Source organism: Streptomyces pinistramenti (assembly GCF_020564935.1).
In the GTDB taxonomy this organism is placed as follows: Bacteria; Actinomycetota; Actinomycetes; order Streptomycetales; family Streptomycetaceae; genus Streptomyces; species Streptomyces pinistramenti.
The window spans coordinates 1-57,671 of sequence record NZ_JAJCXB010000034.1 but is presented as its reverse complement, the minus strand read 5'-3'; the positions used below and the strand labels follow the sequence as shown (position 1 = coordinate 57,671).

Below are 57,671 nucleotides of genomic sequence, written 5' to 3'. Positions count from 1 at the left end.
CGGATCAACCGCGAGGACCGGGCGGCGGCCGACAAGGGGGCCCGCATGTCCCTGGTCGGCGCGCTGTGCGGAGGCGTGGGGTCGGCGGTCGTGTGGGCCGCGGTCGTGTGGCTGCTGGCGACCGGCCGCATCAGCGTCGGGCACGCCGGGACGGCCGTCTTCGCCCTCCAGACGGTAGGGCAGTCGGTACGCGGACTGGTGGCCGTCGGGGCGCGAGCCGTGCGCACCGGGCTGTACATGGACGACTGGAGCGGATTCCTGGACAAGGCCGGCGGCTTCCGCATGAGCCGGGGCCTGCATCGGCCCCAGCCGCCGGAGAAGATCGAGATCAGGTCGGTCTCCCACCGCTACGCCGGGAAGGACCACAACGCGCTGTCCGACGTCTCGCTCACCCTGCGCCGCGGCGAAGTCACCGCCCTGGTCGGCTTCAACGGCTCGGGGAAGTCGACGCTGTCGAAGCTGGCCAGCGGCCTGTATCTGCCCACTGCCGGGCAGGTGCTGTGGGACGGTGTCCCCACCGGCGACGCCGACCCGCAGGCACTGTGGCAGCAAGTGGCCCTGGTTCCACAGGACTACGCGCACTGGCCCCTGACGGTCCGCGAGAACATCACCCTCGGACAGCCCTCGCCGCGTGGCGATACTGCGGTGCATGAGGCGTGCGAGGCCGCCGGCGCCGACGAGGTCGTCGACAAACTCGGCGCCGGTCTTGACACCCTGCTCGCCCGGGAGTGGCTCAACGGCGAGGAGCTGAGCGGCGGCCAGTGGCAACGTATCGCGCTCGGGCGGGCGTTCTTCCGCGAGGCGGGGCTGCTGGTACTCGACGAGCCGACCGCCAACCTGGATCCGCGCGCCGAGTACCGGATCTTCCAGCGGCTGCGGGACCTGGCACGGGATCGGGCAGTGCTGCTGGTGACCCACCGCATCACCAACGTCGCCGTGGCCGACCGGATCGTCGTCCTCGACGAGGGAAAGGTCGTACAGGAAGGCACCTACCAAGAACTCGCCCAACAGCCCGGCCTGTTCCAGCAGTTGCTGTCCTACCAGGTCACCTCCGACGCAGCCCGGAGTGGCGGCAGGCAGCACGAGGCGCGCGCATGAGCCGCCCCGGTGGAACCGGCGTCCGAGCCCTGAGCCCGCTTCACCCACCCCGTGAGCAAGACGACCGCCCGCCGACCTTGAGGTGATGACGTGCCGCCCGCCCCGTCCCACATCCGCAGCACCATCGAGGCGTATCTCCAGCGCCACCCGCACGAACGCGCCGGCCTGTCAGCACTGCTGGACGGCCTGGCCCGGTCCACCGACCTGACCAGCCGCGCGGCCTTCCCCGGGCACGTCACGTGCAGTGCCGTCGTCATCGACCGTGACCGCCGCGTACTGCACATCCACCACCGGGCCAGCGGTCTGACCCTCACAACTGGAGTACGCGCGGGTTCGAGGAAGACCTCAGTCAGCATGCCGACGTGTAGCGGCAGGTCAGACGTGCAGGTGCCGCCACATCGATGCCGTACTGGAATCTCGGCCGAACTCCTGAAATCCAGGATTCACTCCTGTAATCTCACCGTCTGTGTCGGAATCCAGGAGCCCCCTCACCCTCGTGCCGCCCGCGGCTGGACAGGCCACCGCGGCCGGGCCTGATCTTGGCGCGACCGGTCCTGGCCTGGCCGATGTGGTGCTGCTGCAGCGGCGTGCGGATGCGCAGGTCTCCACAGAGGACGAGGAGCGGTTCTTCATCGACACGCTGGCGGAGTACCAGTGGTCTCGCGATGTGGCGGGGCTTGCGGCCTCAACGCTGGAGAACTTGATCCGACCCGTCATCGAAGTCTGCGACTACTACCACCTGCCGCCGTGGCGGATCACACCGCGGCATGTAGATCAGTATTTCGCCGGGCCTGGCAAGCGGGCGGGCGCGACGGTGCGCCAGAAGATGACGCGGATCGATCACTACTACGCGTTCCTGGAACAGCGCTATGGCAGGGAGGTGTTCCGGCGGTTCGGCGCGGTCGTCGAATCGCCCGTCGATCCGTTCAACCGGCCGGCGCACCGCGGTGACTACACCCAGCGGATCCCGCCGTCGGCCCGGGCGATCCGTGAGTTCTTCGCAACCTGGCGCGCGGATCTGCCGAACTCCAGGAAGTTCGCAGTGGCCTGCCGCGACTACGCGATGGCGAAGCTGGCGTACATATCCGGGGTGCGGGCCTCGGAGTTGTGCGGGATGACGATGAGCGACCTGCACTGGGAGTCCGGATCGTTTGGGCGGTTCGAGGTCATGGGCAAGGGTGCCCGTCGTTCCGGGCCGCGGCCTCGAGAGGCGTACATGTTCGCCACCGGCCGCGAACTGCTGTGGTGGTACGTCGAGGGTGCGACATGAAGTCGCTCAACATCAGTGGAGGAATCAAGAGGCAGATAACTCCCCGGCCAAGTAGTCACACGGCCGGTTCCCTAAGTCGGGTGCGGTCCTGGTAACGGGGTCGTGCTAAGCCGACTGACACGAAGCCCAAGGGGCTGCGGGCCATTCGCAGCCAACAGGCACGGGAAAGCTCAAGTGGGTGAACGCAAGTGAACCTCCGATGAGGCTTCGTCATACCAAGGTCGCGCAATGGCATTTGTTCGGCGACTGAAGGGCCTGGCGTTGGAAAGCGCGAGGTGGCCACCTGCCCCTTCTTGCAGGCGGCTTGACTACCACTGGCCCCGGAGTATAGGAGGCACCCTCCTTGAGCGCATCTGAGCGGAGCGGAACATGGAAATCCCGTACGGGTCCGGCCCCGCGGCCGGTAGACCGAAGGCAACGACGGTGAACTCCTGTGCGGGGAAGGATGACCCAAGAAGCGAATGCTGCCAGGGCGAAAGCCCACGGGAAAGCGCAGGCTGCGGAGCCTCATCCGCTGCGTATAACCGGGCAGATACCGGCCTCGATGGCCGATCCCGAAAGGGAGCCCACGTGGGTCAGGTGGATCTTTGAAGAGGCGAAGCGAAATGTCAGCACCGAAGTGCAAATTAGACGCGGCAACGGCAAGGGAAGCAGTAATCGCGACCCTCGATCGTGAGCCAGCGAATGGAGCTTCGGACGTCTCTGATGCGCAGTACTGGCACAGCGTCAACTGGCCAGCAGCAGAGGGGCACGTACGACGTCTTCGACAGAGAATCTTCAAGGCTACGCAGGATGGCGACCTCAAAAGAGTTCGCAATCTTCAGCGACTGATGCTCAAGTCTCACTCGAACACGCTCGTCAGCGTAAAGAGGGTGACGATGCAGAGCGTCGGACGACGAACAGCTGGAATCGATGGCGAGAAAGCTCTCAATCCGTCCGCCCGAGGGCGCGTGGTGAAGGAGCTGGCTTCCGTCTCGGCCTCGAAATCCAAGCCTGTTCGCCGGGTGTATATCCCTAAAGCGAATGGAACGATGAGGCCGCTCGGTATTCCCGTCGTCAGGGACCGAGCCCAGCAGGCGAGGGTGAAGAACGCTCTAGAGCCTGAATGGGAAGCGCGCTTTGAAGGAGCCAGCTACGGCTTTCGGCCTGGGCGTGGATGCCACGATGCGATCGAGAAGATCTTCCGGACCGTCTCGACCCGCAAGTCGCGGAAACCCTGGGTGCTGGACGCTGACCTCGCGAGCGCGTTCGATCGAATCGACCATGAGCAACTACTAGGGACGTTGGGCTGCTTCCCCGCCAGGGACGCGATCCAGCGATGGTTGAAGGCCGGCGTGATGGACAGGGGGCGATTCGCACCCACTGAGGAGGGAACTCCCCAGGGCGGCGTGATCAGTCCGCTGCTACTCAACGTCGCGCTGCACGGCATGGAGGAGGCTCTGGGGCGTCGGGCAGGAATGCACCGTATGACGCTCCAGAAGTTCCCTCGCCCGGTGCGGTACGCGGACGACTTCGTAGTGTTTTGCCACTCGGAGGAGGAAGCGGAGAATGTGAAGCTCTTGCTTTCAGAATGGCTGACGCCGAGAGGGCTTACCTTCAACGAGCAGAAGACCCGGGTGGTCAAGCTCGAAGACGGATTCGACTTCTTGGGGTTCAACGTTCGGAAGTACGACGGCAAGCTGATCATCAAACCGAGCCGGGACTCCATCCGCAGGATCAAGCGGGAGATGAACACAAGGGTCAAGGCCCTTCGGGGAGCTCCCGTCGAACAGGTTGTCAGAAACCTAAACCCCCTGATCAAGGGATGGGCCACCTACTACAGAGGAGTCGTCTCCACGGAGACTTTCGCCTCACTCGACCACCATGTATGGCGGTTGACGTGGAAGTGGGCCCGATGGCGCCACCCCAAGAAGTCCAAGGCATGGATCGTGGACCGCTACTGGGGGAAGTTCCATCCCCAGCGGAACGACCGCTGGGTATTCGGCGACAAGGACACGAACAGATACCTGTACAAGTTCGCTTGGACCAGGATCGTGAGGCACATCCCTGTAAAGGGGACAGCATCGAAAGATGATTCCAGCCTCTCGGAGTACTGGGCCAGCCGCACGCGGAAGCGCAAGCACCCACAGGCAGACGGCCCCAATGTCTACCTGGCTGCGCGACAGAAGGGGCTATGTCCTCTGTGCGGTTTGGACTTGATCGCGGGAGCGGGCTACGAGCCGGACGACGTGCGCGAATGGGCACGCTGGTTCGACGCTAAAGCCCGAACCCTCAACAGGCATCACGTCGTATACCGAAGCCGAGGTGGTTCGGATGACCGCTCGAACTTGGTCCTCATCCACACGGAATGCCACCGCCAGCTTCATGCTCGCGATGGCGGTCCGAACCCGGAGAGGAATACCTGCATGTAGGCCCTGGGGATCTGCTTGAGCCGTGTGCGTCGACGAGGCGCACGCACGGTTCTGAGGGGGGCCTCGCCTTGAGAGGGGCGGGGCCTACCCGACAGGTTCGCGGTTCGTTCTGCGACGACCCGGAACACCCGTTGGCGCCGGTGTGGCCATCGGAGCGACTGCCAGGGAACGTCGCGATGCTCAACGTGAAGGTGGCCCCCGCAGTGACTCCGTCGACCTTCCGGAAGGCCGTGGGCAGGGCCTCCGACCGGTATCTGACCGGCCCGGTGTCCGGACTGCATCCGCATCTTCTACGGCATGCCTGCGCGACGCACTACTACGAGTCGGGCATGTCGCTGTGGGAGGTTCAAAAGGTCCTTGGACACGAATGGACCACAACCACGGTTCGATACGTAAGAACGGCTCAGGGAGATCCCGAGCTGGCCAGCATGCAGGCGGCCAACCGTGCGGTACAGCGTCTGCAGGTGGACAAGGGGAGTTTGCGGTGAAGTGGAAGCTGCGCTGGGCGGCAGCGGAACGTGATATTTGGCGTCCGTCGGATCTGCTGGTGGCGTTCCGGCAGGTCGGGTTCAGCCCGTCGCTGAGCAAGGTCGCGGCGATGTGGAGTGGGAAGCCGGTCACGGTGCGCCTGGACGACCTGGATCGGATGTGTGCCGCGCTGGGCTGCCAGGTCTCCGACCTCCTGGAGGCCGAGCCGCACGAGGTGCAGTTGCCGGCCGACGTCGAGCAGACGCCGAAGGCGGTCGGCTCGGAGAGCTCCGGTGCAGTGCGTCCGGTGCCTCGCGCCGGACGCTCGCCGCGGTCACTGCCGCCCAACTGAGGATGGGGACACGGCCGAAGCGTCCGAAGCGACCAGGACGCGTGGGGCACTGCTCTGGCTGCCTGGGGTGGGGCTGGCTGGTGCAGCCGCCGTACTGTTCGCCGTGCCACCAGACCAGGTCGAAGCCGGGTCGTCGCGAAGGCGCCTGTCGACGCTGTGACCGGGTGTGGTTCGTCAATCCGGAAGACCTGTGCCGGCCCTGCGTCGAGGAGGTCGTTGCCACTGACGCCGACTGGTACTTCAGCCCGCCCTCAACCCCCCGGCCGGTGCAGCTCACTCTGATCTTCCAGGGGCTGCCCAAGCGTCAGGCACAGCCGTTTGGACCCTACCGGAAGCACTCCGACGGCCGTTATCAACTCCCGACGTGGGCACGGGCACAGCGGCCCGCTCCGATCGCCGACGATCCACGCGTCCTGCCGCCCGCTATTCCCGGGCAGCTTGCCCTCTTCGAGTGCCGCGGACGTATCAGCATCGACTTCGCGAGCCGAATCCGTGACCGTCCGACCCTTGGCCTGGACGCCGTCGAGCCTGCACTGGCCGAGTTCATCGCAGAGCGCAGCTACACCAACTGGTGGCTCCCGGTTGCCCGCGACGTCGTGCGCCTTGCCCTTGCACTGGCCGCGGCGGAGGGCAAGACGCTGGTCGACGACGCCGTCCTGGCCTGCATGCCGCGGTTCGCCGGCGCCGCCGCCGAGGCCCTGCGTCGCTCAGGACTGCTCGACCCGGATTGCGAGCTGCGTCCGGCCCCACGCGGGCCAACAGTCTTCGCGGGGCGCGAACCTCGAAGCTGCGCGCTCTGCGGCGCCTTCGGCGGCACCGCAGAGATGTGTGCGGCCTGCCGGGCTTGGGCACTGAGCCGCCCTGACTCCGCCGGCGTCTGTGGGCGCTGTCAGCATCCTGCACTGGCCATACGCGATGGCTGGTGCCGCACCTGTCTCCTGCACGTCCAGGAGCAGGGCATCGACGCTCACGGCACCGACTGGTGCCAGCTATGGCTCGCCGACAGCGCCGTCGGGCTGTCCGAACGTCCCATCCAGCTGAGCTGGCGACGCACCGAGCCCTCTTCCCCCACCGACAGGAAAGCGATCGCCGCCCGCACGTCCGTCGGCCTCTCGCCCCACCTGCTCGTTCCTGGACAAGGCGAACTGTTCAAGGTCCGGCGGAACTGGGTGAACGCGCGGACGACGCTGGAGAGCTATGCCTTGTCACCAGCGGCAGCCAGCATGCTGGATCGGTTCAAGCGCCACGGCCAGGAGCACGGCTGGAGCAGCGAGAACCTCTCCACAGCGGCCAAAACCCTTCGCATCCTGTTCGGATGGCTCGGCAACGCGGCCCCGATCCCCGAGCAGGACATCAGGCTCCTCAACGAAGTGGGACTGCGGACCCGCAGGGTGCTGCGATTCTTGGCCGACAACAGCCTGGTCATCCCCGATACCGCGCGCCAGAGCGAGCCACGTGAACATGCCTCGCACCGCATCATCGCCAGCCTGCCGTCCAGCATCGTCCCAGAGATCGAAGAGTGGGTCGTGCTGCTGCGAAGGGAAGACCGCAACGGCCGGCCCCACGCCCGCTACGCCACGATCAGGAACTACCTCACCTATGCCCACCCGGCCCTGGTCGAGTGGGGGCGACGCTACCGGACACTGCGCGAGGTGACCCCGGCCGACGTCGACGCCGCAATCGAAGCTCAAGCGGGCGAGGCGGCACGCCACATGGGGATCGCGCTCCGCAGTATCTTCCGCACGCTCAAGCGCAACAAGACCATCTTTCGCGACCCCACCCGCGGCATCGTCGTGCCTCACGGCCCCACACGGCCACCGCGCACGCTCCCCAGCGATATGGTCTCCGGGCTCATCGACCGCGCGACCGGAGCCGCTGATCGCCTGGCCGTGGCTCTCGTCGCGATCCACGCGGTCGGCCAACGCGAACTCACGCGCATCCTCGTCGACGACCTGTCCGTGAGCCGCAGCCGCTTGCTCATCCGGCGCCGCCACGCACTTCGCGTCATCCACCTCGACGAGGTCACCGTCAGCCTCCTCAACCTGTGGCTGCACGAGCGATACCGCCGCTGGTCCGCAACGCGCAATCCGCACCTGTTCATCAGCCAGCAGACCGCCGCAGAGACCGGGCCCGTCAACGCCTTCTACCTATGGCGCATATTCGAGCCACTGGGCATCAACCTCACCCAGCTGCGACGCGATCGCATCGTCGACGAAGCCCGCGCCACCGTCGATCCAGTCCACCTCATGCGAGTGTTCGGCATCACCGCCGACACTGCGCTGACCTACATCTACGCCGCCCATCCGGATAAGCGCCCCGACCGGCTTCACTGACAGCAACGGCCTCGGGCCTACAACCTGCTGCGCATGTTCGGACGCGACGGCCGCGTGGCACGAGACCGGTCGAGGCCGACGAAGTACTCAATCATCGGCCAGAGCCATGAGGAATCGAGTCTCTGCGTCGTCCCGCCCCGCACACATTCTGGGTACCGCGATGAGGGCGGCCAGGGCTCGGCACCAACCCAGCACACGACGAGGAGACATGCCAGGAACCAGCGCCGCCAGCTCCTCGACCCTCTGCTCCAGCACGGCTGGATCCGCAACCCCTTCAAGCACCCAGTCCACAGCGTCGAAGTCCGGGTCGCCCCACGTCGGCCTCGGATCAATTGCCACCATGCGGGCGCCCGGACCAGACAGCACGTTGGCCGGATGGAGATCACCATGCACGAGTCCCACAGGCCCATTGCCCGCGAGTTCCAGGGCAGCCGATCGCGCCTGCCGAAGCACCTCAGAGGCAGCCGGATCGTTCACGTCGCCCGCTGCCAGCCTGCGGTCGGTCAAATCAAACACGAAGTCGACGCGGTGTGAGAGAAGCCCCAGTGCCGAGTGCTCACCCGGCGCGGGAGCAGAGGCCCGCAGGTCCCGCAGCAGCGCCGCGACCTCGGCCAAATTCCATGCACGCTGGCTCACTTGAACTCCCGGCTGCACGTCCTCCAGCAGCAGGGCCCCGACGGCCAGATCCTGCGCCAGCAGCGTGACAACCGAGGGCGTCTTCGCCCAGGCCCGCAGAGCTTCGGCTTCCTCCCGGGCAATCTCTGGCTCCGGCGTGAGTTTCAGCCACGCCGAGGCGCCGGTGTCCCGCGTGAAGCAACGGAACACCCGCGAGGTGCCTCCTCCACCTGCCGCGACAATCGTCAGATCCCAGCGGGCAGCGAGTTCGTCCACGAGAGCCGGCAACTCATCACACCAGGCCAGCACGTCAGCTCCGAACCGAACGACGAGCCGGTCCCGAACCTCTGGCGCGACGCAGACCAGCTCTTTCAACTTGTCTCCCGCGGGTAGTAGATGCAGTCTTCGCGCATCCTAAGACCACGGTCCGTGCACGTCCCACAACATTGCAATCGTCACAGAGCGTGAAGAGTGATCTCGTCGAACCATCCCGCACAGCACCCAGGATTATCGACGATGACCACCTGACCGCCGCCATAAGCCCAGAGGAACCCACCGCAGCCTCGACTACTCTGCAGAACCTGACGCGCGTGTTTCTCGCTCACACCCTCCAAGATTCCACGAACCCGCGCGGGGGCCCCGGCGGCCACGTCGAGCCGACCGATACGACGCTGCTCGCCACAGCCCTGCGAGAGGTGGGCGAAGAGGCCGGGATCCAGCCCGGCGATCTGTGCCTGACCCCGCAACTGCTCGACACCCCGGTCGACATCGACGCGGCCCCGGCCAGGGGCGAGCCCGCTCACCGGCACTACGACTTCCGGTTCGTCTTCTACCTGGCCCACGAAGAACCCGGGATCGCCCTCCAGGACGAGGAGGTCTCGGGAGCTGAATGGCGCTCCTTCGGCCAGGTCGGCTCGCCGGCGCTCCGGGCGAAGCTGCTGAACGGCGGGCTCGACGGCCGGCCGCGGCCGGTGAACGCCTCGGCGATGATCTTTGACGATGCGGGCCGGTATCTGCTGCACCTGCGCGACAACTATCCCCACATCTGGGAACCGGGTTCCTGGGCGCTGCTGGGCGGCGGCCGTGAACCGCAGGACCAGTCGCCGCTCGACACGATCCGGCGCGAACTGGCCGAGGAAGCCCCGGGGATCGGTCCACTGGACCTGGAGCCCCTCGCCGTGGACAAGGCAGTCGGCGCCGACGGGCTGTGCGTGCCCGTCCAGGTGTACACCGCGCGCTGGAGCGGTGACGCCGACGGGGTCGGTCTGACCGAAGGGGTGCAGTTGCGCTGGTTCGCCCCGGAGATGCTGGACCGGCTGGTGATGTGCGGCCCGACCCGCGAGCTGGTGCTCCGGCACGCGGCAGAGCACGGCGCCTGCGCCTCCGGCAAGGAGCACTTCCCGGGCGGGCCCCGCGACAGCGCGCTTCCCGTGGATGCCTCTTCCGTGGCGACCATGGATGCTTCCTTCGCGGCGACCATCCGGCGGCTCGCCCGGCGGTTCACCACGCACGACGAGGAGCGGGGACTGAGCGAGCCGGAGCAGTGGACGCTACAGATCCTGAAGATCGCCGAGGAGACCGGGGAAGCAGCGCAGGCGGTCATCGGCGCGCGCGGCACCAACCCCCGCAAGCCCGCCTCCACCTGGGGCGACGTGCACGCCGAGGTCGCGGACGTCGCCCTCACCGCCCTGGTCACGCTGGCCCGGATGCGCCCCGGCGACGCCGAGACGTACCTACGGCAGCAACTGTCCATCAAGGCCGCGCAGTTCCTCCCGGACGGCGCCGCTCCGCAGCCGTGAGCACGGCCGCACCCGACCGACAGCCGACGCACGGAGCACGATGGACACCACCGCCCTCCGGGACCAGCCCCGGCCCGCCCCACGATGGCGCAGGAGGAGTGCGTCCGCTCCCGGCACGTCATGTGGGTGGTAACGGCTGGTAGCAGCTCTTGCCGCCACGATGGCCGGTCGGCTATGCGCGGTATGCCTCGATGCCGCTGGCCAGGATCAACTCCTGCATCAACTCCCGCCCCCGGGCCGGCTGATCCCCCCACGGGGTCCAGCCGTGGCCGGCCGGGCAGACCAGCCGCACCGGATCGTCCCACGCGCCCATTGCCGTCCACCCCCGGTCGGCATCGCACTGCGGACAGCGCAACGGTGCCCCACCGCGGGCAGGCACGTGCGGGCTGACGGGGACGCTCCCCTCCTGCGAAACCGCTTCGTAAGCTGTCTCCGCCGTCGGGTCAACACCCCACACCACGATGGGCTGAGCCACCTCGATCACCCAGTAATCGCCCACACCGTCGCTCACGTCCCGCTCCCCACCTGACGGCCTCCACTATCCCAGCCATGGACGCCCCACGCCCACCTCCCCAGCTGCCGTTCGCACACAGCGGTGCGATGTCGAGAGCGGGCGATCGTGTCCTCCAGCACCCGCCGGAGGACACCGGTGGAGATCGGTACCCGTCTTGGCGCGATCCGGGGTCTGTTCATGGCCCACGGTGTGATGATGCAGGTATGACGGGGTGGCAGCGCACGGCGTGGTGGTCGTTGGCGGTTGCGGGAGCGGTGGCCGCGGTCGCGTTGACGGTGCTGGCGGTGGTCGGGGATCTGGGCACGGCCGACCAACTCGGCAGCGTGGCAGGGTCGGTGGCGGGGCTCATCTCGCTGGCCGTATCGGTCTACGCCCTGGTCCGCACCCCTGCGACGGCGCCTGCCGCCCGGGTGGCTGCGCAGGGCGGTTCGAACGCCGCCGGCGGGAGCATCCGCAACGCCGCAGCTCACGACAGCGCCCCCACTCCCCCCGCCCCGTCACAACCGGGTGGGGGGATCTCGGCGAGCGGTGGGTCCAACGCGGCAGGCGGGGACATCGAAGGCACCACCGCACACCGGGGTCCTTGATGCCGCTGTTCGGCCGCGGCCGGGAGGTTGATGCCGCCCCCGCGTCCCGGGTTGAGGCGAGCAGAGGCGCGAATGCCGCCGGCCGCGACCTCATCAACTCCGTCGCGCAGCACATCGAGCACGGCGTCGTCCTGCCGCCGGAGGCGTACGGACCCCTCGCTGACGTTGCCGCACCCGCCCGCCTGAGCAACGTCCCTCGCACGCAAGGGTTCGTCGGGCGGACCGAGCAGCTCGACCATCTCGACGCTGCCTTTACGGCTCCGGGTGAGGTCGTGGTCCAGGCCGTGCACGGTCTGGGCGGCATCGGCAAGTCCTCCCTCGCCGCCCACTGGGCCACCCACCGCTTCACCGGAAACCCCTGCTGGTGGATCACCGCCGACAGCCGCCCCTCCGTCGAAGCCGACCTCGCCGAACTGGCCCGCGCCCTCCAGCCCGCCCTGATCGGACTCCCCGAAGAAGCCCTCGTCGAGCGCGCGTTGCAATGGCTCGCGGCGCACGAGGACTGGCTGATCATCCTGGACAACGTCGACCGCCCCGACGACATCCGTCCCCTCATCGACCGCGTCCCGTCCGGCCGGTTCCTGATCACCACCCGCCGCGCCACCGGCTGGCACCACACCGCCACCGCCCTGCGCCTCGACGTCCTCGACCGGCCCGAGGCCGTAGACCTCTTCACCGGCATCCATCCGCACCCCGCCGACCGGGACGGCGTCGCCGAGCTGTGCGCGGAACTCGGGCACCTGCCCCTGGCCGTGGAACAGGCCGCCGCCTACTGCGCCGAAACCCACCTCACCCCCCGCGCCTACCTGGACCTGTTCACCGCGTCACCGGCGCACATGTTCGCCGAGGCCGCCGAAGGCACCGACGCGGCACGCACCATCGCCCGGGTCTGGCGCCTCACCCTCGACCGCCTCGCCGACACCCCGCTCGCCGGCGACATCCTCCGCCTGATCGCCTGGTACGCACCCACCGGAATCCCCCGCAGCCTGCTCGACGACTGCGCACCGGCCCCCGCTGTGCACAAGGCCATCGGCCGCCTGACCGCCTACAGCATGATCACCACCGCCGACGACGGCACCCTCGGCATCCACCGCCTCGTCCAAACCCTCGCCCGCACCCCCGACCCCGACGACCCCCACCGGCAGACCACCGACATCGACCACGCACACGACCAGGCCACCCTCCGCCTCGAAGGCGCGTTCCCGCACGCTCAGAGAACGCCGGAGGTGTGGCCGCGGTGCCGCGAACTCCTGCCCCACGCCAATGCCCTCACCGGCCACACCCCCACTCGGCATGACGTCGAGGCCACGGCCCGCCTGCTCCTGAAAGCCGGCGCCTTCCTACAGGAACAGGGCATGAACAACCATGCCGCGCAGCATCTCCACCGCGCTGTGGACGACCGCCAACGGTTGCTGGGCGACGATCACCCGGACACCCTGACCGCCCGCAGCAACCTCGCCGGCGCCTACCAGTCGGCAGGCGACCTGCAACAGGCCGTCCCTCTCCTCCAACGCACCCTCACCGACATCGTCAGAGTCCTGGGCAACGACCACCCCCACACCCTGATCACCCGCAACAACCTCGCCCACGCCTACCAATCGGCAGGCCACCCGCAACAGGCCATCCCCCTCCTCCAACGCACCCTCACCGACATCGTCAGAGTCCTGGGCAACGACCACCCCCACACCCTGATCACCCGCAACAACCTCGCCCACGCCTACCAATCAACAGGCCACCCGCAACAGGCCATCCCCCTCCTCCAACACACCCTCACCGACCACGAACGGATCCTGGGCAACGACCACCCCGACACCCTGACCACCCGCAACAACCTCGCCGGCGCCTACCAGACGGCAGGCCACCCGCAACGGGCCATCCCCCTGTCCGAGCGGACCCTGACCGACAGCCTTCGCGTCCTGGGTGGCGATCACCCCGACACCCTGACCGCCCGCAGCAACCTCGCCAGCGCCTACCAGTCGGCAGGCGACCCGGAACAGGCCATCCCCCTCCTCCAACAGACCCTCACCGACCGCGCACGAATCCTGGGCAACGACCACCCCCACACCCTCACCACCCGCAACAACCTCGCCCACGCCTACCAATCAACAGGCCACCCGCAACAGGCCATCCCCCTCCTCCAACGCACCCTCACCGACCGCGCACGAATCCTGGGCAACGACCACCCCGACACCCTGGCCTCCCGCAACAACCTCGCCGGCGCCTACCAGGCCGCGGGCGACCCGGAGCGGGCCATCCCCCTCTTCGAGCGCACCCTGACCGACAGCGAACGGATCCTGGGTAACGGCCACCCCCACACCCTGATCACCCGCAACAACCTCGCCAGCACCTACCAGTCGGCAGGCGACCCGGAACAGGCCATCCCCCTCTTCGAGCACACCCTGACCGACAGCCTTCGCGTCCTGGGCGAGGATCACCCCGTAACGAGAGCCGCGCGCACGAACCTGGAACACGCTCGGTCAAGATGACCAAGTGCGGCGCTCCGCAGGATCGGTGCTACGCAGCGCCAGAGGTCGGTCAACGGCAAAAAGACTGATCGGGAAGAGATCGACAGCCGCCTTGGCAGGCAAAATCCCCGCGCCACTCACCGCCTTCGCGGACGGTAGGCCGCCCGCCCCGATCGCCCTCATGGTGCACGCCGGCCTCTTGGCGTGGAGCCGCTGCTTGCCGCCATCGCTCCCACGTTTCGGCATCGGCGTGCTGGAGGCGATCAGCGTCCGTTGCCCGCAGCAGACTGACCGCCCGACGGCACGAGATCGGACGCAGCGCCCGCAGCCCCTCGGCGAAGGCAGGGCCGAGCGCTACGGCCAGGGCTCCCATGCGCCGGGCGTAGATCAGGCACAGCATCTGCGCCGAGTCGGCACCGGTGGTGGCGGTGCTCACCTCTGCTTCCCATGAAAGGCCGGCGTCGTCGGTCGGGGTTTCGCGTGGCGTCAGACTGCGGTCCTCCACCAACGCGACCTCGACGCCGTCATCGCCGGCCTTGCATGACCGTGGAACTCCGGCGCCATGGAGGCCATGTCAACCGGATCAAGATGCTCAAGCGTCAGATGTTCGGCCGCGCAGGGTGCGAACTCCTCCGCAGACGAGCCCTCTTGGCCCGACCGAGCATCACCGGACCACAGGAAAGTGGACCAGAGCCGCCACTCGGCTCTTCACGTACAGAGTCAGGTGCCGATGCTCGGCGGGGCGGAGCGCCGCGAAGTGGCTGTGCGGGTCCGGAAGCCGGGAGTTCCGGGACGGCGGCATGCACGACGTGGCTCTCCCCTTCGCTCCGTACACGGCCCTCGCCCGTGAACTCCCGGCTCTCCAGGGGCGCTCCTCAGTGGCCCGTATGGTTCCCCGCCCACACCGTGGGAGTTCGGCCCGACCACGGGCTTGCCTGTTCGAGTTGTCCAGCGAGGCGGAAGAGGCGGCCTTCGAGCCCGTAACCGGCAGCGAACTGCATACCGATCGGGAGCCCCGTCTCGGCGTCGGCCGCCACCGGCACGGACATGGCGGGCGTGCCCGCGACGTTGAACGCCATGGTGAACGGCGACCGGTCGTTGACGCGATCGATCCAGCCAAGGCCGTCCAGCGCCTCTGCGCCCTCGTCACAGGCGCCCAAGGGCATGGGAAGCTCCGGCAGGGTCGGGGTGAGCAGTATGTCGTGAGCGTCGAAGTACCGTGCCAGGCTTCGGGCGACCCGGTTCCGGATCGCGAGAGCGGTGACGAACTGGGCACCACTGACCCGCTGCCCGTAGTGGTAGCCGGCAAGGGTCACCGGCTCGACGGTCGAGGAGTCGATGGGCCGGTCGAAGGCGGCAGCCAGCTCATCGACCGAGGCCGTGAGATTCGCCGTCAACAGACGGGCGTTGGCCAGGACGAACTCCTCCCAGTCGACCCCGAGGCCGACCTTGACCTCCTCGACCTGGTGGCCGAGGGATGCGAGCAGGCGCACGGTGCGCGAGAGGGCGTCGGCCACTGGCGCGGTGGTGCGGCGCCCGCCCCATGCCTGGGTGAGGACACCGATCCGCAACGAGCCCGGGGGGCGGGTGACTTCCTCCGCGTAGGGCCGATACGGCTGCTGGGCGAAGTAGGGGTCGCCCGGTTCCGGGCCGCGGATCTGGTCGAGCAGTGCCGCACTGTCGCGCACTGTGCGGCTGACGCTGCCGTGCACGGCCAGGCCGTTGAAGATTTCGTCGACATCGGGGCCCATGGAGACCCGGCCACGGGTGGGCTTCAACCCGAAGAGGCCGTTATAGGCGGCGGGGATGCGGAGCGAGCCGGCGGCGTCGGTGGCGTGTGCGATCGGGACCACCCCGGCAGCGACAGCCGCGCCCGCGCCTCCACTGGATCCGCCCGCACTACGCTCCAGGTTCCATGGGTTGCGGGTCGCGCCGTACAGCACCGGTTCCGTCGTGATGCTGTAGGCCATCTCCGGTGTCGCGGTACGTCCGAACGTCACGAGGCCGGCGCGACGGAAGCGCAGCATCAGGGAGGAGTCGACGCCGGCGACGTTGCCGACGGCGAGACGGCTGCCCAGCTCCATCCGCCTCCCGGCCATGGGGACTCCGAGGTCCTTGATCAGGAAAGGGACTCCGGCCAGCGGTGTGCTGCCGGAGTGGGGCTCGTCGTCGGCCGGCCACGTCTCCACGATGGCGTTGATCTGCGGATTGACCGCCCGCGCGGCCTCACGTGCGGCTGCTTCCAGTTCGGCGGGGGTCACCTCGCCTTTGGCCACCAGCTCCGCGAGCCCGACCCCGTCGAAGCTCACGTATTCGGTAACTCTCACTGTCACTCCCAGCGGAAAGAACGATACCGTTCGGCGCCTAACGATACCCATCGGTATCGTGCGGAACGGACTGGTACCGTAGCAGGGGGTGAGAGGCCCCACAACGGACCGGAGATCACGGAGCAGTCATGGCATCGACCGCCAGAAGGCCGAGCAGGGTGGCGAAACTACCGCCTCGTGAGCGCATCCTCGACGCGGCGGAAGAGCTCTTCCAAAGCGAGGGGATCCGGCGGGTGGGCGTCCAGGCAATCGCCGAGCGGGCCGAGACCACCAAAATGGCGATCTACCGGCACTTCGAAACCAAGGACGCACTGGTCACGGAGTGGCTGCGGATCGTCGCCGCCGACTACCAGGCGGCCTTCGACCGGGTCGAGGCCGAGTATCCCGGCCGGCCCAGGGAACAGATCCTGGGCCTGGCCCGCTTCATCGCCGAGGGGCTGCCCGCGATCTCGCACCGGGGCTGCCCGTTCATCAACTCCATCGCCGAGCTGCCCGACCGCTCCCATCCCGCACGGCAAGTGATCGAGAAGCACAAGGCTCACCAGACCCGCAGACTGGTCGGCATGTGCACCGAGGCCGGGCTGCCCGACCCCGAGCAGGTCGCGGCCGAGATCACCTTCGCACTCGAAGGCGCGCAGGTCAGCACGCAGAACGGAAGCATCGATCAGGCGGGGGCTCGACTGATGAGAATCATCGAGGGGATCATTGATCGGCACCGCTCCCCCCTCGACGCATCCCGGGCGACGACCGACTGACCGCCCCGCACCCGCGCCTCCCCTACCGAGAACCGGGAACGCGTCCGCCCAAGTCCACCGGAACGCTTGCCTCCGAGTATCGGATGCCCGACTCCCCGCTCGCTCATGAGCAACGCGCCCCTGCGGACCGTAGCCCTGCCGGGCGTACCCGGTGGCGGCTTCGGTGACGGTGACGATCAGGTCGGCGCGCGGGGCGAGTTGGAGGGCGGCTGCCGGTTGCCGCGGCGTAGCGCTCGGGGTGAGCGACCCGTCGGCCGACGGGACACCGAGGCGGACCGCCTCGTCGCAACCCGGCAAGGCCAGCCTCGTCCCGCGCGACGGCTGCTCCGGCATGAGGCGCTCACTTACGACAGCCGACGGTGAGGGTTCGCGGCCACCTGGGGCCTGCGCGCCTCCCTTTCGCCGCCCTCACACCCCTGCCCGCCAGCAGCACTCTCCACATTTTCAGGAACCCCCAGCCGCCGATGCCGCACTACGCGCATCGAACGACCATGGACACCGCGCCCTGCTCATTACCCGGCAAGTCCCCACCGGTCCCAGGCGGCAACCCACGCCGCGGGGAGGTCAGTTGCCTCGACGGCGGAGGCGCCATGGCGCTATCGGCGGGCGTGGCCTGGGGCGCGCGTGTGGCGTACTCGTTCACCAGGCGGGGCGGATCGGCCCTTGTGGTGCGAGTCGGGTCAGGTCGGCGACGAGCTCTTGGAAGCGTGCCTCGCCCAGTTCCTCTCGCCATGGTGCGACGGCTTCCCTGGCTGCCTGATCGGCGGCGCGGGTGGCGGCCCAGCCCTCGTCGGTCAGCTCCAGGAGCCTGGCGCGGGCATCGCGCGGGTGCGGTCGGCGCACCACGTACCCCTTGCGGACCAGTTCCTCCACGAGTTGGGCGGCGGCCTGCTTGGTCACGCCCAGGTGCTCGGCCAGGTCGGCCGTGGTGGCGCCGCCGAAGGAGATGCGGGCGAAGGCGAAGCCGTGCGCGGGCCGCAGGTCCTCGAAACCCTGCCGGGACACCTGAGCGTGGATCTCCTGCACCAAACGTCCGGAGAGCGCGAGCACGAGCGCGGAGAAGGTCAGGGCGTCATCCATGGCTTGACTATAACTGGTCAAGCTGCTTGTCTACATGGACAAGCAACTTGTCTACATGGAGGCTGGCATGCCCTTCATCCGCAGTAACGAGGCCGTCGTCCACGACATCCACGGCGCCCGCTTCACCTCCTACGTCATTCCGGCCACAGGCAGCCGGGACCTCGCAGCCTGGCGCGCCGAGATCCCGGCAGGAACCGTGACCCCCGCACACGTGATCAGCCACGAGGAAGCGTTCTACATCCTGTCCGGCCGACTCCAGCTCACCATCAACGGCGAAACCGCCGAACTCAACGACGGCGACGCGGCAGTGGCTCCAGCAGGCTCCGCCCTGGCAGTGGCCAACACCACCGACAAGCCGGCACAGATGTGGGTGACCACACGCGCCGGCCTCAGCGCCACGATGGCCGACGGCAGCACCCTCACCCCGCCCTGGGCCAACTAGGGCGGAGGCCGGAGAGCTTTTCGGTACGTGACGAAGCGCGCGTCGAGGCGCCGGCAGCCGATCCACAGGCCCCGTTCGGAGCGCCGGGCCGCCGGGTTGTGACGCTCACCATGCGCGCCGACCCGCTCGCCCGCACCGCCTCTGGGCGCCGAATTCCACCCCGCCGCAGATCGCCAATCTGCCGGACGACGCCACGGTCCAGGAATGGGAGCACGAGGAGGTGCCCCAGGACCTGGCGCCGCCCGGCTGCGTACGGCGCTGCGGCAGGCGCACGAGGTCGCGGCCGACGGCCGGATCAACCGGCAGCCGGCCGACCGCACCCGCGAGCACCTCCTGAACACGATCAAGGACCAGGACGTGGCCGGCGCCACCTCGCTCACCCTGGCGCGGGTCGGCGAGCACATCACCGTGCACACCGAGCGGGCACCCTGGCGCGGAGCACGATGCCGAAGGGCCGGACCGTGCCCCGCGCCAACAGCCCGCGACTGCGCCCGGACGTCACCGGCCCTGAACACCTCGCGATCCAGGACGCCCTGGACACCCTCGTCGAGATCCTGGGCGAGCACCCGCACACCGAGGACGAGCCCGACGAGATCCCGCCGTTCGACCTCTGCGGCGCCCCGTACGACGGAACCCCGGCCGTCCGCGCACGCTGCCGTCCGGACACGGGCACCACGTCCACCGGGCCGCGCACGGCGCGCAGTTGCCCGTGACTCCCCGCACGAGACGATTGACGGTCGCAGCCGGGCCAGACCACCCGCAGGAACGTTCTGAACTGCGGTTCGGCACGATGGCCCCGAGCAAGGGCTGGCACCCGGGGACGTTCGGGTGTGTGGGCCGGCGTCCGCGGCCCGTCCCCGACAGGACGGGAACCGTGGGCACCCGACCCTTGTCGGGTAAGGCTGCCGGGGCTCACGACGCCGTTGCCCGCACCAAGTTCAGCGGGATCCGACGGACCGGGAAGTGCACGCCCGCCAGCTCCTCGGACACCGCCCACAGTTACTGCGCCACCTCCTCACGCAGGCGCACGGAGGGACACCGGCCGGCCGCACGCCGGGCCGGGTTTCCAGCAGCCTGCGCGGACCGAGCGAGGCCACGCCGCGGCGCCGTCGGAACCACGGCCCGGCTACACAGGGACTTCGTCATCCGAGGTGCCCTGCCTGCAAGGCCCACTCGGTATGGCCTGGACAACAACGCCAAACTTAGAGCGGGCGAACCGGCTGGCCCGACTGCTGCTGTCCCGCGGGGCGGGCCCCGAGGAACGCGTCGGGGTGATGACGGAGCGTTCCGCCGATCTGGTTGCCGCGTTGCTCGCGGTGGTCAAGACGGGGGCCGCGTACGTGCCGATCGACCCGGCCCACCCGGCCGCATCGCCTACATGCTCAACGACGCGAATTCCGCCCTCGTCCTCACCGCCGGCGCGACAGTCGCTGTACTGCCGGAAGGCGTCCCGTGGTTGGCCGCTGATGGCGCGGTGCGCGACAGGCACCTGGGTCGAGCAGTGAGGTGAAGGAAGCCGTAGGGCAGAGGAGTTGGCGACGTCCACCCGCCCGGACGGCTCTCTTTCGCGTCCAGGCCGTCTCCTCCCCAGGCCGACTCGGCGGGCGATGGGCCGCGCGGCCTTCCCCGGCCCGGAAGCCGGAACGGTGCCGCGCCTGATCGGGTGGATAACCACATGCCCTACGGAACGGGGAACGCGGAAGACGCTTCCAGGGTGTTGCGGCTCTCGCGGGCGAAGGGTTCTACGAGCAGCTCAACTCGGCAGCAGCACCTGGGAAATTCGTGGCCTGCTGCTGTCGCTGCCGGTGGGCACCGCCCCGCCGGTTCCGCGTCACAGGAACACGGAAAGCAGCAGCGTCATGCCCAGTCCCAGCAGGCTGACCAGTGTCTGTGTGGTGGTGTGGATCTTCGTCGCCTGCCCCATGGACATCCCGAACGACTCTTTCACCAACCAGAATCCGGCGTGGTTGACGTAGTTGAGGCCGATCGATCCGGCGCCGATGGCCAACACGACCAGTGAGGTGTGCCAGGTTCCGGCCGCGGTCACCAGTGGGGCGACGATGCCGGTCGAGGAGACGATCCCCACGGTGGCCGATCCGGTGGACGCGGACAGCAGCAGCGCCAGCAGCCAGGCCAGCACTATGACGTTCACCTGCGCGCCGCCGGCGGCCGAGGCGATGGCGTGGCTGATGCCGGAGTCCTCAAGCACCTGGTTGAAGGAACCGCCCGCGCCGATGATGAGCAGGATGCCGACCACCGCTTTGACGCTCTCCGTGATGGACCATCGGACGGTCTCCCCCGGTCTGCCGCGCAGCAGCGCGAGCGCGAGCAGCGCGACCAGGAAGCCGATCAGCATCGCGATCGTGGGCTCGCCCACCAGCAGTGCCATGTGCAGCAGTTGGCTTCCCTCGGGCAGCGCGATCTCCGCGATGGTGCGGACCAGCATCAGCGCCACCGGGATCAGGATGCAGGTGACCGCCCATCCGACCGGCACCGGTCGGCGCTCCGCTCCGGGACCGTCGCCGGACGGCGCTCCCCCGCCGGTCGGCGTCGGCCTGCCGTTCTCGGCGCGCTGCCGCACGAACTGCTCGACCATGGCGGGCTCGGGACGCACGTCGATGCGCGGGGCCATCCAGGTGGCGAACACGGGTCCGGCGAGGATGACCGTCGGCACTGCGCACACCAGGCCGAGCACGATCGTCTTGCCCAGGTCGGCGTGCAGCCCGGCGACCGCGGTCAGCGGTCCGGGGTGCGGCGGGACCATGCCGTGCAAGGTGGCCAGGGCGGCGATGGTGGGGATCACCAGCATCGTGTAGGGCGAATGGCGCGTGTGGCCGAGTTGCCGCATCCGCTCCGCGACGCTGAACACCAGCGGCAGCAGCAGGATGAGCCCTACCTCGAAGAACATCGGGATGCCGATGACGAACGCCGCGGCGGTCATCAGCCACGGCAGCGTGCGCGGTGTCGAACGGCGGACCACCGCGCCGGCGATCACGTCCGTGGCACTGGAGTCGGCCAGCAGACGGCCCAGCATCGCACCCAGCGCGAGCGTGATGCCGACGTTGCCGAGAATGCCGCCGGCACCTGTCTCGACGGACTTGGCGATCGTGGCGACAGGTTCGCCCGCGACCAGCCCGGCGCCGATGGCCACCACGAGCAGCGCGATGAACGGATGCAGCCGCAGCCGCGAGTTGATCAGCACCACGAGCAGGGCGACCGAACCGACGAGGACGGCTATCAGCCCCGGTGTCGACGTTGCCACCGCAGGACCTCCTGAACTCAGGGCCCGGAACCGGTTCCGGAACGTTCCGGAAGTGTGGCGGACACGAGGGTGGAGGTCAAGGTGTGGGGCAGGCCGCGGAGGCCAAGGCATGGAGGCCGGGGTCAAGCGTGCGCTGACTCGCGTGACTCGTCCTCGTGGCGGCCGGACGAGGCCGCGACCAGCAGGCGTGTCGGCAGTTCGTGCACCTCGGGCGGCTCCGATGCGCCCTCGATCGCACGCGCCAGCAACTGGACAGCCCGCGCGCCGAGCCCGGCAGCCGGCCGCGGAATCACGGTCAGCGGCGGATCGGCCAGCCCGGCGACCCGCTCATCGCCGAAGCACACCACCGCCACGTCCTCCGGCACCCGCCACCCCGCCCGGCGCAGCGAGCCGAGCGAGGCCACGGTGATCCGGTCGGTGCAGCCGAAGATCCCGTCGAAGCGCAGGCCACGGCCGATCGCCGCGTCCACCGCCTCGCGCGGATCGGCGCCGACGGGCAGGATCCGGTCGGCCGAGAGTTCACGTCCGGCTTCGGCGAAGGCGGACTGGCAGCCGGCCGCCCGCGCCCGCGCGCCGCCGGCACCGTCCTCCGGTACCAGCACCACGACCGAGTTACGTCCCTGCCGCATCAGGTGGCGGCCGGCCTGGTGGCCGGCGTTCCAGTTGGCGGTGCGGACGATCGTCGCGTCCGGATCGATCAGGTCCTCATCCACCACGACGGCCGGCCTGGGCCTCTCCTCGCCCCACGAAACCCGCCCCGGGCCGACCAACACCAGGCCGTCGACGGGCAGTTCGGCCGCATCCTGCGACGGCAGCGAGCCGTCCGCCTCGATCGGCCGGACGAGCACGTGGTAGCCCCGGCGCTCCGCTTCGGCCATCGCGCCGGACAGCACCTCGGCCCAGCCCGGTTCGCCCGCCGGCACGGCCAGCACGATCAGCCGGAAGCGGCCCGTGCGCAACGCCTGCGCCACCCGGCTCGGCCGGTACCCCATCTCGCCGGCGATCTCCTGGATCCGGGCCCGGGTCGCCGCGCCGACCTCCCGGTTGTCCGCGGACAGCGCGCGCGAGGCGGTGGCCTTCGCGACACCCGCGGCGCGGGCCACGTCGGCAAGCGTCACTCGCCTCATCGGCGCATCCTCCACGACGTTCCGAAACCGATTCCGGTACGCCACGCTACCCCACGGGCGCGACTCTAACGGGGCGTCGCCGAAGCCGTCGCCGACTCCGGTCCCGGCTGCGGAGCAGTCGACGCGTACGCCACGTCACTCCCTCTCGGCCCCCGAGCAGCATCGACAGCACCCGCGGCAATCGGAAGGGCGCCGCACAGGATCACGCCCCGATCCCGGCTACGACAGGCAGCTGCCGCAGCGTCGGTCGGCGCGGAGCGCGGTATTCCCCTCGGTGGCCTGCGCGGGACGTGTCGGGCAGATCTCCTCCCACAGGCCCGCCGGTGGCTGCGGAATCCAGCCCCACCCGGCCTCTCGGTGGCTCTGTTCCGGGTGGTGGTTGCACTCCTGCGGAAGGTGGGCCACGCCGTGTGGAGAGATCAGGATTCTGTCGGGAGGAACGACAAGCTGTCGCCCGGTCCGGGCAGAAGCCGCTGTGGCACCGGTACGCGGAACCGATCCGTCTGTTGGGCAGCCGCAGCCTTCCCCGATGAACAGGTCGCAGCGGTCACATCTCTTGGCAGTCATGCACATCATCGTTGCAGCTGCCTCTGACAATCACGTGCGCCGGCCGGGAATTCGTGCCATCACTGTCGGCAACTTCGCGGCCCCATCTGCCGCCGATACGACGGGAGTTGCTTCAGGGGTGCACGTAGCACTCGGCCGCTATCCATTCCCGTACGGTCTTCGCCGGCAGGTGGGAGTCGTGGGCTATGACGAGCGGAGGGACGCCTGCGTGGGAGGCGGCGAGCGCGGCCTGGCGCAGGGTGTCGACCCGGGCGGCGAGGCCGGCGCGCAGGGCGTCGGCGGAGGCTGCGGTGAGGGCGGGGGTTTCGTCGGCGAGGCGGCGGGCGGCGAGCCGTACGGCGCGTCGCTCCGGGCGCAGGTCTTGGTCGTTCATGCCACGGCCTCCCGTTCGGCTTCCAAAGGTGTGGCGTCCAGGTGCCAGTGCAGGTCACGGATGCCGGGTTCGAGGGACAGGCGGGCGATGGGCTGCTCCAGGGCCAGGGCGGGGTTGCCGGTGACGGCGACGACGGTCTGCAGGCCGGTCGTGTCGTCGATCTCGCGCCGCACCCGCAGGCCGGTGGGGGTGAGGCCGCTGCCGGTGAGGGCCTGGAGCAGCAGGGCGCGGATGTGGGTCTCTTCGCTGCGGTCGCACACCAGGTGGACGGTGGCGCGGATGCCTTCGTTGTCGGGGTCGCGCTGGGGCACCCGGTCGATCAGCCGCCCGGCGGGGCGCAGCAGCAGGTGGACGGCGACCACCGCGCAGGTGCCGATGACGGCCAGGTCCAGGCGGCCGGAGGCGGACAGTACGCCGGCGGCGGCCGAACACCACAGCGTGGCGGCGGTGTTGAGGCCGCGTACGGAGGCGCCGTCGCGCAGGATGACGCCGCCGCCGAGGAATCCGATGCCGGAGACCACGTAGGAGGCGACACGGGTGGGGCTGCTGTCGTCGCCGACCGCGACGCTGTAGAGGACGAAGAGGGTGGCGCCTGCGGCGACGAGCGCGTTGGTGCGCAGCCCTGCCATCCGGGCGCGCCATTGCCGCTCGACGCCGATCAGTGCGCCGCATCCGATGCCCACGGCGAGCCGGAGCGCGAAGTCGAAGGTCGTCAGGTCGGTCATGGAGACCTCCTCCCGCCCCGCTTCGGCAGGGCGCGAGCCAGGGAGCGCGGCGCAAGAAGGTGGTGGCTACCGCGGTCCGGGAGGGTGCGTGGACAGAGGGATGCAGGGCCGGCGGCGGCCCGGCCTACTGTGACTGCGATCCATCTTTCCCGCCTCCTCTCCGGCTCCCCTGAGTTCTCCCTTGAAGTCTAACGCCGTACTTGCGCATAGGCGCAACTAGTTGATGGAGGACCGAGGGCGATATTTGCGTATCGACGCAATAAACGGCAGACTTTCCTGCGGCAGGCCACCCGTCACGCCGTGCGAGCCGGGCCGCTGCCGTACCGAACGCGCCGCATCACTGGAGGAGGCAGCCATGGGCGAAGACCCTCCCAGTCCGCGCTGCCTCACCGGCAGTCTCCGACCTCTCCGACCCGCCCCGGCCGGTTGACCGAGCCGTTCCGTGGGCGCCGCCGTGCGGACCTCGAAGTCCGGCCTGCGGCGGTCATCCCTTTTCCTGCCTGTTCTCTCCACGCCGGGCCGGCGTGGCCCGGCGTGCGCGCTCGCGTCCCGGTGCCCGCTGCGTCCAGAGTGTGGCCGGAGGTTCTTGTGATGTCGTTCCGTACAACGAGTCCCGCCGCATCGCGGGCCTCGCTCCCCTCCCGGTTCGCCGGTCGCCTGTCCCGTATGACCTGGGTGGACGTGGTGGTCGCCGCGGCCGTGCTGGTGATGTTCTATCTCGTCCTGAGGGTCGGCCAGGGCACGACCGTCCGCTTCTCCCCCGGCCAGTCGGTCACGGTGGACACCAGCCCCGGCCGGCTGCCGTACGACGCGGCGCGCTCGCTGCTGCGGATGTTCGTCGCGCTCGCCCTCTCCACCGTCTTCACCTTCGCCTACGCCTACGCCGCCGCCAAGAGCCGCCGCCTGGAGCGGATCTTGATCCCGGCGCTGGACATCCTGCAGTCGGTGCCGGTACTCGGCTTCCTGACCGTCGCGGTGACCGGATTCATCGCCCTGTTCCCCGGCTCGATGCTGGGCCTGGAGTGCGCGTCGATCTTCGCGATCTTCACCTCGCAGGCGTGGAACATGACCTTCGGTTTCTACTACTCACTCACCTCCCTGCCACGCGAACTCGACGAGCTGTCACGGTCGTTCAGGTTCACCAGGTGGATGCGGTTCTGGAAGGTCGAGCTGCCGTCCGGGATGATCGGGCTGGTCTGGAACGGCATGATGAGCTTCGGCGGCGGCTGGTTCTTCCTCGTCGCGTCCGAGGCCATCAGCGTCAACAACAAGGACTACGCGCTGCCCGGCGTCGGCTCCTACGCCGGTGCCGCCATCGCCGACGGCGACCTCGCCAAGGTCGGCTGGGCCATCCTCACCATGGCCGTGATGGTCATCGGCGTGAACTTCTTCTTCTGGCGGCCGCTGACCGCCTGGGCCGAGAAGTTCAAGAACGAGCAGTCCGAGGCCAGCGAGGTCCAGCGCTCCGTCGTCCTCGGCTTCCTGCGCCGCTCCAACTGGCCGCATCTGCTGGGCAGTCTGCTGCGTCCCGTCGGCCGCGCGCTGAGCACTGCCGGCCGGATCTTCGGCACCGACGACCGGCCGCTGGCCGTCGACCCGGGCCGCAAGCGCACCGGCGACATCGCCTTCGCGGTCGTCGCGGGCGGACTGATCCTGTGGGGCCTGATCGACCTCGGCCACTACCTCCTCGACCGGACGGGCCTGGGCGTCTTCGGTGAGCCGCTGCTGCTGGGGCTTGCCACCCTCGCCCGCGTCGTCGTCCTCGTCGTCGTCGCGACGGTCATCTGGGTGCCGATCGGCGTGAAGATCGGCTTCTCACCGCGGCTGACGCGGATCGCCCAGCCGGTCGTCCAGGTCCTGGCCAGTTTCCCCGCCAACTTCCTCTTCCCGCTGGCCGTCTGGTTCTTCCTGAAGACCGGCCTGTCCATCAACGTCGGCGGCATCCTGCTGATGGCGCTCGGCGCCCAGTGGTACATCCTCTTCAACACCATCGCCGGAGCCATGTCCATCCCCAGCGACCTGCGCGAGGCCATGGACGATCTGGGCGTACGCGGCCGGCAGCGCTGGAAGCGGCTGATCCTCCCCGGGATCTTCCCCTCCTACGTCACCGGCGGCATCACCGCCTCCGGCGGCGCCTGGAACGCCTCCATCGTCGCCGAGGTCGTCACCTTCGGCGGCACCACCCTGACCGCCACCGGCCTCGGCGCCTACATCGCCAAGGCCACCGCCGCGGGCGACTTCCCCCACCTCCTCGCAGGTGTGGCGGTGATGAGCCTGTACGTCGTCGGCCTCAACCGCCTCGTCTGGCGCCGCCTGTACCGCCTCGCCGACACCCGCTACGCCCTCTGAACTTTCTGAACTTCTCTACGCATCTTCCGGAGCCCGCCATGGTGCTGAACACCCTGCGCAACCTGCGCGCCGCCCTCCCCCAAGCTCTCGGCTTCGCCCGGCCGGGAGAGGCCCCGGTCAGCCTGTCCGCCAAGCCCCCGCGCGCCGCCGACGGCGACGTCCTCCTGGAGACCGTCGGCCTGACCAAGACCTACGCGGGCGCCGACAGCGAACTGCCCGTCCTGGGCGGCATCGACCTGAAGGTCCGCGCCGGCGAAGTCGTCGCCCTGCTCGGCAAGTCCGGCTCCGGCAAATCCACCCTGCTGCGCTGCCTGGCCGGCCTCGTACCGCCCAGCTCCGGCACCGTCTCCTACCGCGACACGCCTCTGACCGGCGCCAACCCCGGCACCGCCATGGTCTTCCAGACCTTCGCCCTGCTGCCCTGGCTCACCGTCCAGCAGAACGTCGAACTCGGCCTGGAGGCCCGCGCCGTACCCGCCGACCAGCGCTCCGATGCCGCTCGGCAGGCCATCGACCTGATCGGACTCGACGGCTTCGAATCCGCCTACCCCAAGGAGCTCTCCGGCGGGATGCGCCAGCGCGTCGGCTTCGCCCGCGCCCTCGTCGTCGAGCCCGACGTCCTGATGATGGACGAGCCCTTCTCCGCCCTCGACGTGCTGACCGCCGAGAACCTGCGCGGCGAGCTGATGGAGCTGTGGGAGTCGGGCCAGTTCCCCACCCGCGCCATCGTCCTGGTCACCCACAACATCGAGGAAGCCGTCCTGATGGCCGACCGGATCGTCGTCCTCGGCTCGCGCCCCTACGGCACCATCCGCGAAACCATCGAGGTCGGCCTCGACCGCCCCCGCGACCGCAACGCGCCCGCCTTCGAAGAGCTCATCGACCGCGTCTACCGGATCATGACCGGCCGCACCAAGGAAACCCGCATCCCCGGCCGCCCCGAAGGCACCGACCTCGACAAGCGCACTCCCGCCAACACCCCGCTGCCCACCGCCAGCGTCGACGGCCTGTCCGGCCTCGCCGAGATGGTCGCCCACCGCGGCGGCCGCTGCGACCTCGCCGACCTCGCCGACGACCTCGGCCTGGAAGTCGACGACGTCCTGCCCCTCGTCGACGCCCTCGACCTGCTCGGCTTCGCCAAGATCAGCGACGACGATCTGGTCCTCACCGACCGCGGCACCACCTTCGCCGGCGCCGACGTCCAGCAGTCCAAGACCATCTTCGCCACGGCCACCATGAACGTCCCGCTCGTCAAACTGATCACCAGCAGCCTGCACCAGAACCCCGACAGCACCCTGCGCGCCGGCTTCTTCCGCGACGTCCTCGCCCACCACTACACCAGCGAACAGGTCACCCAGCAGCTGGAAACCGCCACCGACTGGGGCCGCTACGCCGAGCTCTACTCCTACGACGCCGACCCACAGGAGTACCGCCTCGACAACGGGGCGGGCCAGGCCACCTGATGAGCCAGGGCGCGTCCGACGGCTCGCCGCGACGCCACGGCGAGCCATCGGACACGGCCTAGTGCTCGGTCGCCGGCCGGCGGACTCGCGCCGTCCGGGCCGAGCGCGCGGTCCGCTCCTGCGCGACGACGGCAGTCTCCGGCGACGCCGCGGCAGGTCCACCGCCCTCCCCCTGGGCGGCGTTCGCGACCAGCGTCGCCTCCTCCAGCAGACCGCGCACGCGTTCCCCCGCCCGGTAGTAGATCCGCGTCCCCTCACGACGGGAGTCCACCAGCCCCGCCGTCCGCAGCTTCGCCAGGTGCTGCGAGGTCGCCGCCACATGCGCACCCAGCAACTCCGCCAGCGCACTCACCGGCAGCTCCCGCTGCGTCAGCGCCCACAGCAGCCGGTAGCGCGACGGGTCGGCCACCGCCTTGAGCACCGCGACCGCACGGTCGGCACCGGCCGAATCCCATGACATAACTTGCACACCCATGCAAATATGTTAACCGGCCATACGCGAATCCCGCCGAGCCCGCCGAAGGAGACGTCCACAAGGACCAGGCCACCGGCCTGCCACATAGCCGTCGACCGCCGAAGGCGTCCCACCGCGAGGATGATCCACGACCTCCGGACAGCAACGTGCCACGCCTACCGCACACAGCGAACCTCCGCCGGCCAACCTGCACCCGCCGGCCGTCGAGGGCGCCCCGCACGCCATCGCCGGCCACTACCTCCCGGTCGCCGCTCTGCCGGTACCCCTCACCGCGCAGACTCCCGCGTCGGAGCCGGCTCCCCTTGCATGGCGAATGCCCGTTCCCTGGGGCCCGACCGGCGCGCGGGCACAACGCGCCCCGCCCGCCATGACCGGCAAGAACCCGACGGTCACGCTGGACAACGGCGCGCGGGTGCCCGTGGACTCGACGTCTTCCGGAGCACCCCGGACGAGGCCGCAGGCGCGGTCGAGACCACACGCAGATTGCGCCCCGGGACGTCGAGGTGCGAGGCGTGGAGGCGTCGCGCGGTCATGTTCGGGTGAGGGCAGGGGTGGCGTCGGCGTGCTGGGGCTGTTCCGCTTCCGGGGCGGGCTCGGGGGTTCCGGTGTGCAGGACGCGGTTGACGCGTGCGGTGTCCAGGACGCGTTCCCAGCGGGCGACGACGAGGGTGGCGACGCTGTTGCCCGCGAGGTTGGTCAGGGCGCGGCATTCGGACATGAACTTGTCGATGCCGAAGATGAGCATGATGCCTGCGGCGGGGACGGTGCCGACGGTGGAGAGGGTGGCGGCCAGGGCGATGAAGCCGGCGCCGGTGACGCCTCCGGAGCCCTTGGAGGTGAGGATCATGACGGCGAGCAGGCCGAGTTGCCGGCCGATGGGGAGGGGGGTATCGGTGGCCTGGGCGATGTAGACGGCGGCCAGGGAGAGGTAGATGGCGCTGCCGTCGAGGTTGAAGGAGTATCCGGTCGGCACGGTCAGGCCGACGATGTCGCGTCGTACGCCCAGTCCTTCGAGTTTGGTCATGACGCGGGGCAGGACGCTCTCGGAGGACGAGGTGCCGAGGACGATGAGGAATTCCTCGCGCAGGTAGCGCAGCAGCCGGAAGACGTTGATTCTCAGCAGGGCGAGGACACCGCCGAGGATGACGACGACGAAGAACAGGGACGTGCCGTAGAAGAGGCCGATGAGTCGGCCGAGGCTGGTGAGGGTCGAGATGCCGTATGTGCCGATGGTGTAGGCCATGGCGCCGAAGGCACCGACCGGGGCGGCGAGCATGACGTAGTGAAGGATCTTGAAGACGACCGTGCTCAGCCGGTTGATGCCGTCGACGAGAGGCGCGCCCACAGGCCCCACGGCTTTCAGTGCGACGCCGAACAGGACGGCGAGGAGGATGACTTGGAGGATGTTGCCGTCGGCAAACGCTCCGACCGCGCTGGCGGGCACGATGCCGGTGAGGAAGTGCCACCGGCTCTGGTGCTCGCCGTCCGCGACGTACTGAGCGGCGTCGCCGGACAGGTGGAGGTCGCCGGGGTGGGCGTGGACCCCGGCGCCGGGCTGGAACAGGTTGACCGCGATCAGTCCGACAGCGAGCGCGGCCAGCGTCCCTGCCTGGAAGTAGACGAGGGATTTCAGGCCGACCCTGCCGACGCGGCGCAGACTGTCGACACCGCCGATGCCGGCAACGATCGTCAGGAAGACGATCGGCGTGATCAGCATTTTGACGGCGGAGACGAAGGTGGTGCCGACCGGTTCGAGGGCGACGCCCACGGAGGGCCGGAGCCAGCCGGTCAGGATGCCGGCGACGATCGCGGCCAGGACCCAGCAGTACAGCTGTCTGTACCAGGACTTGGACGGCGGTGCGGCAGGAAGCGTGCTGCGGGTGGCGGACGCGATTGCTGCCATGGCGTTTCTCCTCGTCGAGGAACGTGGATGCAGCCGGGACGCGATGCGGCCTGCCGGGGCGGGGCCGGTGGGGAGACGCGGCTCGGTGGCGGACGGAACGGATACGGGGGGGCCTGCGCGGGACGGCTGTTCTGCGGGGGCGGCCGGGGCAGGTCGTCCGTGCCGCCCCGGCCGCGCGCGGTGTCAGAGCAGTTCGAGGAGCTTCTCGGTGAACTCGGCCGTGGTGGCGGTGCCGCCGAGGTCGGGGGTGCGCAGGTCGGTCTTGGCGAGCACCGTGGCGATGGCGACGGTGACGTCGTTGGCCGCCTCGCCGTGGCCGAGGTGGTCGAGCATCATGGCGGCCGACCAGATCGCCCCGAGCGGGTTGGCGATGCCGCGGCCCGCGATGTCGGGGGCCGAGCCGTGGACCGGCTCGAACATCGAGGGGAATGCGCGCTCCGGGTTGAGGTTGGCGGCCGGTGCGATCCCGATGGAGCCGGCCACGGCGGCGGCCAGATCGCTGAGGATGTCGCCGAAGAGGTTGGAGGCGACCACCACGTCGAAGCGGGCCGGGTCGAGGACGAACTTGGCGGCCAGCGCGTCGATGTGCTCCTGGTCCCAGGTCACCTGCGGGTGGTCCGCGCCGCGCTCGGCGACCAGTTCGTCCCAGAACGGCAGGGTGTGCACGATGCCGTTGGACTTGGTGGCCGAGGTGAGCCTTCCACCGCGCCGCGCGGCCAGCTCGAAGGCGTAGTCGAGGACGCGGGTCACTCCGGCGCGGGTGAACACGGCTTCCTGCACGGCCATTTCCTCCGGGAAGCCCTGGTTCAGCCGGCCGCCGATCTCGCTGTACTCGCCCTCGACGTTCTCGCGGACGACGACGAAGTCGACCTCTCCCGGTGCGGCAGCTCGCAGCGGGCTGTCGACGCCCTCGAAGACGCGGATCGGGCGGAGGTTGACGTACTGGCGAAAGCTCCGCCGGATCGGAATCAGCAGTCCCCACAGGGAGACGTGGTCGGGCACTCCCGGGTAGCCGACCGCGCCGAGCAGGATGGCCTCCTTGTCCCGCAGCCGGTCGAGCCCGTCATCGGGCATCATCGCGCCCTCGCGGACATACCGCTCGCACGACCAGTCGTAGGAGGTGTACGAGAAACCGAAGCCGTGGCGGGCGCCGACGGCGTCGAGAACCTGCCGGGCGGGCGGCAGGACTTCGGCTCCGATGCCGTCGCCGGGGATGAGTGCGATGGGGTGGTGGGTCATGTCCTGATTGCAGCAATCAGGACACGGAGCCGTCCAAGACGCTCTGCCGATCTGCCTTATAAGCCGTGCCTATGAACGCTCCATGGCGGCAAGCGCGCAGTTCAGGAAGGCCCGTGCGGCCGGCGACTGCTCAGCGCGACGGCTGACCAGGGCGATCTGCAGCGTCACTCTCGGCTCGATGTCCAGGACCAGCGCGCCGGCGCGCTCGGCCATCGTGCGCCAGGACTCCGTGACCACAGCGAGCCCGACCCCGGCGAGCACCAGGGGCAGGATCGCCACCCGGTGTTCGGTCTCCGCCGCGATGGTGCAGCCGATCCCCCGCTCGCGCAGCCCGTCCACATACGCACGCATCCCGGTGCCCCGCTGTCCCACGATCAGCCGCTGTCCGGCCAGCTCCTCGCAGGAAACCGCCCGGTCCCCCGGGAACGGTCCGTCGGGCGGAGTGACCAGCACGAAACGCTGCTCACCCACGGCATGCGAGAGCACCTCCTTGTCGGTAACGGGACCGGATGTCGCGAGGAGACCCAGTTCGGCAGCGCCGGTGCGCACCATGTCGATGACATCGCGTGAGGTGAACGTGGCCCGGATGTTCACCGACACGCCGGGATACCGGCCGCTGAAGCCACGGATCATCGTGGTCAGCGGCTCCACCGCCTGAGACGGCATGGCGCCGATGTCCAGTCGTCCTGCACGGAGTTCGTGCACGGCAGCGACGCCGGCGCGGGCCGTCTCCAGGCTGCGCACGGCCGCGCGTGCAGGTTCGATCAACGCCGCACCTGCCTCGGTCAGCACGGCCCGGCGACCGATCCGGTGGAACAGACTGCTGCCCAGATCCCGCTCCAACGCCTGCACAGCCTGGGACAGCGAAGGCTGCGACAGGTAAAGGGCCGCCGCCGCCCGGTTGAATCCACCGTGATCCACAATCGCGAGAAAGTACTCCAGCTGACGAACATCCATGCCCCCATCCTCGCGGCGGCCGCCGACTACCGCGTCGCGGCTCAGGGGTGTGGCAACTACGGCGCTCGGCGCTGTCCTGTCTCAGATGGTCTGGTTCGCGGCAATGCCCCTGAACTGTGTCGACCAGAGGGGCCGGGACACCGGATCAGTGGTCGATTCAGCTGAGGTGGCCCGGCCGATGCGGACGCGCTGGGCCGTCTCGGTCGAAATGGTTCGGCGACGCCGTCATGGCGGGACACGTCCCGGGGGGAGCTGCGAATGCCCCTGGCCCTCTTCGCGGGGGGCCAGGGTCATTGGGTTCACGTGGTCATGGGTGACGATGGCGAAGTTGGTGTCGGGCTTGGTCACGTAGCCGAACACCGTCGCAGGGGCCGTGGGATCGTCGCCGGAAACGGAGATCTCGCCGTCGCTCACGCCGGCCTGGAAGGCGTCCTTCAGGGATCCGCCGGGCATGGCCGCCTTGATCAGCGTCTTGTTGAGGGTGTTCCGGGTGAGGGTGATGACGGCCTGCGGTTTGGGGGCCAGCAGGTCCACGCCCGACAGATGGATCAGGGTGCCGTTGCGCAGCGTGGTGGTGGCTGCCTGTTGTTGCGGCTCGGTCACGTGCCATAGCAGGGCGATCGGCTGGAGCTGATCACGTGCGGCCTTCGGGCCGTCGATGGCCTGCGCGAGGGTGTCGAAGACCTGTTCCAGGCTGAGGCTCTGGACCAGGTCGAGCCCGGCCTGGCTCGGCGTGCCGGTGGGCCCGACGACGATTTCCTTGGCACCGGTGAGGAAGAAGTTGCGCCAGGTGCCGTTCTCGGCGCCGTAGCCGAGCTGGGTCAGGGCCTGGGCCTGCAGCTCCTTGGCCTTGACAAGGGACTCGTCGGGGACGCCGGGTGCAAAGATCGCGTGGTTGACCAGTTCGACCACCCACCGGTAGTCGCCGCCCTCGTAAGCGCCCTGCGCCTTGGCGAGGAGCTGTTCCACGCCGCCGATGGCATCGACGTAGCGCCGCCCCGCTTCGGTGGGCGGGTAGTTCCACAGGTGCGCCGGGTTGCCGTCGAACCAGCCGATGTACCGCTGGTAGACGGCCTTGACGTCGTGGTTGACCGAGCCGTAGTAGCCGCGGTTGTACCAGTGGGCCGCGAGCGATTCGGGCAGTTCGAAGTCCTCGGCCGCCTCGATGCCGGTGGCACCGGTGTTGATGAGGCGCAGGGTCTGGTCGTTGAGGTAGGCGTACACGTCCCGCTGGTTGCTGAGCAGTTCGACGATGTTGTCTTTGCCCCAGGTGGGCCAGTGGTGGGAGGCGAACTCGACATCGGAGTGCCCGGCGAAGGTCTGGATCGCCTCGGTGAGGTACGTCGACCAGGCGTGCGGGTCGCGCACCTGGGCGCCGCGCAAGGTGAGCAGGTTGTGCAGGGTGTGGGTGGAGTTCTCCGCCATGCACAGGGCCCGATGGCCGGGGAGGTAGATGTTCATCTCCGCGGGCGCTTCGGTGCCGGGCGTGAGCTGGAAGACGAGGCGGACGCCGTCCACGACGATGCGCGTGAGGCCGGAGCGCCAGGGGATGACGTCCTCGGCCTGCCACTGCTCGCGCGGGGTGGCGGTCGCCGCGCTGATGATCTGGTTCGGCGGGATGAGCGTGACCTCGCCGGTGGAGACGGTCAGGCCAAGGCCCGAGCCGACCTGCCCCTCCGGGCTCTTGTCCAGCGCCGCCGCGTACATGAAGGCGGCGCGCCGTGCCATCGCAGGGCCGGCGTAGATGTTCTCGCTGACGGCGTGTTCCAGGAAGCCGTCCGGGGCGATGAACGGGATGTCAGGGACATCGTCGCCCTCAAGACCGAACAGGCCGCGCACACCACCGAAGTGGTCGACGTGGCTGTGGGTGTAGAGCACGGCGCTGACCGGACTCTGGTCCCCGGTGGCGTCCCGGTACAGCTGGAGCGCGTAGTGCGCCGTCTCGCGTGAGGCAAGCGGGTCGATGATCACGAGCCCCGACTGCCCCTTGATGATCGTCATGTTCGACAGGTCGTAGCCACGCACCTGGTAGACGTCATCGACGACGTGGAACAGCCCCGCGATGCGGGTGAGCTGTCCCTGGCGCTGCAGGCTGGGGTTGACCGTCGGGAAGCCCTCCTGCAGCGACGAGTCGAGGAAGTCGTAGTCGTCGAAGCTCCACACCACGCGCTCGGGATCGGTGCGCGACGGAATGTACGGCCGGTCCGGCGCCGCCAGCTGGAACCGGGACGCGTCGGCGAAGTCGGCGCTGTCGCTGAACGACAGCGCCGCTCGCGCCGCACCGTTTGCTTCGGCGATCGATGACGACGGCTCGATGAATGCGGGCACGCGAAAACCTCCCTGACCGGACGCGGACCGTCCGCGTCCGAGTACGTTGGGCAAGGCCGAAGGTAGGGAAGGGCATCAAAGGGAATCAAGGCGGTAGAACAAGCCAGACACTGCCCACCATTGCCTCAAAGCGCCGCGCGAGTGGAGCCTGAAGAATCGGATCGCGGCGGCCGGACGGACACCGCCCACCTGCCGGTGACACCACTGGTCGGAGCACACCGGCATACACGTCCCCGGGCCCGTCGTGTCAGACCATTCGCGCCTGGGCGGATCCCGGCGAACTTCACTCGGGACCACTTCACCCGATTCGCCAAGGGCCGCTGCCGGGCCGAGATCGTCGGCCGACTCACCGAGGGCGACTGGGTGGTGGACCACGAGATCGCCCGCGGCATCACGGACGACCCTCTCCGCGTGCTGGTCGCCTACCGGGTCCGCAACGGCCTGATCGACCACGTCGACTTCCTCGGCTGACTGCCGGACCTTCCTGATCAGGCGCCCTCGACCAACGAACCCGCCGGACCGACCGGCGTTTTGGTTGGCCACACAGAAAGAGAGCCCGGGGGCTACGGCGCCGGCACGAACCTGCCGAATCACCTCACCGGCATCCATCTTTGGGTGTGCCGGCACGGCTTGTTCCAGAGGCAGCAGCTCGTGTACCACCGTCCTGATTTCACCGCGGCTCACGGAAGCGAACTTTGCCCTCCGCACGGCACGTTGGTCAGCTTCGGTGACGGTGGCTGCGGAAGGCGGCGAAGGACATCGGCTTCCGCAGGAACGCAGCCGTCAGCATCTTCGTGCCGAAGTCCGCTGGTGGCCGGCCTGCGACGGCGCCGACGGCAACCATGTAGCCGTTCGGGTTGAGCCTTTCGAAGAACGACGGCGGGTCGTCGCCGGCGACGATGTCCATGATGACGTCATAGCTCACGGGAGCGTCCTCTCCGCCGCTGCCGGAGCGGTCCCATACGTGGGGCGCGCCAAGCCGGCGCAGGGCTCGCCGCGTTCGGCCGACAACGTGGTGACCGCCACCGCTGCGGCACCACGGCCGGCCGCGGGCTGGATCGCCGTGATTCCGATGCTGTCGGCCGCGCCGTGTACCAAGACCGCCTGGCCGGGAGCGAATTGGGCAGGTGCGAGCCTGTAGTGGGCTATGGCTGAGGAGCTGCCGAGCGTTACCGCGTCGACGGCTGACAGATTCACGGGAAGGGAAAGGACCGGACTGGGGCCGATGGCCTGTTCGACGTATCCGCCGCCCGTGCCGGTGCATCCCCCGCCTGTCAGCCGGTCCGCTATGCATCAATGCCGTCGCCGACTGCGGTGACGGCGCCCGCCACCCAGTGCCGTATCAGGCAACGTTCGCTACCGGGTCGGTGGTGACCCGGCGGCGTTCCCAGATGGTGCCGTTGTCGGCACGAGCCATGCCCGTGGCAAAGATCGCCGAAGTCACTGGGCGGACCCGGATGCGGATGCGGGTGCGGATCTTCTCGCTGACGGCCTTCTCTCGCGGGAAGCCGTGCTTGGTGAACGTGTCCAGCTACGAGTCGAGTTCCCGGCCGAGGGGCCAGCAGCGCGCGTACCCGACGCAGGTGTCCGCGCCCGGGGTGTCCGGTGCGACCGACGCGGGAGGGGGCGGAGTGCCGAGCCGCCGCTGCCCCGCAGGGCCCTGGCAATGGTCGGCCGCGTCAACTCCGGCCGGCGGAGGCGGAGCCAGGCGCAGCGAAGGTGCTGTCCCCGCCTGAGCGGTCGGGGCCATCCGCGTGGTCAGGCGGGCTGCCGGAGCGCGTCGACCAGTGCGCGCGGGTCGTCGGCGTGGAAGCGGATCGTGCGGGCCTCTCCGCGTGCGCCCAGGGGGCGGGTGAAGGGGAGCGGCCGGTTCAGTTCCAGGGTCACCGAGGTCTGGCTGCCCACGATCAGGTCGAGCACTCCGTCGTCGGAGAGGGTGACCAGACGGCCCTCGGGGTAGCGTCGGTCGACCCGGACCGAGGCGACCGCGTCGGGCGGTACGGCGAGGTCGAAGAGGGCCCCGTACCGGATCCTCAACGAGCCGTCGGGGCGCACGACGTGCGGCCGGGTGACGCAGGCGGCGTGCAGAGCGAGCACGAGCAGGACGCCGTACAGGTCGAGCACCAAGGCCACCCGGTGGATCGTCGGCCAGGGAATGAGGACGGCCAGGCCGACCGTCTCGATCACTGATACGAAGAGCAGCCCGTACAGCATCACCGTCTGGGGTCCGGTGTAGCCGGCGGCGAGGTCCCCGGGGCACACCCCGTGCTTGCTGCGCAGGGCCCACCGCCCCAGGGAGGCGGCCGCGCGCAGCTCGTTGAGCGTCAGGCGGCGGATCGCCCGCGGCACCACCTGCCGGACGGCCGCCCGCCGCGCCGACCGGCGGTCCGCGCCGCGGGCGCGCGCGGCGGCGTACAGCGAGCGCAGTACCCATGCCTCCAGCAGCAGCACCGCGAGCACCAGCGCCTCGGCGCCCGCCAGCGCCCATCCGGACGGCCGGACTCCGGCGACCAGGCAGAGAGCCAGGGCCAGTTCCGCCGGCAGGACGGTGGTCACCGCGATCCGTGCCACCCGTACGCGCCTCGCCCCGCCGCCGCTCATCCTCGGCCCCTCTCCTCGAACGCCTCCATGAGCCGACGTACGACCTCCGCCTGCGCGGGGGCCCACTCGGCGAGCAGCGCCTCCCTGAAACCGGCCACGGCCACCCCGTCGGCGGGGACCGCGGCGAACACCTCGTCGGGGACGGCCGCCACCAGATCCGCGACCAGGGGTGCGATCCGCGGATCGTCGGCGGGGGCCTCGGCGAGCGCGTCGATGCGCTCGTACAGCGTGAGCATCGCGGGATCGGCGGCCAGCGGCCCGAGCACCCCGTAGATCTCCCGCCCGCCGGTGCCGGAGACGTCGAGCAGCGCGAGGTACTCGCGGTCCATCGCCGCGCTCGGCGAATCCGTCTCCGGGGCCCGCGCCAGCAGCGCGGCGAGGGCGGGCGAGACGGGTCCGGTCTCGCCGGGCGGCTCCGCGAGCAGGGCGGCGAGCCGGCGGCGGCGCTCCCGGATGGCGGCTTCCTGACGCGCCAGGTCCGCGTCGAGTCCCTCCAGGACGTCGGCCAGTTCGCGCCCGGCGTCGTCCGCGAGGGCATCGCGCACCTCGTCGAGACTGAGGCCGAGTTCGGTGAGCCGGCGAACCCGGGCGAGCAGGACGGCGTCGCGGACGCTGTAGGCCCGGTATCCGTTGGGCCGCCGCTGCGGCTCCGGGAGCAGCCCGACATGGTGGTAGTGCCGGATCGCCCGGGTGGTGAGCCCGACGAGCGCGGCGATCTCTCCGATACGCATGTCCTCAGTAGAAACCTTGCCGCTGCGTGAAGGTCAAGGACGTCGGTCCGGCCCTGGGCCGCCTGGCCGGACGCAGAACGGCACAGGCGGGTCGGCCGCGCCGGAATCCCCCAATTCCGCCGAGGAAGGGCTGGGCTCCACGAGGCAGGGTGATGGATAGCAGCCACCCGGGGTGGTCCGCAGGGACGGTGTCACAGAAGACGGACCGCCGGGAGCTTCGGCCCTCAGCAAGGGGGAAGCGGTGATGAGTGAGTGCTCACGTACACGGCATCCCGCCCGGCGCGGAGGCCGCACCGTGGATGCCGCTGCTCTACCGGTGGAAGGTCTCCCACGGAAAGATCGGCTGCGGCGGCATCGGCCGGCCCAACTGCACGTTCGACGGCGCGCGTTACCAGTGGGAGCGCGGCAAGGCCATGGCCGCAGGGGAGGCACGCGAGCGCCGCTTCCCCATCCCCCTTCCCCCGTACGCCGCCGTCGGCCTGCTCGCCCGCGACGCCGACGACTACGACGGCACCTTCACCGCCGTGGCCACGCCGACGCCCGGTTGGGCCCGCCCTTGGTTCTCGAACACTCGGCACGGTCACCGGCCCGAGCCGCACGGCCCCTCTCGACCGTGCGGAACGCCGATGCCGTGACCGTGCTCTCGGCGCCCGCACCGAACCGGTTCGGTCCACCGCAACGGGAACCTGACGCCTGCGACGACTCCGGCCTTTCCTGATTTCCTGTCCCCACGGCGGAATCGACCCCGAGCGTTCTCGACATGGTGACGTCGCCGATGGGGACACTCCCCGCGTTCGACATCGCGTGCTCCTGCCGTGCGGGGAAGTGAAGGACGGAGTCCTGAAGCACGGCTCCTGCACGCGCTCCTGATCGACAGGGCGTGGCCGGGCACCTTCCGATTCGAGGTCGAGCACTGTGCCGCCGTCGTTCAGGTGGTCTTGATGAAGGACAGCCGCGTGTCCGCACGATCCGTGATGCGGAACGAGCCTCCCGCTGCCGCCTCCGCGCCCAGGCGCCGCGCGAGCCGGTGTCTTTCTCCCCCCCTGCCGTAACCGGTAGCGGTGTCGGCGGACCAGCTTCCTGGTGGCAGGTGCGTGTGGTGTCGGTCGTGTTCCTAACCGGCTTCTGGTGCGTCGTAGGAGAAGTCGTACCCGGTGAAGTCGGTCACCGGGGCGTATCCGATGCGCTGGTAGAGGGCGTTGCTGGTGGGGTTGGCCGGGTTCGCGAACAGTACGACGTCCGTGGCGCCTGCGGTCAGCGCGGCTCTGCTCACCTCGACCGTCACGGCGCCCGCATAGCCGCGGCCCCGGAGGTGGGCCGGGGTGTAGACGGGATCCACCCGGATCATGCCGCCGACCATCGACGTCGAGCCCGCCATGGAGACGGGAGTGCCGTCCGGGGCCTCCCAGAACGTGAAGTGTTTGTCGGCGAAGCGCGAGTCGGCCCAGGAGTCGGCGTCTACGGAGGGAGTCTCTCCGACGGCGGCGGCGAACTCGCCGCACCAGCGGATGAGTTGCTCATGGTCCTGTGCGTCCGCGACGCGGCCCCCGCCGTCAGGGCGCGGCTGCGGTGGGGTGAGCGTGCCGAGACGGTAGAGGCGGGCCCGCCAGTTGGGTACTGGCGCTGCGCCTGTGTGCCGCTGCCATGTCTCGGCGAAAGCGGTGGCGGTGTCGTGGTCCGCAAGAACGCCGGAGAGGCGGTGGCCGAGGTCGGTCAGGTGGGCGGCGAGGGTGTCGGCCTGCCGAAGGGAGAGGGTGGTGAGGGTCAGGCGGTGGGACGGAGGGCGGTAAAAGATGGCGCGGACCTCGCCCCCTGACTCCAGTCGGCCGAAGACGGTGGATGTGGCTCCGTTTGCGTCCGCCCCGCGTGTGCGCAGTTTCTCGATCACTGTCAGCGGCGTGTTGTGCAGGGCGGGGCGCGAGCGCAGGAAGTCTCCGGCTCGGGTGAAGAAGTCGTCGACGTCGTGGGTGAGGTACCAGACATCAGGGCGCATGCTCCATGGTCCCTGATGTACTCGATTCGGGGAGGCACTTGTCCAGAGATGAGCCGTCGCCACGACTGGTCCGACGTCTGCCTGTCACGTGGGATGACTGCGTGTCACGTGGGGCAACTGCTTCCGCTCACCCAGGAGTTTTCCTCGTCCACTGGGTGGTCCGCGGGCTTCTGCGGGTGAGATGCCGGGTGATCATGGTGATGAGTGCCCGGCTCGGGTGGGCGGCTTCGGAGTGCTGGGACAGCCGTACGTGGTCGCGAACATTGCGGCGGGCGGGCGTCATGCACCGGCCGTTCGTCCGCCCGACTTTCCGGCGGCGGGGCAGGACGACGAATCCCCTGGTGCCGGAGCGGCGAGGGCCAACCGGGCTCTGGGGACTGGGAACGCCCGTAGAAATCCCTCACCCTCGGCAAGAGGCCGATCGGTCGCGGTGTGGGACCGGGCATGGCAAGGTCAGCGCGTGCTGGCTCCGTTTTCCGCGAGGTGAAGGGTGTTCCCATGGTCGTGCCCCCGCGCCGGGTAGGTCTCGAACTCGAATTCCCGGTGGTGGAGACCGCCACCGGACGGGGACTGGACCGGGACGGGGCACAGCGGTTGTGGCGCACCCTGGCCGCGCACGACATGTCCTGGGCGCTGGTCGAGGAGACCGTTGTGGGAGGCGTCACCGGTGTGCGCCGGCGGACGGCGGGCTTCGATGAGCTTGTGAACACGGACACCGGGGTCTGCACGGTCGAGGTCTCGCTCGCCCCTCGGGACACGGTGGGTCAGGCAGTCGAAGCCGCGGGCGATGTCCTGCGGATGCTCCAAGGTCACCTGGAGGTCATGGGGTACACGCTCCTGTGCGCAGGCGTTCAGCCCCGCACCTGGTTCGATCCTGGCCGCAAGACCCGGAAGGACTGGTACTTGCTCCTGACCCGCCGGTGGCACTTCCACCACTGGTTCGTCCCCATCGCCGCCCACCAGGCCGCGGTTGACGTGACACCCGACGAGGCGGTGCGCGCCGTCAATGTACTGAGCGGATTCGCAGGGGTTTTCACGGCGCTGACCGCCTGTTCGCCCATCGCGCGTGGGGCCGTGCAGCCGTGGAAGGAGATGCGGAACCGGGTGTGGTACGAGCGGTCCATGAGGGTGCCTGCGCCGGAAGCGATGTACACGTCCAACGGAATTCCGGACGAACCGTTCTCTGACATGAGTGCCTATATCGAGCACTTCTGGGACTCGCGCATCTATTTCCTGACCAACCTCAAGAGCAGTGGCTTTGAAGTTCTCGGCGGGAAATCCTTCAAGGAGTTTCTTCTCTCCCGCAACTCCGTGCCGGCCCGGCAGATCGACGGAACCCTGGTACGGGTCACACCCGACCGGGACATGCTCGACCACATCCATCAATACGGCTGGCCCGCCGCGAAGCTGCACTACGCCTTCGACTCCCGCACCGATATCGACGAGGTGCGCGCCGCCCTCACACAGGGAAGGATCGGAGAATATTTCGAGGAACACGCCGCCAACTGCTATGTGGAGAACCGGACATGCGGGGTGGCCCCGCAAGGGGAAGAAGGCGTGGCCGCGGCGCTGACCCTGGGCATCGTGGAACGGCTCGACGACGCCGAGGCGCTGTGGAAAGAGCTGCCGTGGCAGGAATGGCGCTTGTTGTGGATGCGGGCCAGCACCCACGGTCTGAGTGCCGAAGACGAGCGGTCCCTCGCCATGATGCGCAAAGTGCTCGAACTCGCGGCGTCCGGACTGCGCGCACGCGGATGGGGAGAGGAGACCTTCCTCGCCCCGCTCTTCACCCGGCTGGAACGGCGCGAGACTCCGGCCGACCGCATGATCGCCGCCTTTCGCGCAGGAGGAGTGCCGCGACTGCTGTCGGACTTCGGGCGGTCCTTGTAAGACAAGGCGGGCGAGGGCCGGACGGATACCGGAAGCCCGTTCCGTGCAGTAGAACAGAAGCCACCATTTCTCGACACCAGGAGTCCGGATGCCCAGAGTTGATGTCACCGTGCCGACCGCGGACGGCGTTTGCGCCGCGACGCTGCACACGCCGTCGCAGCACGGCAGTTGGCCGGCGGTGATTCTCTATTCCGACGCCGCCGGAGTCCGGGAAACCTTCGCCGGCATGGCGGACCGGCTCGCGGGGCTCGGCTACGCCGTGCTCCTGCCCGATGTGTACTACCGAACGGGCGGATTCACCCCCTTCGACGTCGCTACGGTGTTCAGCGATCCTGCCGAGATGGAACGCCTGATGTCGCTGATTGCGGGCATGACCCGGGAGGTGATCGTCCGTGACGCGCAGGCGTTCCTCACGTTCCTCGCAGACCGCCCGGAGGTTTCCGGAAGCCGCGTGGGCACCACGGGATACTGCATGGGCGGCCGGGAATCGCTGACCGTGGCCGGACATTATCCGGAGCGCGTGGCCGCCGCCGCGTCATTCCACGGCGGGCAGCTCGCCGCTGCGGACGACCCGGACAGCCCTCATCTGCTGGCCGACCGGATCAGCGCAAGTGTCTATGTGGCGGCAGCCGAGAACGACGAGCATTTCCCCCTCGAACAACACGAGCGGCTGGAACGCGCCTTCACCACCGCCGGCGTGCAGCACACCATCGAGACCTACCCCGCCGCACACGGCTTCGCGGTGCCGGACAACCCGACCTACGACGACGCCGCCGCCGCACGCCACTGGGCCGCCTTGGCCGACTTGTACGCCGAGAACCTCCGCGACTGAGCCCATCCCGTTCTCGGCCGTCACGCGACATCGGCGCAGACGTGGGATACCTCTCGCATTGAGAATCGTGGGCTCGCGGGTTGCGGTGTTTCGCACGCCGGCCGAGAGCGCCGTTACGGGCGGGCCCACTCTGCTTGCGCGTGGCGGGTGTTCGCAAGGAGTGCAGGTGGCTTTCCCTACGAGATGAGGGTGACGCGAGGGGCTGGCGGGTGGCGAGGGGCGCATTCCTCGCGGACCGCTGCCGCGTAGGCCGCGGGCGGGCCTGCGAGTACCGCGAGGTCGGCGTCGCACAGCATCTGGCCGTCGCGGCCGTCGGGGCCCGGTCGTGGGTGACGGTGAGCCGCACCAGGTGGGCGACCTCGGCGGTGCGGACCGGGCCGACGCCAATGTTCGCGCAGGGAGCCTTCCAGGCCGAGTAGTTGGGCGGAATTCCACCCCGTAGATCCTCACCGGGCGACGGTGCCCGGATCGGGTGGCGCGCCCCGCTGCACATCGAGCGGGCAGTCCCGTACGGAGGGCCACCCCTGCCGGGGCCGTGTGGCTCTCGCAGCCGCTCGGCAGGCTCGCCACCTGGAGAGGCCGTCCCACGCAGCTTTTGGACGGGATGGACGACTGCGTGTGGCCCTCCCGCCCCTCTCCCCCTCCAGTTGGGCTCCCCCACCCCTCTCAGGCACACAACCGCCAAGGTTTTCACGTGCGTTGACGATCACGGCTTGCGGCTAGTGGGTGATCTTTCACACGTTTCTCCCGCAGGTGCCGGAAGCACATAGAAGGTTGGAAGGACGAACCTCTCAGCAAAGGAGTCATCATGGCCAAGATTCCCGCAGCACCCAAGAGCGAGGTCCACGCGGGCCGTCAGCCGAAGCGGATCGGGTTCTCCGTGGAGACGGTGAAGACGGCCCAGGTCAAGAGCGTTCCGAACCTCGAAGTAGACCAGAAGGACGTGTAAGGGAAGGAGCCATCCAGGTTCCGACCCGCCCGGTGGCTCATCGAGCCACCGGGCACCTCCCTTGAGCTGTGAGGACCAGCGTGTTCGATCTCGAAACCCTGCTTGCCCCGATCCCACTCGATCAATTCCTCCGCGAGAATTGGACAACCCGGGGCGTTGTCATTCGCGGGCAGGACCGGGACCGCTTCCGTCCTCTGTTCTCATGGGATCAGCTCAACCATCTCCTCAATTTCCATCGCCTCCGTTTCGGTGAAGAGATCCGCCTCGCGGCCATAGGCAGGAAGCTCCTCGAAAAGCCTGAGACGCCCGAGGAGTGGATCAAGAAGTGCCAGGACGGCTACACCCTCATCATCAACCAGTTGCAGGCGCGGATTCCCGAGATCGCCGAACTGGCATCGACGATCGAGAGTGCGATCGGCCACCGCAGCCAGGTCAACATGTACTGCTCCTGGCCTGAGCAGCAAGGGTTCGACCAGCACCACGACGACCACGAGGTCTTCATCCTGCAGATCGAAGGGACGAAGCGATGGGTCGTCTCCGAGGAGACGTACAAATACCCCCTCGACAAATACAACAACGTCTCCGATGACACAGGTGAACCCAAGGGATCCCCGTACATCGAGACCGAACTCCACCCGGGGGACGTGCTCTACATTCCGCGGGGACACTGGCACTACGCGGTGGCCGGCGACGAACCCTCTTTGCATCTGACACTGGGCGTGACGTGCCGTACCGGCGTCTACTGGCTGAAGTGGCTGGCGGACGAGTTGATGGACGAGGAGGAGTGGAGGCGCAACCTGCCGCCCGTCGTCCAAGGTGACACCACTGCGCTCGCCGAGCATGTCCACGGACTGCTGGGCAGGCTCGCCACACTGGCCGGCGACAAGCGGCTGGTGGAGGCATACCTCGCCAACCATCTGACCTCGCAGGACAGTCGTCGGCGGGAGGTCAGCCTGCCGAGCCAGTCGGGCTTCCATCCGCTTTCCACGAAGGGCGACACGCGGCTACGGCCGGCGAAGTTCAACCCCGTCAAGGTTGATCACGACGCCGAGTCCGAGCAGCACCGGATTCTGTTCGGCACGAGGAAGATCACGCTTGACGGCGCACCCGCGGAACTGATCGATAATCTCTTCCGCCACGAGTCGTTCACCCTTGAGGAAGCCGCCGGCTGGGCGCCGGAATTCGATCCGGCCGAAGACATCGCCCCGCTGCTGCGGCTGCTCGTCGAGGAGGGAATTCTCCTGGAGGAGATTCCCGACGAGGGTTGAGCATCGCCTGTATTCCACCCGCCCGACCGGTGGCACGGCAGACGGACGGTCTGTGATTCTCGAACCCTCCGACCGTGCCACTGGACCAACCCCGCTCGCGGGCCATGACGCCGCGGGATGCTCACCACTGATGGAAGACCACTCGATGAACATCGGTCTGATCGAGCTCAGTGCACACAGCGAGGTCCTCGACAGTCTCATACGGCAGACCGTCGACCTCGGCGCGAGACCGACCGTCTACACCAACTCGTTCTGCGCCGAATCCCTGGATGCTGCTTCCTCTGCGGAAGTTGAGTGGCAGGTGTGTCCATCGGGATTGCCGTACGCTGAGTTCATAGAGAATCGCAGAGCATCGATCGGTTCACAGGATCACGTATTCATCGTCACTCCCGTCGATTCCCTGTGTGACCTGCTCTCCGACGGGAACGAGACAACACCCGTCTATCACTGCCTGGTTCACAACCTCAATACGTTCGCCTCGTCGGACGACAACCGGCCGAGTGCCGCCGTCGCGAAGCTCGTTCTTCAGGGCGCGGCACATGTCCTTCTCCCGGATCTCCGGCTCATGAAATCCGGTGCCCCCCTGCGGGACCGTGCGATCAACATCGCCTACCCGCAGCATCCGCCGACAGCGTTCGTGCGGGACGAAGTGCGTTGCTGCATTCCAGGGAGGATTTACGGTGGCCGGGACCACGCCGAAGTCCTGTCCGCACTGGAACTCGCCTCCCCGCGGTTGACGAGGCCACTGCGGGTCGAATTCTTGGGAGAGCACGCCACCGAGGAGTCCAAGGCTGCCGTCGACGCGGCGGCGAAGGCGGTCTCTCCCTCGGTCGAACTGTGCGATCACCCCGGTTACGTCGCCCAGCGAGAATTCGACCGGACTCTCGCGGAGGCGGACTTTCTCATTCTGCCCGTCTCCGAATACCTCACGCGCAACGGCATCACCGAGAAACGCGGTCAGACGTGTGTGACGGGCAACGTCAACGACATGGTCCGGTTCGGTCTCCCCGCGCTCATGCCGGATTTCTACCCGTTGAGCGACCATACGAACGGGATGACGGAACGGTACAGCGATGTCCCGTCCCTCGCGGACCTGATCGTCAGCTGGGTGAACACCGGCGAGTTCAACCGCAGGAAACGTGCGGCGGCACCGGGCCTTGATGCCTACCGGGCCGAGTGCCTGTCGGCCCTGCGCGAGGAACTGGCCCGCCGATAGCGGCTCGTGCGAGATCCGGTAGCCACCCGGCCCGAACCCCCTCGCGCCGAACGGCACTTGGCCGCACGCGGCCCGCCGCCGCCCCGCCGTCCCCGGAGAACGGGTGCTCGCCGCCCGAACGCCACCACTCAGCTACTCTCATACCCGCCGCGGCGCCGGGCGGAAGGCGTTCGCCCAGCGCGCGGCTCCTCCGCCTCGTGGGAGAGCGCCCGCTGCCCTGCGAGGCGTGGTCCTCGGCAGTGCGCGCAGCCCTCGTGCGGAGTCCCGAACCCGGTGCGAAGGAAAGCGACGTGTACGAGCGCGTGTACGAGCAGGAGACCAACAGCGCCCCGCGGAGGCGCATATGAAGATCGGCATACCCCGCGGCCCCGTACGCGTCCTGACGATCGCCAGTTTCATCACCACTCTCGGCAGCGGGCTCTATCTCGCCGGCAGCATGCTGTTCTTCACCCGCGTCGTCGGGCTGAGTGTGGCGAGCGTGAGCGCCGGCCTGGCCGTCTCGACGTTCGTCGGCCTCCTGTCGGGCCTCCCCCTCGGCGCCGTGGCCGATCGCGTCGGGCCCCGGGGACTGTACGTCGCCACCCAGGGCATCCAGGCCGTGGCAATGTTCCTGTTCCCGACGACGCACACCTTCGCCGGCTTTCTCACGCTGGTCACCGTCGCCGCCGTCGGCCAGCGCGGCGCCCAGGCGGTCAGCGGCGCCCTCATCGCGCGGATCAGCGAGCCCGGTCAACGCACCCGCGTCCGGGGCTATCTCCGAGCCGTCACCAACCTCGGGCTCGGCATCGGCGCCGCCGCAGCCGGCGTCGCGCTCCAACTCGACTCGACCGCGGGCTACACCCTTCTCATCCTGGCGAACGGACTGAGCTTCCTGGCGGCGGCCGGAATGCTGCTCATGATCCCCTCCGTGGAGCCGGTGCCACGCCCTCCGGATGCGCGGCGTATGGAGGCCGTGCGGGACAGGCCGTATCTCGCTCTGTCGCTGCTGTGCGGGGTCATCGCGTTCCAGTACGACGTGATTTCTCTGATCCTGCCGCTCTGGCTGGTGTCGCACACCACGGCGCCCCGGTGGTGGCTTTCCGCACTGCTGGTGGTGAACACGGCGGTGGTCGTGCTGTTCCAGGTCAGGGCCACCCGCGGGGTGCGGGGCCCCTTGCCCGCTTCCAGCGCACTCCGTGGCGCAGGATTCCTGTCGCTCGCCGGCTGTACGGTCCTCGCTTTCGCCGCAGGAGTTTCCGCCCCTGTCGCCGCGGCACTGCTGCTCGTCGGCGTGCTCCTCCTGTCGTGGGGTGAACTCGGCCTGGCTGCGGGCGCATTCGAGATCAGCTTCGGGCTGGCCCCGGAACACGCCCAGGGGCAGTACCAGGGCACCTTCAACCTGGCGGACGGCGTGGTGCGTGCAGCGTCTCCGATCGTGCTCACCACGCTGTGCCTCCAATGGGGCAGGACCGGCTGGCTGGTACTCGGCGTCATCCTCGCGCTCTGCGGCCTCGCCACCCGGCCGCTCACCCGGTGGGCACTGCTCACACGGACGTTTCCGGTACCGGAGACACCCGCACCCGTCGGCTGAGGCCACCACCGAGGCGCCCCGCCATCCGTCTGTCGAACGCCGAGGGGCCGGGTTCCTCGCCTCTCTCATGGAGCGCGCCGTTGGGCGCTTGTCGGGGCCCCGTGCCGTCAGCTCTGTGGTTTCAGTGCGTCTCGTGGCGTCGTGCCCGTTCGCTTCCGCTGCCGCGTAATCGGCCGCCTTCGACTGCCTGTTCGCGTCGGACAGGGCAGGATCGTGGATATGGATCAGGGGGTCGCTGCGATATCTGCTGCGGGGGTGGCCGGGTTCGCCAGTGCGGCGGGAGCGGCTGTGGGAGCGGGGCCGGCCGGTGCGCCCGAGCGCGAAACCAGGGCTGGATGTGATGCACCGCCAAGCTGCGGACGACCACGTCATACGAGCACTCGGCATACTTCAGCATCTCGCCAACACCCGCTTCATCGCGGGTAGTTGAGCTGCGGCTCAGTCGCCGGGCATAAACGAATCCCGAAGGTGAAGGATCCACTCCCACCACCTGCCCACCGGGAGCCACGGCCGCCGCCACCAGCCGGGCGAGATACCCGGTGCCGCATCCGACTTCGAGGATCCGCTCCCCCGGCCGCGCCCCACTGAGGGAAACCAACCGGGTGAACAGCCGTCGGCGCTGCCCGAGAAACGCCACCGAAGTGAACGCCTCATACCGCCGCGCCGGCCCGATGGCGCCCGGCGCCGATGCGCCTGACGCACCTGATGCCCGCACCCGTATGCCGGCATCGCGACGGCGGGAATCGATCCTGTCCGCGGCCACCGATGTCTGCGCGCAGGCCGGCTACCAGCGCGGCAAGGTGTCGGCCGTCGCCGCCCGCATCGGTGTGAGCGAGCCCGTGATCCTCCAGAACTTCGGTTCCAAGTCCACGCTGTTCGCAACGGTCCTCGAACGCGCGACGGGCCGGCTCTGCGCATCGTTGCGGCACCCCGATGCCACCGGCGGTTCCGTCACGGAGTTCCTCGCCGAGGTGCTCTCGTCCCGGCACCTGAACGCACTGCACTCACAAGGTTCCGTCGGCGTACTGTTCGCCGACGCCATGGATCTCAACGCCGAACCCACGGTTGCCGACGCGGCCCGCGCCACCGTGGCGAAGGTGGCAGACGCACTCGCCGACCTCGCGATCGAGTCGCTGGTTCGCAGCCCCGCCCTCGGAGACCTGGGATCGTGACCACCGCCTACGTTTACGAGGACGATCCGTACGTGCCGGCGTTGCCGGATCCGGACAGCCGTGTGATGCAGGCCCAAGGGATCAGTACCGGCAACCGGCAACCGGCAACCGGCAACCGGCAACCGGCAACCGGCAACCGGCAACCGGCACGCCAACGGCCTGTTCGCGGACATGTTCCGGCCGCCGGCCCCGATCATCGACAACCTCGGTGCCATCCTCCACGCCATCCGGTGGAAGAACTGCCCGGAGCGTCTGCGCGCCTCTGCGCACCCAGCTGAAGCCGGCCGTCTGGACGATGATCAACGGCCGGCTCCGTCCCCCGGGCGGGGGAAATCGGTGCCTCGGGGATTCCCTTCTCGTACGGCCTCTCGGTCAGGGCGGTGCGGATGCTCCACGCGAAGACGCGCGCGGCAATACCGGGACTAGCGCCCCGCCGGTGTGCCGAGGCTGCCCGGGTAGAGGTACTGCTTCGGGGGCAGCGTCGTCCCGCGGACCCATGCGTCGAAGAAACCCTTGAGGTCCTTGTGCGAGACCTTCGCAGCCAAGGCCTCGAACTGCGGGAACGAGGCGTTGCCGTAGGCGTGGTCACCGGTCCAGCGCCGAAGAGTGGTGAAGAAGGCGTCGTCGCCAATGGTGCGCCGCAGCGCGTGCAGCATCAAAGCCCCCTTGAAGTAGAGGCCGAAGTCGAGTTCCTTGCCCTGGCCCGGGTCGTAGAGCTTCGTGGCCCAGTACGAGGGGGTGTCCTTGTTCGTCTCGACCTCATCGGTGTAACTGGCGTCGAGGTTCGCTCCCTTGTGTTCCTCCCACAACTGGTTGGCGTACTGGGCGAAGCACTCGGCGAGGCAGCCGTCACGCCAGTCGGTGAACGAGACGCTGTCGCCGAACCACTGGTGGGCGTTCTCGTGGACCATGGAGGCGTCGAAGAGGGCAGCGGTGTAGGTGGGCCGGCTCTGCGTCTCCAGGGCCAGCGGCCCGTTCCGGTCGTCCGCGGCCGCACCGATGACGATGGCGCCCGCCGAGGAGAAGGGGTACGGGCCGAACTTCGAGGCCAGGAAACCCAGGATGTCCTTCTGCTGACCCTCGGTCTCCGCGTCGATCGGCATGTCGGGGCTGTACGCCGTGATGACCGGCGTGCCGTCCGGCAGCTTCGCCTTGTGGACGGTGAACTTGTCGATGGCGACCGTACTGAGATACGTGGCCATCGGCCGGTCCTCGTGCCACCGGAAGGTCGTTGTGGCGCCCTTGGCGGTGGTCGCGCCGGGCAGGCCGTTGCCGATGGCGGTCCAGCCCTTGGGCACCGTCGCGGTCAGAGCGAAGGTGGCCTTGTCGGAGGGGTGGTCGTTGGACGGATACCACGAGGTCGCGGAGTGCGGCTCGCCCGACACATTCACCCCGCCGGACGCCAGGGTGTGCCAGCCCTCGGCATCGGGCTTGCCCGCGTACTTCACCCGGACCTTGAACGTGGCGCCCTTGGCCACCCGGTGAGCCGTCTCGACGACCAGCTTGTGTGCTCCGGAGCGCGAGAACGCCTTCGCCGGGGCGCCGTTCACGGTGACCGAGGCGATGTCGAAGCCCTTCAGGTCGAGGGCGAAGCGGTCCAGTGCCTGTACGGCTCGGGCGGTGACGGTCGTGTCACCGTCCAGGCGGTCGGTGCGCGCCGGGTCGTAGGCGATCCGCACGTCGTAGTGCGTGACGTCGTAGCGGGCGTCGCCGTCGTCGGGAAAGTACGGGTCCTTGCCGCCGGTCGCGCCTGCGGCGGGGACAGCCGTCAGCGCCATGCCGAGGGCGACGGCGATCGTCAGCACGGCGTGGGGCGTGCGCCGGCTGCGGGGCTGTGCTCTGCGCATCTCTGCTTCCTGATGAGGGTGGGCGGTCAGGACCGGGCGGTGCGGGCGGCGAGCTGCCACACCACACCGATAAGGGCGTTGGTACTGGTGGTCTCCGTCGCGGGGTCGACATTGGCGAGGTTGTCGCATGCCTCGTGGATGCAGTCCGAGATGCCGGTGCTGAAGCCCGACGACGGGATGCCGGCGTCGCCGAACGACTCGTGGTCCGAGCCGCCCACGCCGATGTCGAAGGTGTCGATGCCCCGGGCGGCGAACCAGGTCCGGAACGCCTTGAAGGCGGCGCTCTCCCCGTGTGCCTCGTCGTTCACCACGAGCCACTGCTTGGTGTTCTTGCTGCCCGCCTGATCGAGGTTGAGGTACACGTCGATCGCCTTGCGCTCGGCGCCGGAGAGGCCCCTGACGTAGTCCGCCGAACCGACCAGACCCAGTTCCTCCGCGCCCCACCAGGCGAAACGCAGATGCCCTGTGGGCTTGATGCGGGCCTTGGCCACCTGAAGGGCCGTGGTCAGGACCGCCGCGGCGCCGGACCCGTTGTCGTTGATGCCGGGGCCGGCCGCGACGCTGTCCAGATGAGCGCCGGTGAGCAGCACGTGACGCGGATCGCCGCCCGGCCAGTCGGCGATCAGGTTGTAGCCGTCCGCTCCCGCGTGGGAGAAGTGGCGGAGCTCCGTGCGGAACCCGGCGCGGTCCAGCGCGTGCCGCACGTAGGCCACCGACTGCTCGTAGCCCGGGGTGCCGTGCGCGCGGTTGCCGCCGTTCCGGTCGGCGATGCGCTGCAGTGCCTTCAGGTGCGGCATCACCTGCGCCTGCGAGACGGTCGGCGCGTCGGGGGCCGTGGGGGCCGGGCGGCCGGAGAGGGAGACGGCCCTGGCCCGGTCTCCGAGGGGTGCCGCTTGGACGGCTGTCGGGACGAGTGCGCCGTGCAGGGCCAGGACGGCCAGCAGGACGACCGTGCGTACCCAAGAGCTTCGCCGTGGCAAAGAGGGGAGAGGGAATACCGGCAACGGAGACCTCCGCGGATGGCTGGTACGAGGGCGGTGTCGGGGCGCGGATGCGCGCCCCTCACCCTCATACGACGTGCGGCCTCTCCCGAGGTTGCCGCCACCGCGGAGGAATTCTCCGCCCCGGCAACCGTACGGCCCGTCACGACGCGGAAGACCCCCGCTCGTCCGCGGTGCGGAACGAACGGGGGTCTGCGGTCTCACGCCGTGCACGCCCAGTGCCTGGGTGCCGCGCGATCAGTGGGCGAAGCCCCAGTACCGTGAGGCGCTTCCTTCCCGCCCTGTCATCGGACGTGGGCGGCGCAGGATCTGACGGAGTGCGCGTGCGCGACGCCGCCGAAGGCCGAGCGCTCAACCCCGGTACTGCGCCACGATCTTGGTGTAGGCGTACGGCTTCTGGTCCACGCCGCTGCAGCTGTCGCCTTCGCTGCCGCCGGAGCCGCAGGCCCGGTCGCGGTTGACGGCCCAGAAGGCGAAGCGGGCGAGGTGGTGGGTGCGGGCGTAAGCGAGGATGGTGCGGAAGTCGTCGAGAGTGACGGTCTCGTCGGCCTGGTCGGTGTGGCCGTTCATGGAGGACACGCCGGTCTTGCGGTAGGCGTCGGCCTCGCTGTAGCCGTACGCGTTCTTGACCTCGGCGGCGAGGCCGTCGAGCGCGCTGACGGTGGCCTCGCCCATGGTGCCGCTGTGGCCGCCGAAGTCGAACGGCATGACCACCCAGCCGTCGTTGTCCAGGCCGGCCTTGGCGCCGCGCCGGATGAGGTCCTTGCCGTCGGCGTTCGGCCCTTCGGGGGTGGTGCCCATGGTGACGTACGTGACCAGGCCCGGGTTGGCGGTCTTGACCTTCTTCAGGGCGTCGACGACGCGCTGCCGCACCGTCGCGTTGCTCATTTCGGTGTCCTCGATGTCGATGTCGAGCGCCTTGAGCCGGTACGCGTCGATCACCTTCTGGTACGCACCGGCCAGGGCGTCGGCGCTGGTGCACTTCTCGCCGAGCTTGGCGCCGCTCCAGCCGCCGGCCGAGATGACGACGTCGCCGCCCTTGGCGCGGATCGCGTCGATGGCGGCCTGGTCGCTGCCGCCGGCCAGCGGCCGGCTGCCGTCCCAGGCGGGGTTGCAGCCGCCGTCGGAGAGGACGAAGGCGAGGGTGAACCACTTGGTGCCGGTCGCCGCCATCACCTCGGTGGGCGGCTGCGGGTCGCCCCAGCCGAGGTATTCGTAGGGCGCGGCGGCCATCGGCGGGGCGGCTTTCGGGGCGCTGTGGCGGGGCGCGCCGGCGGGTGTGCCGGCCACGGCGCCGGTCGTGGCGGTGGCGGTGAGGAGCGCTGCCGCCGATGCGGTCAGCAGGGCGCGGCGGCGCAGTACCCGGTGGCGGTGCTGCGGAGCGGTGCGGTGCATCAGGGGGTCTCCACTCTGCGGGACGGATGGCCGGGGCGCCGGGGGCGGCCCAGTGCCTGGGGTGGCGGCGCGGGCGCGTCCACCAGGTCGCGGATGACGGTGTGGTGCGGGGAGTGGCGGCACGCCGGGTCGGTGGCGGCGGCGTCTCCGGTGAGGGCGTATGCCTGGCAGCGGCAGCCGCCGAAGTCCCGCTCGCGCAGGGCGCAGCTGCGGCAGGGGTCTTGCATCCAGGCGGTGCCGCGGTAGCGGGTGAAGGCCGCGGAGTGCTCCCAGATCCGGCGCAGTGGGTGGTCTCGGATGTTGGGCGGGTCGAGTCCGGGGATCGCGGCGGCGGCCGGGCAGGGCAGGACCGTGCCGTCGGGGGTGACGGTGAGCGAGACGGCGCCCCAGCCGCCCATGCAGGGTTTGGCGGTGCCCTCGAAGTGGTCGGGGACAACCCAGATGATCTCGACGCGGCCGTCGAGCTGCTGCCGGCGGCGCCGTACGGTCGCTTCGGCTTCGGCCAACTGGGCACGGGTGGGCAGGAGTTCGGCCTTGTTGAGGAACGCCCAGCCGTAGAACTGGGTGTTGGCGAGTTCGATGCGGTCGGCGCCCCAGGCGGGGGCGAGGCCGATCAGTGCGTCGAGGGCGCCGAGGTTGTGGCGGTGGAGGACGACGTTGAGGCCGAGCGGCAGTCCGGCGCCGGTGACGAGGGCCGCGGCGCGTTCCTTGGCGGCGTGGGCGCGGTGGCCGGCGATACGGTCGCCGTCGGCCGGGTCGGCGTGCTGGACGGAGAGCTGGACGCTGCGCAGTCCGGCGTCGGTGAGGCGGGCCAGCCGGTCGCGGTCGAGGCCGACGCCGCTGGTGATCAGCTGGGTGTGGATCCCGGCGCCGTCGGCCGCCGCGACGATCTCCGCCAGGTCCTGGCGCAGCAGCGGCTCGCCGCCGGAGAGATGGGCGCTCACCACGCCCAGGTCGGCGGCCTGACGGAACGTGTCCTGCCATTGGGCGAGGGTCAACTCGCGGCTGCGGCGGGTGAGTTCGACGGGGTTGGAGCAGTAGGTGCAGTGCAGCGGGCAGGCGTGGGTCAGCTCGGCGAGGAGCGCCCAGGGCGGCGGGACGGGGGCGGGCGGTGCGGTCATCGCAGCCAGCCCTCCTTCCGTACCCGGTCGAGGAAGGCGGGCACCTCGGTGGCGACGGGTGCGCCGGGGTGGCGGGCGGTCAGCTCCCGCACGATCCGGGGGACGTCGCGGGTGCCGTCGCACAGGCGCAGCACCTCGCCCGCCGCCCCTTCGAGCACCACGACGCGTTCGGGCAGGAGCAGCAGGTCGACACCGCGGACCCGGTCGGCGCGCAGGAGAACGCCGGGGGCCGGTCCTGGGTACCAGGCGGTCATGCCGGGGCTCCTGGTCGGCCGCCGCGTTCAATGGCGTCCAGGAGGGCCCAGAGGACCTCGCATTTGAAGGTGAGGGCCGCGACTGCCCGGTCCTGGTCCGCCGCGGTCCTGGCTCCGTCGATCACCAGGGCGAGCGCCTCCTTGCTGTCCCGGCGGCCCTGGCCCTGCCGGTCGCGGAAGTACGTCAGGCCGCCCTGCTCGATCCAGGGGTAGTGGCGTTCGAAGGCGTCGATCCGGGTGCGCATGATGTCCGGGGCGGACAGTTCGGTGAGGGAGGCGGCGACGGCCTCCAACGGGGAGCGCAGGCGGCAGAAGTTCACGTAGCCGTCGACGGCGAGCCGGACGCCGGGCAGCACGCCGGAGGCGTCGAGCAGCAGGGCGCGGTCGATGCCGGCGGCCTCGCCGAGCCGCAGCCAGCGTTCGATGCCGCCTTCGCCCGCCCGGTCGCCGTCGTGGTCGCGGATCCGGCGCAGCCACATCCGGCGCAGTTCGGGGGTGTCGAGCTTCGCGGTGATCAGGGCGTCCTTGACGGGGATGTGGCGCTGGTAGTGGAAGCGGTTGCGGATCCAGCGGCGCAGCTCGTCGGGGGTCAACTGGCCTGCGTGCATACGGAGGTTGAAGGGGTGACGGTCGTGGTAGTGCTCGCGTGCGACGGTGCGCAGGCGTTCCTCGAACGAGGCCCGTGCCGCCTGGGGTGCGGGGCGGTGCGGGCTTCCCGGCAGGCCGTTCATCGGATCTCCTTCGTGGATACACCCGGCTTCAGCCGGGTGAGGAAACGAAGCTCCTGCGGGGCAGGGCAAAGGGCTGCGATTCTTCGCCAGGGCGGATCGCGGTACCCATCCGATCGGCGAGGAAACCCACACAGGCATGGGCCCTTCAACTGCCGTACCTCACAGGTGGATTGCTGTTCATGGCGACGGAAGCGAAGGGCGTGTACGAGGACAGCACCGGAGCGTGGTCCGCGTCCTTCGTCGTACCCACCCTGGCCCAGGAGCTGCCCGCCACAGGCCGTGCGATCGGCATCGGCTGGGGCGTACACGGGACCGCGACCACCACATCTGACGCCCACGATCTTCCCCACCCGCAGCACAGGAGGACCGCCGCCCAGCGCCTGACCACGTACCGGCGGATGATGGCCCGCAGGAAGCCCCAGCGCGGGCAGGCCGCGTCCAAGGGCTACCGCGAAGCCAAGCGGCAGACCGCGAAGCTGCACAAGGAAGTGTCCCGGCAAGGTCACCCCACCGGCCGAATGGGGTCTCCCCTGCTCAAGCGGAGTTCGAGAGCTTGGGGAAGGGCCAGGAAGGTCGTTCGCGACCACGACGCGTCGGCCGTCGAGGACTTCAAGCCGACGTTCCCCGCGAAGACCGCCATGGCCCGTAAGGCGGCCGACGCCGCGATCGGCGCCATCAAGGCGGCGCTGGTCGAGATGGCCAGGAAGCACGGCCGGACCGTGCATCTGGTCCACCCCGCGCACACCTCCATGGACTGTGCGCGGTGCGGAGCGAGAACGAAGCACGCACTACCTCTTTCCGAAGGACGTATACCTGCACCGCGTGCGGAGCCGAATCCCCGGGATAAGAACTCCGCTCGCGTGATGCCGGTCCGGGCTGGTCTCCACCCGGCTGGCGCTGATCGTGTAAGACCTGCACCCTCGCCGAGGGACAGGCGACGTGAGCCAGGAATCCCCCTGCATCAGCTGAGGGAGGCGTCAAAGCGCGATCTCCATCCCTTCCGCCGCGACGGCGAGGCCCTGTGCGGCGAGGTGCCCGTGCTGCGGTGCGCCGGGGTCGGTGAGGGGGTTGGTGTTGTTGAGGTGGGTGTAGAGGCAGCGGGCGTTCAGCGGGGCGAGACGGCGGGCGGTGCCGTGCGGGCCGTCGATGGGGAGGTGGCCCATGGCGGTGGCGCTCCGCGTGGAGAAGCCGCTGCGGAGCGGCTCGTCGTCGTCCCAGAAGGTGCCGTCGAGCAGCACGCAGTCGGCGCCGGCGAGGGCCGCGTCGAGCCCCGGCGGCCAGGTGCCGAGGCATGGGGCGTACACGGCGGTGCCTCCGGTGGCAGGGTCGTGCAGCCGGAGGGCGACCACCCAGGTCGGGTCGTCGGCACCGGCCGGCGGGGGGTCGGCTGCGTAGCGGGGGCGTTTGGCGGAGACGGGCAGGGCGCTGATCTCGATGCCGGTGCCGGTGTCCGCGAGCGGCACCGGGTCCTGGCCCAGCTCCCGCCAGGTGAGTGCCGTGTACGGCCCGAGGATGTCGGCCAGGCGCAGCCGTTCGCACAGCGCCGTGCGGACCGGTGCGGTGGCGAGGACGTCGACGCGGTCGGCTTCGCGCAGCCGGGCGAGGCCGAGGGTGTGGTCGAGTTCGGCGTCGGTGAGGATCAGACCGCGCACCGGGGTGCGGCGGGCGGCGGGCCCGGGGTGGAGTTGGGGGGTGGCTTCGATCTGGTCGGCGATGTCGGGGGTGGCGTTGATCAGGAACCACTGGCCGTCGTCGGCCTGTACGGCGAGCGAGGCGTGACGGCGGCGGCGTTCCGGGTGGGCGCGGGGGCCCGCGC

49 protein-coding genes and 2 pseudogenes (1 of these 51 running past the window's edge) are annotated in these 57,671 nt (G+C 69.3%); 25 read left to right on the top strand and 26 right to left on the bottom strand.

Features of this window, described 5'->3' with window-relative positions; genetic code table 11:
• The 6 genes from LIU39_RS22175 to LIU39_RS22150 form a co-directional block, all read left to right on the top strand.
• Positions 1-1,098 carry the 3' portion of an ABC transporter ATP-binding protein gene (locus LIU39_RS22175; RefSeq protein WP_227048595.1) on the top strand. 774 nt of this gene lie to the left of the window's left edge, so the window shows 1,098 of its 1,872 coding nt (coding positions 775-1,872); its start codon lies off the left edge, out of view; its stop codon occupies positions 1,096-1,098.
• Between the two features lie 568 nt (positions 1,099-1,666).
• Positions 1,667-2,368 carry a tyrosine-type recombinase/integrase gene (locus LIU39_RS22170; RefSeq protein WP_308409406.1) on the top strand — a complete coding sequence of 234 codons (702 nt, stop codon included), beginning with the start codon at positions 1,667-1,669 and terminating at the stop codon, positions 2,366-2,368.
• Between the two features lie 605 nt (positions 2,369-2,973).
• Complete coding sequence (gene ltrA / locus LIU39_RS22165) at positions 2,974-4,779, top strand: group II intron reverse transcriptase/maturase (protein WP_227048575.1); 1,806 nt, start codon at positions 2,974-2,976, stop codon at positions 4,777-4,779.
• A gap of 176 nt (positions 4,780-4,955) precedes the next feature.
• Positions 4,956-5,267, top strand: coding sequence for a tyrosine-type recombinase/integrase (locus LIU39_RS22160; RefSeq protein ID WP_227048574.1), 312 nt, complete (start codon positions 4,956-4,958; stop codon positions 5,265-5,267).
• Entirely contained in the window at positions 5,264-5,599 is a 336-nt protein-coding gene (locus LIU39_RS22155) for a helix-turn-helix domain-containing protein (protein WP_093802085.1), read from the top strand. Before LIU39_RS22160 ends, LIU39_RS22155 begins: the two co-directional genes overlap by 4 nt.
• A 164-nt stretch (positions 5,600-5,763) precedes the next feature.
• A complete protein-coding gene (locus tag LIU39_RS22150) occupies positions 5,764-7,932 on the top strand; it encodes a hypothetical protein (RefSeq protein WP_227048573.1) in 2,169 nt (722 codons plus the stop codon).
• Between the two features lie 87 nt (positions 7,933-8,019).
• On the opposite strand, the gene LIU39_RS22145 is transcribed toward LIU39_RS22150, so the two are convergent.
• A complete protein-coding gene (locus tag LIU39_RS22145; RefSeq protein WP_227048572.1) occupies positions 8,020-8,922 on the bottom strand; it encodes an aminoglycoside phosphotransferase family protein in 903 nt (300 codons plus the stop codon).
• Positions 8,923-9,137: 215 nt separating this feature from the next.
• On the opposite strand from LIU39_RS22145, the gene LIU39_RS35320 reads away from it, so the two are divergent.
• Complete coding sequence (locus LIU39_RS35320) at positions 9,138-10,346, top strand: NUDIX domain-containing protein (protein WP_308409405.1); 1,209 nt, start codon at positions 9,138-9,140, stop codon at positions 10,344-10,346.
• A gap of 172 nt (positions 10,347-10,518) precedes the next feature.
• On the opposite strand, the gene LIU39_RS22130 is transcribed toward LIU39_RS35320, so the two are convergent.
• Positions 10,519-10,857, bottom strand: coding sequence for a hypothetical protein (locus LIU39_RS22130; RefSeq protein WP_227048571.1), 339 nt, complete (start codon positions 10,855-10,857; stop codon positions 10,519-10,521).
• 206 nt (positions 10,858-11,063) lie between these two features.
• On the opposite strand from LIU39_RS22130, the gene LIU39_RS22125 reads away from it, so the two are divergent.
• Both LIU39_RS22125 and LIU39_RS22120 read left to right on the top strand, forming a co-directional pair.
• A complete protein-coding gene (locus tag LIU39_RS22125; RefSeq protein ID WP_227048570.1) occupies positions 11,064-11,447 on the top strand; it encodes a hypothetical protein in 384 nt (127 codons plus the stop codon).
• Complete coding sequence (locus LIU39_RS22120) at positions 11,447-13,933, top strand: tetratricopeptide repeat protein (protein WP_227048593.1); 2,487 nt, start codon at positions 11,447-11,449, stop codon at positions 13,931-13,933. Before LIU39_RS22125 ends, LIU39_RS22120 begins: the two co-directional genes overlap by 1 nt.
• A gap of 49 nt (positions 13,934-13,982) precedes the next feature.
• On the opposite strand, the gene LIU39_RS22115 is transcribed toward LIU39_RS22120, so the two are convergent.
• Together LIU39_RS22115 and LIU39_RS22110 are read right to left on the bottom strand one after the other, a co-directional pair.
• A complete protein-coding gene (locus LIU39_RS22115) occupies positions 13,983-14,417 on the bottom strand; it encodes a hypothetical protein (protein WP_227048569.1) in 435 nt (144 codons plus the stop codon).
• Between the two features lie 370 nt (positions 14,418-14,787).
• A complete protein-coding gene (locus LIU39_RS22110; protein ID WP_227048568.1) occupies positions 14,788-16,239 on the bottom strand; it encodes an amidase in 1,452 nt (483 codons plus the stop codon).
• 128 nt (positions 16,240-16,367) lie between these two features.
• Here LIU39_RS22110 and LIU39_RS22105 point away from each other — a divergent pair, with 128 nt between their 5' ends.
• Positions 16,368-16,994, top strand: a complete 627-nt coding sequence (locus tag LIU39_RS22105) for a TetR/AcrR family transcriptional regulator (RefSeq protein WP_227048567.1) — start codon at positions 16,368-16,370, stop codon at positions 16,992-16,994.
• A gap of 639 nt (positions 16,995-17,633) precedes the next feature.
• Here the strand turns inward: LIU39_RS22105 and LIU39_RS22100 are convergent.
• Complete coding sequence (locus LIU39_RS22100; protein ID WP_227048566.1) at positions 17,634-18,074, bottom strand: MarR family winged helix-turn-helix transcriptional regulator; 441 nt, start codon at positions 18,072-18,074, stop codon at positions 17,634-17,636.
• 67 nt (positions 18,075-18,141) lie between these two features.
• Between LIU39_RS22100 and LIU39_RS22095 the strand changes: the two genes are divergently transcribed.
• From LIU39_RS22095 to LIU39_RS22085, 3 genes are all read left to right on the top strand, one after another.
• Positions 18,142-18,516: a cupin domain-containing protein gene (locus tag LIU39_RS22095; RefSeq protein WP_227048592.1), complete on the top strand. Its 375-nt coding sequence runs from the start codon at positions 18,142-18,144 to the stop codon at positions 18,514-18,516.
• Positions 18,517-18,959: 443 nt separating this feature from the next.
• Positions 18,960-19,229 (top strand): hypothetical protein, encoded by a 270-nt coding sequence (locus tag LIU39_RS22090; protein WP_227048565.1) that lies wholly within the window; start codon positions 18,960-18,962, stop codon positions 19,227-19,229.
• A 465-nt stretch (positions 19,230-19,694) separates the two neighbouring features.
• The gene (locus LIU39_RS22085; RefSeq protein WP_227048564.1) at positions 19,695-20,021 is read left to right on the top strand and encodes an AMP-binding protein; all 327 of its coding nucleotides are present in this window, start codon (positions 19,695-19,697) and stop codon (positions 20,019-20,021) included.
• A gap of 326 nt (positions 20,022-20,347) precedes the next feature.
• On the opposite strand, the gene LIU39_RS22080 is transcribed toward LIU39_RS22085, so the two are convergent.
• The 4 genes from LIU39_RS22080 to LIU39_RS22065 form a co-directional block, all read right to left on the bottom strand.
• The gene (locus LIU39_RS22080) at positions 20,348-21,778 is read right to left on the bottom strand and encodes a GntP family permease (RefSeq protein WP_227048563.1); all 1,431 of its coding nucleotides are present in this window, start codon (positions 21,776-21,778) and stop codon (positions 20,348-20,350) included.
• A 122-nt stretch (positions 21,779-21,900) separates the two neighbouring features.
• Positions 21,901-22,905 carry a LacI family DNA-binding transcriptional regulator gene (locus LIU39_RS22075; protein ID WP_227048562.1) on the bottom strand — a complete coding sequence of 335 codons (1,005 nt, stop codon included), beginning with the start codon at positions 22,903-22,905 and terminating at the stop codon, positions 21,901-21,903.
• Between the two features lie 679 nt (positions 22,906-23,584).
• Positions 23,585-23,845, bottom strand: a complete 261-nt coding sequence (locus LIU39_RS22070; protein ID WP_227048561.1) for a hypothetical protein — start codon at positions 23,843-23,845, stop codon at positions 23,585-23,587.
• Positions 23,842-24,570: an MgtC/SapB family protein gene (locus LIU39_RS22065; RefSeq protein ID WP_227048560.1), complete on the bottom strand. Its 729-nt coding sequence runs from the start codon at positions 24,568-24,570 to the stop codon at positions 23,842-23,844. The genes LIU39_RS22070 and LIU39_RS22065 overlap by 4 nt, the downstream gene beginning before the upstream one ends.
• A 666-nt stretch (positions 24,571-25,236) precedes the next feature.
• Between LIU39_RS22065 and LIU39_RS22060 the strand changes: the two genes are divergently transcribed.
• A complete protein-coding gene (locus LIU39_RS22060) occupies positions 25,237-26,919 on the top strand; it encodes an ABC transporter permease (protein WP_227048559.1) in 1,683 nt (560 codons plus the stop codon).
• 38 nt (positions 26,920-26,957) lie between these two features.
• Positions 26,958-28,382 (top strand): ABC transporter ATP-binding protein, encoded by a 1,425-nt coding sequence (locus tag LIU39_RS22055; RefSeq protein WP_227048558.1) that lies wholly within the window; start codon positions 26,958-26,960, stop codon positions 28,380-28,382.
• 58 nt (positions 28,383-28,440) lie between these two features.
• Here the strand turns inward: LIU39_RS22055 and LIU39_RS22050 are convergent, their stop codons facing one another.
• From LIU39_RS22050 to LIU39_RS22025, 6 genes are all read right to left on the bottom strand, one after another.
• Entirely contained in the window at positions 28,441-28,857 is a 417-nt protein-coding gene (locus LIU39_RS22050) for an ArsR/SmtB family transcription factor (RefSeq protein WP_227048557.1), read from the bottom strand.
• A 529-nt stretch (positions 28,858-29,386) separates the two neighbouring features.
• Positions 29,387-30,760: a C4-dicarboxylate transporter DctA gene (dctA, locus tag LIU39_RS22045; RefSeq protein ID WP_227048556.1), complete on the bottom strand. Its 1,374-nt coding sequence runs from the start codon at positions 30,758-30,760 to the stop codon at positions 29,387-29,389.
• Between the two features lie 183 nt (positions 30,761-30,943).
• Complete coding sequence (locus tag LIU39_RS22040; RefSeq protein WP_227048555.1) at positions 30,944-31,999, bottom strand: tartrate dehydrogenase; 1,056 nt, start codon at positions 31,997-31,999, stop codon at positions 30,944-30,946.
• 69 nt (positions 32,000-32,068) lie between these two features.
• Positions 32,069-32,956, bottom strand: coding sequence for a LysR family transcriptional regulator (locus LIU39_RS22035; protein WP_227048554.1), 888 nt, complete (start codon positions 32,954-32,956; stop codon positions 32,069-32,071).
• A 225-nt stretch (positions 32,957-33,181) separates the two neighbouring features.
• On the bottom strand, positions 33,182-35,284 hold the full coding sequence (locus LIU39_RS22030) for an alkyl/aryl-sulfatase (RefSeq protein ID WP_227048553.1): 2,103 nt from the start codon (positions 35,282-35,284) through the stop codon (positions 33,182-33,184).
• A gap of 718 nt (positions 35,285-36,002) precedes the next feature.
• Positions 36,003-36,209 carry a hypothetical protein gene (locus LIU39_RS22025; protein WP_227048552.1) on the bottom strand — a complete coding sequence of 69 codons (207 nt, stop codon included), beginning with the start codon at positions 36,207-36,209 and terminating at the stop codon, positions 36,003-36,005.
• Between the two features lie 433 nt (positions 36,210-36,642).
• On the opposite strand from LIU39_RS22025, the pseudogene LIU39_RS35775 reads away from it, so the two are divergent.
• Positions 36,643-36,730: pseudogene (locus LIU39_RS35775) on the top strand (helix-turn-helix domain-containing protein); the annotation flags it as partial.
• 312 nt (positions 36,731-37,042) lie between these two features.
• Here the strand turns inward: LIU39_RS35775 and LIU39_RS22020 are convergent.
• The gene (locus LIU39_RS22020) at positions 37,043-37,885 is read right to left on the bottom strand and encodes a hypothetical protein (RefSeq protein ID WP_227048551.1); all 843 of its coding nucleotides are present in this window, start codon (positions 37,883-37,885) and stop codon (positions 37,043-37,045) included.
• A complete protein-coding gene (locus LIU39_RS22015; protein ID WP_227048550.1) occupies positions 37,882-38,616 on the bottom strand; it encodes a MerR family transcriptional regulator in 735 nt (244 codons plus the stop codon). Before LIU39_RS22015 ends, LIU39_RS22020 begins: the two co-directional genes overlap by 4 nt.
• Positions 38,617-38,864: 248 nt before the next feature.
• Here LIU39_RS22015 and LIU39_RS22010 point away from each other — a divergent pair, with 248 nt between their 5' ends.
• Positions 38,865-39,251 (top strand): hypothetical protein, encoded by a 387-nt coding sequence (locus tag LIU39_RS22010; protein WP_227048549.1) that lies wholly within the window; start codon positions 38,865-38,867, stop codon positions 39,249-39,251.
• A 479-nt stretch (positions 39,252-39,730) separates the two neighbouring features.
• Here LIU39_RS22010 and LIU39_RS22005 read toward each other — a convergent pair whose 3' ends face one another.
• Positions 39,731-40,609, bottom strand: coding sequence for a GNAT family N-acetyltransferase (locus LIU39_RS22005; protein ID WP_227048548.1), 879 nt, complete (start codon positions 40,607-40,609; stop codon positions 39,731-39,733).
• Between the two features lie 432 nt (positions 40,610-41,041).
• Between LIU39_RS22005 and LIU39_RS22000 the strand changes: the two genes are divergently transcribed.
• The 6 genes from LIU39_RS22000 to LIU39_RS21975 all read left to right on the top strand — a co-directional run bounded on the left by LIU39_RS22000 (position 41,042) and on the right by LIU39_RS21975 (position 48,334).
• Positions 41,042-42,499: a glutamate-cysteine ligase family protein gene (locus tag LIU39_RS22000; protein ID WP_227048547.1), complete on the top strand. Its 1,458-nt coding sequence runs from the start codon at positions 41,042-41,044 to the stop codon at positions 42,497-42,499.
• Between the two features lie 109 nt (positions 42,500-42,608).
• Positions 42,609-43,331, top strand: a complete 723-nt coding sequence (locus tag LIU39_RS21995; protein WP_227048546.1) for a dienelactone hydrolase family protein — start codon at positions 42,609-42,611, stop codon at positions 43,329-43,331.
• 808 nt (positions 43,332-44,139) lie between these two features.
• Complete coding sequence (locus LIU39_RS21990; RefSeq protein ID WP_227048545.1) at positions 44,140-44,280, top strand: hypothetical protein; 141 nt, start codon at positions 44,140-44,142, stop codon at positions 44,278-44,280.
• Between the two features lie 80 nt (positions 44,281-44,360).
• Positions 44,361-45,548, top strand: coding sequence for a cupin domain-containing protein (locus tag LIU39_RS21985; RefSeq protein WP_227048544.1), 1,188 nt, complete (start codon positions 44,361-44,363; stop codon positions 45,546-45,548).
• A gap of 145 nt (positions 45,549-45,693) precedes the next feature.
• A complete protein-coding gene (locus LIU39_RS21980; protein ID WP_227048543.1) occupies positions 45,694-46,764 on the top strand; it encodes a hypothetical protein in 1,071 nt (356 codons plus the stop codon).
• Positions 46,765-47,107: 343 nt separating this feature from the next.
• Entirely contained in the window at positions 47,108-48,334 is a 1,227-nt protein-coding gene (locus tag LIU39_RS21975; protein ID WP_227048542.1) for an MFS transporter, read from the top strand.
• Between the two features lie 121 nt (positions 48,335-48,455).
• On the opposite strand, the gene LIU39_RS21970 is transcribed toward LIU39_RS21975, so the two are convergent.
• Positions 48,456-49,049, bottom strand: coding sequence for a class I SAM-dependent methyltransferase (locus LIU39_RS21970; RefSeq protein ID WP_372463999.1), 594 nt, complete (start codon positions 49,047-49,049; stop codon positions 48,456-48,458).
• Positions 49,050-49,053: 4 nt separating this feature from the next.
• On the opposite strand from LIU39_RS21970, the gene LIU39_RS21965 reads away from it, so the two are divergent.
• Positions 49,054-49,506: a TetR/AcrR family transcriptional regulator gene (locus LIU39_RS21965; protein WP_227048540.1), complete on the top strand. Its 453-nt coding sequence runs from the start codon at positions 49,054-49,056 to the stop codon at positions 49,504-49,506.
• 422 nt (positions 49,507-49,928) lie between these two features.
• On the opposite strand, the gene LIU39_RS21960 is transcribed toward LIU39_RS21965, so the two are convergent.
• The 6 genes from LIU39_RS21960 to pqqC all read right to left on the bottom strand — a co-directional run bounded on the left by LIU39_RS21960 (position 49,929) and on the right by pqqC (position 55,855).
• Positions 49,929-51,353 carry a M1 family metallopeptidase gene (locus LIU39_RS21960; protein WP_227048539.1) on the bottom strand — a complete coding sequence of 475 codons (1,425 nt, stop codon included), beginning with the start codon at positions 51,351-51,353 and terminating at the stop codon, positions 49,929-49,931.
• 26 nt (positions 51,354-51,379) lie between these two features.
• Positions 51,380-52,333 carry a M20/M25/M40 family metallo-hydrolase gene (locus tag LIU39_RS21955; protein ID WP_227048538.1) on the bottom strand — a complete coding sequence of 318 codons (954 nt, stop codon included), beginning with the start codon at positions 52,331-52,333 and terminating at the stop codon, positions 51,380-51,382.
• 372 nt (positions 52,334-52,705) lie between these two features.
• Complete coding sequence (locus LIU39_RS21950) at positions 52,706-53,749, bottom strand: chitinase (protein WP_227048537.1); 1,044 nt, start codon at positions 53,747-53,749, stop codon at positions 52,706-52,708.
• Positions 53,749-54,870, bottom strand: a complete 1,122-nt coding sequence (pqqE, locus tag LIU39_RS21945; protein ID WP_227048536.1) for a pyrroloquinoline quinone biosynthesis protein PqqE — start codon at positions 54,868-54,870, stop codon at positions 53,749-53,751. Before pqqE ends, LIU39_RS21950 begins: the two co-directional genes overlap by 1 nt.
• Positions 54,867-55,124, bottom strand: coding sequence for a pyrroloquinoline quinone biosynthesis peptide chaperone PqqD (gene pqqD, locus LIU39_RS21940; RefSeq protein WP_227048535.1), 258 nt, complete (start codon positions 55,122-55,124; stop codon positions 54,867-54,869). The genes pqqE and pqqD overlap by 4 nt, the downstream gene beginning before the upstream one ends.
• Positions 55,121-55,855: a pyrroloquinoline-quinone synthase PqqC gene (gene pqqC / locus LIU39_RS21935; protein ID WP_227048534.1), complete on the bottom strand. Its 735-nt coding sequence runs from the start codon at positions 55,853-55,855 to the stop codon at positions 55,121-55,123. Before pqqC ends, pqqD begins: the two co-directional genes overlap by 4 nt.
• Positions 55,856-55,983: 128 nt before the next feature.
• Between pqqC and LIU39_RS21930 the strand changes: the two are divergent.
• Positions 55,984-56,781, top strand: a pseudogene (locus tag LIU39_RS21930) (RNA-guided endonuclease TnpB family protein); the annotation flags it as partial.
• Positions 56,782-56,832: 51 nt separating this feature from the next.
• On the opposite strand, the gene pqqB reads toward LIU39_RS21930, so the two are convergent.
• Positions 56,833-57,671: pyrroloquinoline quinone biosynthesis protein PqqB (gene pqqB / locus LIU39_RS21925; protein ID WP_227048533.1), on the bottom strand; the 839-nt coding region annotated here is incomplete at its 5' end.

Coding starts and splice junctions, on each gene's coding strand:
- ltrA (WP_227048575.1), top strand. CDS start 2,974: ATGTCAGCACCGAAGTGCAAATTAGACGCGGCAACGGCAAGGGAAGCA.
- LIU39_RS22160 (WP_227048574.1), top strand. CDS start 4,956: ATGCTCAACGTGAAGGTGGCCCCCGCAGTGACTCCGTCGACCTTCCGG.
- LIU39_RS22125 (WP_227048570.1), top strand. CDS start 11,064: ATGACGGGGTGGCAGCGCACGGCGTGGTGGTCGTTGGCGGTTGCGGGA.
- LIU39_RS22120 (WP_227048593.1), top strand. CDS start 11,447: ATGCCGCTGTTCGGCCGCGGCCGGGAGGTTGATGCCGCCCCCGCGTCC.
- LIU39_RS22105 (WP_227048567.1), top strand. CDS start 16,368: ATGGCATCGACCGCCAGAAGGCCGAGCAGGGTGGCGAAACTACCGCCT.
- LIU39_RS22100 (WP_227048566.1), bottom strand. CDS start 18,074: ATGGATGACGCCCTGACCTTCTCCGCGCTCGTGCTCGCGCTCTCCGGA.
- LIU39_RS22095 (WP_227048592.1), top strand. CDS start 18,142: ATGCCCTTCATCCGCAGTAACGAGGCCGTCGTCCACGACATCCACGGC.
- LIU39_RS22090 (WP_227048565.1), top strand. CDS start 18,960: ATGCCGAAGGGCCGGACCGTGCCCCGCGCCAACAGCCCGCGACTGCGC.
- LIU39_RS22085 (WP_227048564.1), top strand. CDS start 19,695: ATGGCCTGGACAACAACGCCAAACTTAGAGCGGGCGAACCGGCTGGCC.
- LIU39_RS22075 (WP_227048562.1), bottom strand. CDS start 22,905: ATGAGGCGAGTGACGCTTGCCGACGTGGCCCGCGCCGCGGGTGTCGCG.
- LIU39_RS22070 (WP_227048561.1), bottom strand. CDS start 23,845: ATGAACGACCAAGACCTGCGCCCGGAGCGACGCGCCGTACGGCTCGCC.
- LIU39_RS22065 (WP_227048560.1), bottom strand. CDS start 24,570: ATGACCGACCTGACGACCTTCGACTTCGCGCTCCGGCTCGCCGTGGGC.
- LIU39_RS22060 (WP_227048559.1), top strand. CDS start 25,237: ATGACCTGGGTGGACGTGGTGGTCGCCGCGGCCGTGCTGGTGATGTTC.
- LIU39_RS22055 (WP_227048558.1), top strand. CDS start 26,958: ATGGTGCTGAACACCCTGCGCAACCTGCGCGCCGCCCTCCCCCAAGCT.
- LIU39_RS22050 (WP_227048557.1), bottom strand. CDS start 28,857: ATGGGTGTGCAAGTTATGTCATGGGATTCGGCCGGTGCCGACCGTGCG.
- dctA (WP_227048556.1), bottom strand. CDS start 30,760: ATGGCAGCAATCGCGTCCGCCACCCGCAGCACGCTTCCTGCCGCACCG.
- LIU39_RS22040 (WP_227048555.1), bottom strand. CDS start 31,999: ATGACCCACCACCCCATCGCACTCATCCCCGGCGACGGCATCGGAGCC.
- LIU39_RS22035 (WP_227048554.1), bottom strand. CDS start 32,956: ATGGATGTTCGTCAGCTGGAGTACTTTCTCGCGATTGTGGATCACGGT.
- LIU39_RS22020 (WP_227048551.1), bottom strand. CDS start 37,885: ATGAGCGGCGGCGGGGCGAGGCGCGTACGGGTGGCACGGATCGCGGTG.
- LIU39_RS22015 (WP_227048550.1), bottom strand. CDS start 38,616: ATGCGTATCGGAGAGATCGCCGCGCTCGTCGGGCTCACCACCCGGGCG.
- LIU39_RS22005 (WP_227048548.1), bottom strand. CDS start 40,609: ATGCGCCCTGATGTCTGGTACCTCACCCACGACGTCGACGACTTCTTC.
- LIU39_RS21990 (WP_227048545.1), top strand. CDS start 44,140: ATGGCCAAGATTCCCGCAGCACCCAAGAGCGAGGTCCACGCGGGCCGT.
- LIU39_RS21980 (WP_227048543.1), top strand. CDS start 45,694: ATGAACATCGGTCTGATCGAGCTCAGTGCACACAGCGAGGTCCTCGAC.
- LIU39_RS21975 (WP_227048542.1), top strand. CDS start 47,108: ATGAAGATCGGCATACCCCGCGGCCCCGTACGCGTCCTGACGATCGCC.
- LIU39_RS21965 (WP_227048540.1), top strand. CDS start 49,054: ATGCCGGCATCGCGACGGCGGGAATCGATCCTGTCCGCGGCCACCGAT.
- LIU39_RS21960 (WP_227048539.1), bottom strand. CDS start 51,353: ATGCGCAGAGCACAGCCCCGCAGCCGGCGCACGCCCCACGCCGTGCTG.
- LIU39_RS21950 (WP_227048537.1), bottom strand. CDS start 53,749: ATGCACCGCACCGCTCCGCAGCACCGCCACCGGGTACTGCGCCGCCGC.
- pqqE (WP_227048536.1), bottom strand. CDS start 54,870: ATGACCGCACCGCCCGCCCCCGTCCCGCCGCCCTGGGCGCTCCTCGCC.
- pqqD (WP_227048535.1), bottom strand. CDS start 55,124: ATGACCGCCTGGTACCCAGGACCGGCCCCCGGCGTTCTCCTGCGCGCC.
- pqqC (WP_227048534.1), bottom strand. CDS start 55,855: ATGAACGGCCTGCCGGGAAGCCCGCACCGCCCCGCACCCCAGGCGGCA.